The following is a 53,906-nucleotide window of genomic DNA, read 5'->3' as shown; positions in this document are numbered from 1 at the left end:
GAACCGCGCGTGGCTCGAAGCCCTCATGTCGACGGCGAACTCCCCCACCGGCCTCTACGTCGTTCCCGAGCCGGCCGAGGAGGCCGCCCCGCCCGAGTCGTACGCCTGACGCGTCGGGCACGTAACCGGCGGGTGTCAAGGCGCTGGCGTCGGCCCGCGCCGCCACGCACCGTAGGGGAGACGAGAGGATCCCCATGACCGACTCCCCCCGCATCGTCGTGATCGGCGGCGGTAACGCCGGCCTGTCCGTCGCCGGGCGGCTGCATCGCGCCCGACTGGGCGAGATCACCGTGATCGAACCGCGCGAGACGCACGTCTTCGCGCCCCTGCAATCGCACATCGCGGGGGGCGCGGCCCGGGCGTCCGAAGCCGCGCGCCGGCAGGCCGACGTCATCCCACCGGGCGTGCGGTGGCTGCGCGACGAGGCGTTCACGGTGGATGCCGACGCCCGCCGCGTGCACCTCGTCTCGGGCGGGCGGATCGACTACGACCAGCTGGTGGTCTGTGCCGGCATGCGCATGGCATGGGAGCAGATCCCGGGTCTGCCCGAGGCGATGGCCGCACCGACCGGCATCTCGAACTACGACTACGACCTCGCCGCGAAGGCGTCGCCGGTCCTGCGCGATCTGCGCTCCGGCACGGTGGTCTTCACCCAGCCGCCGGAGCCCGCCTCGTGCGGGGCGGCCGCCCAGAAGCCGATGTACCTCGCGTGCGACTGGTGGCGGGCGATCGGTGTGCGCGACGAGATCCGGGTCGTGTTCGTGTGCCCGGATCCCGTGCCCTTCGGCATCCCCGCGATCGACGACGAATTGCGCCGCAAGATCGACGAGTACGGCATCGAGGTGCGCTACAGCCGGGACCTCAGACGAGTGGATGCCGACTCCCGCGCGCTCGTCATCGGCCGGGGCGACGCCGAGGAGACGTTGGCGTACGACGTGCTGCACGCCGTGCCCCCGCAGCGGGCGCCGGAGTGGATCGCGGGCAGCGGGCTCGCGGCATCCGACGATCCGCACGGCTTCGTCGACGTCGATCCCGAAACCTTCCAGCACACCCGCCACCCCGAGGTCTGGGCGGTGGGAGATGCCGCCACCGTCGCGACGCGGCGCTCGGGCGGGGCGATCCGACAGCAGGCGAAAGTACTGGTGAAGAACATGAGGGCGGCGATGGCGGGCCGTGCGCCCTCGGCGAAGTACAACGGCTACAGCGTCGTCCCGTTCACCGTCTCGCGCGGCACCGTCGTGTTCGCCGAATTCGACCGGCGGGGCCGGCTGCAGCCGACCGTCCCGTTCTGGCGGTCGCTGTATCGCGAGCGCCGCCTGTCGTGGATCGCGGATCGCCGCGTACTGCCCTGGGTGTACTGGCACCTGATCCTGCGCGGACGGGCGTGACGCGAGCCCCCCGCGTATAGGGCACGAACGCCGATCCCTCAACCCCGGGGGCGGGTGGGAGGTGTCGGACGAAGACTGGGGACAGCCCCGGAAGCCACACGAGAAGAGGACACCATGGCACAGGTCATCGAAACCGTCGACGTCAACGTTCCCGTGCGCGTCGCGTACAACCAGTGGACGCAGTTCGAGGAGTTCCCGCACTTCATGAGCTTCGTGGAGTCGATCACGCAGAAGAGCGAGACCCTCACGCACTGGAAGGTCAAGATCGCCGGAGCCGAGCGCGAGTTCGACGCCGAGATCACCGAGCAGCACCCCGATGAGCGCGTCGCCTGGAACAGCGTGGGCGGCGACGAGAACCACGCCGGCGTCGTCACCTTCCACCGCCTCTCCGATGACGAGACGCGCGTGACGGTCCAGATCGACTGGGCGCCCACCGGCGTCCTCGAGAAGCTCGGTGCCGCCTTCGGCGCCGACGACCACTCGGTCAAGAAGGACCTCGAGAACTTCAAGGAGTACATCGAGTCGCGCGGTGCCGAGTCCGGCGCGTGGCGCGGCGACGTCAGTTGACGTCCTCCCGATGACGAAAGCCGGGCCCGTCCGTGATGGACGGGCCCGGCTTTCGTCATACGCGGGTCACCACTGCGGGTGGATCTCGGCGCGCAGGCGCCGGTCGTACACGTCGCGCACCAGCGCGTCGAAGGCGTCGAGGTCGAAGCCTCCCCCGAGCAGCTCCGCCGCCTGCGCGTTGGCCGTCGCCTGCTCGACCGAGCGTGCGCCCGGAATGACCGAGGTGATGCCCTCGCGCGAGGCGATCCACGCGAGGGTGGCAGCCGGAAGCGACACGCCCTCGGGCAGCGAGGCCTTGAGCTCGTCGGCCGCGGCCACGCCCTCGTCGAAGGGCACGCCCGAGAACGTCTCGCCCTTGTCGAAGGCCTCTCCGTTGCGGTTGTACGTGCGGTGGTCGTTCTCTTCGAACGTCGTGGCACGGGTGTACGTGCCCGAGAGCAGGCCGCTGGCCAGCGGCACACGGGCGAAGACCGCGACGTTCTTCTCGGCCGCGAGCGGCAGCACCTCGTCGAGGGGCTTCAGGCGGAACGGGTTGAAGATGATCTGCAGGTTCGTCAGGTTCGGGCGTCGCAGCGCCGACAGGGCCTGATCCATCGTCTCGACCGAGGCGCCGTACGCCGCGATTACGCCCTCCGAGACCAACTGGTCGAGGGCGTCCCACGTCGCGTCGTCGTCGATGACGGCCGACGGCGGGCAGTGCAGCTGGACGAGGTCGAGCGTCTCGGTGTCGAGCAGACGCCGCGAGCGGTCGAGCCAGCCGCGGAAGTTCTCCATGACGTAGTTCTCGGGCACCTGGTCTTCGCGGCGGCCCATCTTGGTCGCCACGGTGATGTCGTCGGCATCCCGACCCTTCAGGAATCGCCCGATGATCTGCTCCGACCGGCCGTCGCCGTAGACGTCGGCGGTGTCGAAGAGCGTGACGCCGGCGTCGGCCGACGCCGTCAGCACGGCACGGGCGTCGTCTTCGCTGACGTCTCCCCAGTCGGCACCGAGCTGCCAGGTGCCGAGGCCGATCGCCGAGACCTCGCGGCCGGTACGGGAGAGAGGGCGCTGCTGCATTGCGGTTTCCTTTCGAAGCGTGGTTCGAGCCTAGCCAGCGCTTCCGACATCGCGGGCCGCGTCAACCCCGTCCGACAGAGGTCGGCTCGCGCCTAGCGTGGCGGCACACCCACGGAAGGAACACCATGGACACCCCCGCCGACCGGCTCCCCGGAGCCGACGAAGAGAACCTCGTCCCCGAATCCGACGGCGCGGCCGCGGAGGTACCCGCCGGTGCCGCCGGAGCCGACTCCGGCGCCGTGGGCACCGCCCGCGTCGACCCCGACGACGAGGCCCGCATCCAGGGCATCTCGAGCCAGAACGACCTCCCCGGTGTCGGCACGCGTGCCGCCGACGGGCTGACCGAGCGCGGAACCGACGACGCCCGGGGCGAGAACGGATCGACCTCGCGTCACACCGAGGACACCGGTCGCCCCGAGCACGCGTCGCACGACGACGCGCAGGACGAGGCCGTCCGCACCCCCGCGTCGCCGCCGCGATCCGATGACGGCGGAGAACCGCACGTCGGCGGCGACGACCCCATCGCCGCGTTCCAGCCGGGCGTCGGCCGCGACTCGGCGGCCTCGAGCAAGGTCGCGCAGAGCCTGCCCGACCCCGACGACGCCTGAGGCGACCGACCCGACGACCCGCGCACCACGGGGCTCCTCCCCCGGGTGCGCGGGTCGTCGTCTCAGTGGGCGAGCCGCAGGGCGTCCTCGGCCAGGTGGAAGAAATCTCTCGTCGCGCCGGCGACCGCCTGAGCGTCGTCATCCGCCAGCAGCCACACGACCGTCGCCTCGCCCGCGTCGTCGCGCACGAACCAGCTGCCCGTCAGCACCCCGAGGCTCGACCCGCCCTTGAACGCGGCGTACGGCCACGTCCCGACGTCGAGGCCCTGACCGGGATTCTCGCTCAGGATGCCGAGCACCTCGGCGTCCTGCGTCTGCTGCAGCGCGCGGTGCACGGCGGCGATGTCGTTCGCGCTGGCGAACCAGTCGAACCCGTCACGCCACACGGGCGTGGTGACGTCGGCCACCTCGACGGCGAGGGGAGCCGCATCGATCCGGTCGAGCAGGGCGCGCTTGCCGGTGTCGTCAGCCGCGGCCCACTCCGTCCGAAGCGACGCATCGCCCCACCCGAGGGTGAACAGCTCCTTCGTCGAGAGGAACGGCGAGAGCACCGACGGATCGCTGTGACCCGAGCGCGCCACCGCCGCTTCGACGCGTTCACGGCCCAGGCGCGTGATGAGCAGGTCGGTGGCGGTGTTGTCGCTGATGCGGATCATGGCCGAAGCCGCATCCCGCACCGAGACCTCGGTGCCGGTGGGCGCGGCCTGCAGCTCGCCGGAGGGAAGGCTCCGATCCGTGTCGCCGAGCACGAGGGTCTCGTCCCACGACAGGTCGCCCGCGGCCACGGCATCCGCCACCGCGAGAAGCACGTAGAGCTTGAATGCCGAGGCGAGCGGGGCCGATCGGTCCGGGTCGACGGCGAGGGCCACGTCGTCGCCGCGGAGCACGAGGGCACTGACCTCGCCCGGGAGCTCGGCGAGACGCCGCTCGACCTCGTCGAGAGAGGTCGAGGGCGTCCACGGTTCCGCCACCGGCCCGAAGACCAGTCCGGTGATCCGACTCGACGCGTCGATCGTGAGCGAGAGGTCGAACGGGTCGCCGAGTGCGCCCGCGAGCGTCGCCACGGCCTGGGTCTCGGTGCCCCGGTAGGCGGTGACGGTGAACGGCGCCGCCGGTCGCAGCTGGCGGTTGACGATCTCGGCGACCTGCTCCGCGGGAACCTGCGCCACGAAACTCTCGTGCAGCACGCGCGCCCATTCCCCCGCCGTGGTGTCGGCCTCGCCCTCCAGCTTGTCGATGATCCACGCCACGCGCTCTCCGACGGGTGTCTTCGGAATGTCGACGGATGCCGCGGGAGTCGCGGGCGTGTCCGGCGCGGCGCTCGTGCAGGCGGCGAGCGCCGCGACGGCGGCGAGGGTCAGGGCGGAGGCGAGGCGGCGGGCGAGGCTCACGGGGACGTCCTTTCGGGGGAATCCCCACGCTACGCACGCCGCCCCGGGCTCACCTCCCTCGCGAGGGGGATCCCTGCACCCGCCGCGCCCTCCACCCGAGAAGCGCGTCGATCACGACGAACGCCGCGAGGGTGTACCCGACCAGCGGCAGCACCAGCCCGATCGCGACCGCCGCGACCAGCACCGCCGCGGTCCCCCACCACGGGGCGTGGCGCAGCACGCCGCGGGCCGGTGCGCCCGTCTGCGCGGTGGGCCGTCGCTTCCACCACATCGCGTAGCCGAGCACGACGAGGGTCGCGATGCCGATCGCGAGCGCGAAGAGCACGAGCTGGTTCGCGAGACCGAACATCGTGCCCATGTGCAGGTCGACCCCCCAGCGCGACAGCTTCGCCAGCAGCGGGTAGTCGGCGAAGTCGACCCGGTCGGTCACCTGCAGCGTGGAGCCGTCGATCGCCACGGCGTCCACCTCGGTCGGGAAGCTGCGATGGATCTCCTGCACGACCCACGCCTTCCCCTCCGACGCGGGAGGGCGGATCTCGAGGTCGCCCGAGTTCACGTTCACCTCGCGCGCCGCGGTCCACACGGCGTCGAAGGTCGCCGGATCCGCGGACGGCGCGCCCGTCGCGTGATCGCCGCCGTGATGCGCGTGATCGCCGGCGGTGGCGGTGCCGTCGAGTGTGGTCGTGAGCGCGGGGGTCCCCTCGCCCACGAGGGTGCGCAGATCCGACACGTTCGCGCCGGCATAGGCCGACCAGGTGATTCCCGTCGCCGACAGGAACAGCGCCCCGACCACCACCCAGATCCCCACGGCCGAATGCCATCCCGACAGTCGCCGGTAGCCGGTGTGCCCTCGGTTCGGTCGCAGCAGGTCGCGGCGTCCTCGGCGGCTGCGCACGAACCGGCTGATCCACAGGCCCAGTCCCGCCAGCGCGACGATTCCCAGCCAGGATGCCGCGAGCTCGCTGTACCAGCGCCCGATCTCACCCAGATGGAGCGAGCGGTGCAGGTCGCTGATCCAGTGCCGCAGCGGCAGGGCGCCGCTCGTGCCGTAGGCGGGGAGGTCGCCGCGGATCTCGGTGGTGGCGGGATCGACGAAGATCGCGCGGGTCGTGCTCTCGGGCAGGGTCTCGTCGGCGAACATCACGCGGGTGGTGCCACCACCGGTGGGTGCCGGGCGCACCGCGACGGGGGTGGCCCCGCCGCCGACGTACTCCTCGGCCGCCGCGATCTGTTCGGCGAGCGGCACCGCCGGCGCGTTCGAGGCGGCCGTGAGCTCGTGCGCGTACAGGGTGCTCTCGAGCGTCGGGGTGATCGCGTAGAGGGCTCCGCTGAGGGCGGCGATCAGGATGAACGGCCCCACCAGCAGGCCCGCGAAGAAGTGCAGGCGCCGCAGCAGGGCGGTGAACCACCCGCGCGACGGGGCCTGCGCAGCGGAAGAGGGGGCGGATGCCGCGACCTCGGGGCCGGATCCGACGGCGGTCACGCGCGGGCTCCGGTCGGGATCGGGGACGGTGGAAGGCAAGGGAGAAGCGACATGGGTATCTCTTTCCGAGCGCGGAGCGCGCTCGAGAGGGACGCCGCGCGCGGCGGACGTCGTCGCCCGGGGTCGTCGAGGAGAACGGCCCGGGCCGGAAGGGTGGGGCGCGCGCGAGGACGCGTCGATGGTTGCGCCGGCGGACGGTGGATCACGGCACGGCGCTCGACCGCTCCGGGGTCACGAAAGACGGTGGAGCGGGACTCAGGATGCCGCGAGCGGAGGGCCGCGCCGGTGCGCGGACGAGACCACGAGGGCCGAGGTGGGGCGCACGGCGGCGACGACGACGGGCGCGCTGCGCCGCGCGGGCGGTGCGGTGGGCAGCGCCAGCGCGACGCGCACGCGCGCCCGGAGCCACTCGACGCTCCGCTCCGCGAGGACGCCGAGAGCGGCGAGGGTGCGCTCGCCCCGGTGCAGGGCGACAGTGGTCGCGACGGCGGCGACGGCGTGGCCCAGCCACATCGCGGCATCCGGGGTCACCGCCGGAAGGGACCCCCCGGCCGATCCCGGCAGGGTCGAGCCGTGGACGTGCACGGCGGCGGACAGGTCGTAGCTGCCGAGTACGAACAGCGTGTGGAACAGCACCTGGCTGACCGCGACGGCCACGGCGAGGCGCCCCGTCGAGAGTCGGCGGCCGGCCAGCGCCGTGCACACGACGAACGACAGCGCGAGCGGGACCGCGACACCGAACAGGCCCGGGACCTCTCCCCCGCCGCTGACGTGCGAGAGCAGGGCGACGAAGGTCGCGACGGATGCGGCGGCGCTCCCGCGCACGACGCGCGTCGCCCTCGCCTGTCGTCGCATGGACTCATTGTGTCAGGCGAGCGGCCGCGCGGCGCGCGGGTGGACGGTCACCGCCGAGACCGACCCCCCCTAGGCTGAACCCATCTGACCAGGAGGATGCCGTGACCCCACCCCGTGTCGTGATCGCCGGCGCGAGCGGCTTCGTCGGCCGTGCCCTCACGAGCGCCTTCCGCGCCGACGGCTACGAGGTCGCCACCGTCGGACGCTCCGGGGACGCGGTCTGGGGCGACGCCCCGGCGATCGCCCGGCTGGTCGATGGCGCAGACGTGCTGATCAACCTCGCCGGCAAAATCGTGTCATGCCGGTACACCGACGCGAACCGCGACGAGATCCTGCGCTCCCGGGTCGATACCACCCGCGAGCTGCACGACGCCGTCGCCGGGGCGCAGCACCCTCCCCGCGTCTGGATGAACGCCTCGACGGCCACCGTCTACCGGCACGAGACCGAGCGCGGCAACGACGAGATCGACGGCGTGACGGGCGAGGGATTCTCGGTCGATGTGGCAAACAGCTGGGAGCGCGCATTCTTCGCCGGTGACCTCCCCGACACGCGCCGCGTGGCGCTGCGCATGGCCATCGTGCTCGGCGACGGGCCGGCGACCCGCATCCTTCTAGCCCTCGCGCGCCTCGGTCTCGGCGGGACCCAGATCGACAGCTGGTGGTTCCCGCACCGTCGCTACCGCGGCATCGGCGCCCACCCCACGGGGTCCGTCTGGTCGAGCTGGTCGCGGACCTCGGGGCGGCAGCGCTTCAGCTGGATCCACATCGACGATGTCGTGGCATCCGTCCGCTTCCTCCGCGACCGGGACGATCTCGCGGGTCCCGTCAACCTCGCGGCTCCCGTCGTCACCGACAATCGCACGCTCATGCGCGAGCTGCGTCGCGTCGCGCGCGCGCCGTTCGGTCTGCCCTCCTACCGGTGGATGCTCGACCCGGCCATGACGGTGCTGCGCAACGAGCCCGAACTGGTGCTGAAGAGTCGATGGGCGGTGCCGCGGGTCCTGACGGAGGCGGGTTTCGCGTTCCGGTACCCCGACCTCGGCCCCGCTCTCGATGCCGTCGTGGCCGTCCGGCCGGCACGAGCGCGCGATCTCTTCTCTGCCTGACGATCGACGCCCCCGCACCGACGTTCACGTCGGGCGGGGACGTACGCGCGGCGAAGCGCCAGGTGAGAGGTCAGACCTGGCGGCGGACGAAGCGCAGAATCGCCGCGATGATCCCGACGACGAGGATGATCACGCCGATCCACAGCAGGAACTTCACGGCCTCGACGAAGATGCCGAGGAACAGGAGCACGAGGCCCACGATGACGAGGATGATGGCGAGAGCGGGCATGCGACCACACTGCCCTCGCGCCGGCGCTCGCCCCATGGCCTTGACACGGCGGACGACCCGCGGCAGAACGCGTGTCAAGACCGCTCCCCGTTCGGCGTACGGGGTCTAGCGTCGAGGTCACCAACGACCCCAGGAGGCGGCAATGGCCGAGCGCGACGTCAACGGACACGACTCCGGACACGGCACCGGACCCGGTGAGGGCGAGTACACCGACGTGCAACTGCCGGACGGCACCACGGATCGCGGGAGTTCCGATCTCCCCGGCGAGTACGTCGACCGCGAGAACGCCGACGGCAGCGAATCGCGACCCCGCACCGACGAGGCCGGGGCCTACACCGACGTCGAGCAGCCTGGCGGACACGAGTCGCGCGAGAACGTCGACGACCCCGGCGAGTACACCGACCGCGATCGCTGAGCCGTCAGCGCTCGAGCGTCCGGCTCGGATCGATGCGGTACGCGGTGCGGTAGGCCTCGACGAATGCCGCGAGATCGGTGAATCCCCATCGGGCGGCGACCTCGCTGACGGTGACGCACGAGGGGTCCGCGCCCACGAGGTCGGCGTGGGCAGCGCTCAGACGCGCCGCCGACAGGTAGTCCTCGGGGTTCGTGCTGAATTGGCCGTTGGCCGCGAACGCGCGACGGAGGCCGGCGACCGAGGTGCCCACGGCACGGGCCGCGTCGTCGACCGTGACGGGGAGCGAGGCGTGATCGTCGATCCACGACGTCGCCGACGTATAGATCGACGCCTGCTCGATCGACGAGGCACGGCGCTCGCGCGGATCGCCCACCAGGGGGAACGCCTCGAGGGTCGCGGTCGCCAACGTGCGGCGTACGTGCGCGCGGACCAGGGGCTCTTCGAGCAGGGGCACCTGCGTCAGCGACCAGCGCACCGTCGCGAGCCAGTGGTCGCGCAGACGGCGCGAGACGGGACCCGTGCCGGCAAAGCGCACGACGAGGTCGTCGTCCCCGTAGATCGTGCGCGCCGTTTCGGTCAGCCAGGGCGCGTCGAAGGCGATCAGATGCAGGTCGGTGTCGTCCGGGTGACCGACGAGTTCGTGGCCCGGCTGCACCAAGCCCGGCTCGACGCTGTACTCCCCCGTCTCCGACCCGATGCGCCAGGCGTATCCGGGGGTCGAGGTGGCGACGTAGAACCGATCCGCCTCGTAGATCACCTCGGCCCGGCACTGCCAGGTCAGCCGACGTATCGAGAATGTCGCGTCGCCGACGGCGTGCTCCGCGAACGAGGCGCGATCGGCCTGCACGTCTACGTGACCGTACTGCGCCTGCAGCCAGGCCTGCGTCTCGGTGACGTCGCTCGTGCGGACGCTCGTGTCGAAGAACTCGTTCATAAGAGGCAGCGGCCATCATCGGAAAGACGCGGCGCTCATGCCCATGATAGTTAACCCAGGCTCCGCCCCTCGAAAGGACCCCGATGGCCGACTCGCCCACCATCCGCCCCATCGACACCGACGACGCGGGTGAGGTGCTGACCATCCAGCGCGCCGCTTTCGCGAGCGAAGCGCTCATCTACGGCGACCCCGACATGCCGCCCCTGACGCAGACCCTCGAGGAGCTCCGCGCGGAGCTGGTGGAGAACCTCGGCTGCGTCGCCGTCACGGGCCACCGGGTGGTCGGTGCCGTGCGTGCCCGTCTCGACGGCGAGCTTCTGCTCATCGGCCGACTCGCCATCGCCCCCGACCAACAGGGCGAGGGCCTCGGGACCCTGCTGCTCGCCGCCGTCGAGAACCGCGGCCGCGAGGCCGGAGCGACCGAGGCGGAGCTGTTCACCGGGGGCCTGAGCGAGGCCAACCAGCGGCTCTACGAGCGCGAGGGCTATCACCGGTCCGAGGAGACCGCCGACGGGGAGATCTTCTACCGCAAATCGCTCGTCTGAGCGCGCGCCGGCGTCACCAGGACAGGGGATGCCACCGGGACAGGCGGATTTGCGAAGAACCGCCCTGTATTCATGGCATCCCCTGTTCTCATGACGCAGACGACGAGGGCCGCCGCCCGCTCCCGGACGACGGCCCTCTGCGCGTGCCGCTTACGGCGTCGGCATGCCGCCGTTGACGTTGAGCGTCTCGCCGATGACGTAGCTCGACTCGGCCGAGGCCAGGTAGACGTACGCCGGGGCGAGTTCGGCGGGCTGACCCATGCGACCCAGCGGGGTCTCTTCGCCGAACTCGTCGACCTTCTCGTCGGGCTGGCCGTCGGTGACCTGCAGCGGCGTCCAGATGGGGCCGGGAGCCACCGCGTTCACGCGAATGCCCTTCGGCGCGAGCTGCTGACCGAGAGCCTTCGTGAACGTGTTGATCGTCGCCTTCGTCGAGGCGTAGTCGACCAGGATCGGTGCCGGCGAGTAGGCCTGGATCGAGGTGGTGTTGATGATGGTCGAGCCGGGCTGCAGGTGCGGCACGGCCTCCTTGCAGATCCAGAACATCGCGTAGACGTTGGTCTTGAAGGTGTCGTCGAACTGTTCGTCCGTCAGGGTCGTGACGTCTTCGTTGAAGATCTGCCTGCCGCCGTTATTGACGACGATGTCGAGGCCGCCGAGGCCCTCGACCGCCTCCTTCACCAGGGTCGTGGCGTAGTCGCGCTCGCGCAGGTCGCCGGGGATCTGCACGACGGTGGCGCCCGCCTCGCGGAGGATCCCGGCGATGCGGTCGGCATCCTCCTTCTCCTGCGGCAGGTACGACATGGCGACCGAGGCGCCCTCCCGGGCGAAGGCGATCGCGGTGGCGGCCCCGATACCCGAGTCGGCACCGGTGATGAGGGCCTTACGCCCCTTCAGCCGGTCGCTGCCCACGTAGGTGTCCTCACCGAGCGCGGCCTTCGGCGTGAGCTCGGCGTCGAGGCCCGGCTCTTTCTGGTCCTGCGACTGCGGGTCGATGTCGGCGTACAGCTTCGACGGGTCAGTGAACGTGTACTGCGTGCTCATGGCGAGTCCTTTCATGGGGGATGGATGCCGGAACGAGACGCTCCGACGGAGGGTCAGCGGTTGCCGAGCTCGTCGTCGTCGACGAGTTCGCGGATGACGAGGGCGGCGTTGATGAGGGCGAGGTGGCTGAGAGCCTGGGGCAGGTTTCCCCAGAAGGCCGCGTCGGCCTCGGCGATCATCTCGGAGTAGATGCCGACGTCGTTGCCCTGCGCGACGAGAGCGTCCATCGCCTCGATCGCCTCGGCGTGCCGGCCCACGCAGGCCAGCGCGGTCGCGCGCCAGAAGGCGCACGCGACGAAGGTCTGCTCCTCCTGGTCCATGCCGGTGTACCGGTAGACCAGGTGGTCCTCGGTCGTGAGACGTTCGGTGATGGCATCCAGGGTCTTCGACATGCGCTCGCCCCGGTCGAAGCCGGTGGGGGCGTGCAACAGCACGGACGCGTCGAGGTCTTCGCTCCCCGGCGCGATGGTGTACGCCTGCAGCTCGTCGGACCAGCAGCGCTCGTCGACCCACGCGTGGATGCGGTCGCGCTCGGCCCGCCACCGGTCGCCGTTGTCGGGGATGTGGCCCCCGTCGGCCAACCACTGCGCATCATCGAGGGCCTTCCAGCAGCCCATCTTCGACGAGGTGTAGTGACGCAGTTCCGGCAGCTCCCACATGCCGGAGTCCTCGCGCCGCCACAGGTCGCAGGTGCGGTCGGCGACGTCCGCGAGCAGGCGCCCGGTCTGGATGTCGAGACGGTTTCCCGCCTCGACGTACGTGCGGCACAGGGCGATGAGGTCGCCGTAGACCCCGAGCTGCAGTTGCCCCTGAGCGGGGTTGCCGGTCACCACCGGCTGATTGCCGTTCCACCCGGGCACCTCGTGCTTCTCGAGCCCGATCTCGGCGTCACCGTCGAGGGTGTACATCACCTGCACCTCGGGGCCGTTGCGGCGGATCGTCCGCAGCAACCACGAGATGGCCGCGTGCGTCTCCTCCCGCAGGCCGAATCCGACCCACGCGTGGGCGGTGTAGGCGAGGTCGCGCACCCAGGCGAAGCGGTAATCCCAGTTCTTCCCGCCCCGCGGGTTCTCGGGGAGCGAGGTCGTCGCCGCCGCGGCGATCGCCCCGGTGGGACTGAACAGCAGGAGTTTCAGGGCCAGGGCACTGCGCTGGACGTCATCGGCCCAGGGACCGTCGTACGAGAACTCGTCCGACCACATCTGCCACCCGCCGATGGTGCGGTCGATCCCGCGGTCGACGTTCTGCGCGTCGGGGATGCGCAGCGGCTCCCCCTCGGTGGCCGCGATCACGAGCAGGTGCCGTGAGCCCTTGGTGGCGGTGAAGCCTCCGTCGATGCTCTCGTTCCCGGCATCCGGTTCTCCGTGCACGCCGTGCTCGTGGCCGGTCACCGCGAGCGAGACGTGGCCGATGCGCATGATCGAGAAGCCGTCGATGCGCTCCGTCCACGGCGCCGCCGAACGCAGCATCGTGCCGGGCTGCACGCACCAGGCGAACTCGACCTCGCCCTTTACCCCGTCGACGCGGCGCGCGAGTTCCGCCCACGGCAGGCGTCCCGCGATGCCGGTGACCATGGCATCCGTCACCGTGGCCACTCCCGTCTCCGTGGTGAAGGTCGTCTCGAGGACGTTCGTGCGCGGGATATAGCGACGAGAGACCTCGTACTCCCCCACCGGCGCCAGCTCGATGCAGCCGCCGGCGGATTCGTCCACGATCCGCGCGAAGACGGGACGCGAGTGGATGTTCGGCAACGGCAACCAGTCGACCGAGCCGTCGAGACCGATCAGGGCGACCGTGCGACCGTCCCCGATCGCGGCGTAGTCGCGCAGCGGGCGGGAGGGGGAGGGAGGGGTCGGAGGCACGTCTTCACGCTAGGAATGCGCGAGAGCGCCCGGGGCGGGGTTGTCGGATCGGGCGGGAGCGGCTACGGGCGCCTCGACGGTTACCTCTCCTCCGCCGCGCTCGCAACCCCCGCCGGCCGCCCGGACCGCACGCCTAACGTCGCTTGCGACCGCGAGTGAAAGGAACGCGCATGTCCACCACCACGAAGGACGCCCCCACCAAGAACCGTCGTCGCCCGGCCCGCGGCGGCAGCGGTCCCGAGACCACCTCCGAGCAGAACGCCGAGAAGGGCTTCCAGGCGTCGGAGAAGCTGACCGACAGCCTGCAGGCCGTGCTTGTCGACCTGATCGAGCTGTCGATCCAGGGCAAGCAGGCCCACTGGAACGTCGTCGGCAAGAACTTCCGCGACACGCACCTGCAGCTCGACGAGATCATCGACGCCGCCCGCGAGTTCGGCGACGAGGTCGCCGAGCGCATGCGCGCCCTGCACGCTCTCCCCGACGGACGCAGCGACACCGTCGCCGAGACCACGACCCTGCCGGAGTTCCCCCAGGGCGAGGTCGACACGGCCGAGGTCATCGACCTCATCACCGAGCGCCTCGACGCCACAGTGGGCACCGTCCGCGACGTGCACGACGACGTCGACGACGAAGACCCCACGAGCGCCGACATCCTGCACGGCGTGCTCGAGCGCCTCGAGCAGCTGTCGTGGATGGTCAGCGCCGAGAACCGCGTGGCCCGCAAGTCGTAACAGGCGAAGAAGACACCGGCTGCCGGGGCCTCAGGGCCTCGGCATCCGTCGTTCGTGCGGGGGTTCCCGCAGCGTCGCAGCTCAACCGCGCGCGATGAGGAACGGCGGGTGGGGGCCTTCGAGGCGGGCTACCGAGGCTTTGAGCTCGGCCAGAGTCTCACCGATGGCGGTGGAGCGCTCATCGGTGCGTGCTTCGAAGCGCGCGAGATCGAGCTTGACGCCGATGAGCGAATCTTCGAGGGTCGCGGAACGGGCGTCGGCCCGGTCCATGCGCGCATCCATCCGATCGAAGCGCGCGTCGACCTCGGCGAAGCGTGCGTCGACACGCTGTTCTACTCGACCGAGCATCCACTTCGTACCTCCGAGGATCGTCGCCGAACCGGTGACGAGCAATCCGATGGCGGTCGACAGGAGGGGGATCGTCTCCATGGCCCGGTCCTTTCACGCTGAGATGCCACGACTGTAAATGACGGCGTGGACCGCCGGTGGGGAGCTGCCGTGGATCTGTGCAGGAATTCACCCCCCACCCCCCTGTGGAGGGGCAGGGGCAGCGCACCGGCGGGGTGCGACGACCGCTCGGCGCGCTGGATTCACCGCGTCCCTCCGATAGCGTCGGAGCATCGACCGAGACGGGGGCCTCATGGACGACGACACCGACGCGCGCCGACGCACGGGCACGGCGTGGTTCGTACTGCTGGGGGCGGCGGGGGGCGTGGCGGGCCTTCTGCCCTGGCTCTTGACCGGGCCGTTCCTCCCCCTCCAGAACCTCGGCGAGGGGCAGGATCCCGCGAAGGACGGGCCCTTCGTCATGCTGCCCTACAGCCAATACGCGATCGCGACGATCATCGTGCTGCTCGTCGTCGGGGGCGTCTTCGCGGGGATCATCGCCCGCGCGCGCCGGTCGCGCCCGGGCCTTGCCCGATCGTTCGCCGCGCTCGGCGGGCTCGTCATCGTCCAGGTCGTCGCGGTCGTGCAGACGGCGGCGGTCACCCGCTCGGTGCTGCAGGAGCGCGACGAGTCGGTGCTTTACCTGGTGCTTCTGACGGCCGTGGCCGTGCTGGCCGCGCTCACGGCGTGGGTCGCCTGCGTCCTCATCGCCGCGGCACCACGCGCGGGCGCCGGCCTCGGCCTCGTGGTGGGAGCCGCGGCGGGAGGCTCATGGATCGCGGCGTTCCTCTTCCCGCTGTTCTCGTACACCTCGCCGTTCGAGGCCCTGCTGCCGGCGCTGCCCTATCTCGCCCCGGTCCTCGTCGGGCTGGCGATCGTCTGGACGGGCGTCTCGACGGTCGGGCGAGTTCTGACGGGGGTCGTGGGACTCGTGCTGGTGTGGCTCGTTCCGGCGCTGACGACGGCCATCTCCTCCGCCGCGGGAACGCGAGTTCTCGCTCGCGACCTTCCCGGCATGGCCGAGTTCGGCACGCAGGTCTTCGCCTCGGCATCCACGATGCCGGAGATCATCGTGCCACCGCTGGTGACGACCGTGGGGGTGGCCGTGGCGGGTCTGGTCCTCCGCCGCGTGGTCGGCCGGCGTCGAACGGGGGAAACTGCGCGTTAGAGCCGCAGCACCTCGGTGACGCGCACGACCGCCGTGCCCTCCTCCTCGGAGACGGCCAAGTCGACCTCGGCGCGGATGCGCCAGTCGTGGTCGCCGGCGGGGTCGTCGATGATCTGCTCGACGCGCCAGATGCCATCGGATGCCGCGGACTCGTCGATGACGACGAGCGCGGACGACCTCGCTGCTCCCCCCGTGCCGATGGACTCGTGCTCGTCGAAGTAGCCGTCGAGGACGCCCGGCCAGTCGACGTCGGGATCGAGCTCCACCAGCTCGTCGTCGCGCTGGAGCGCCGCGAGCTGCACGCGGCGGAACATCTCGTTGCGTACGAGCACGACGAAGGCGCGTCGGTTGGTGAGGATCGACGGCGGAGCGGGAGGCACGACGGGGGCCGTGGGGTCGTCCGCCGGGTTGATGAGCTGCTCCCACTCGTCGACGAGGCTCGAGTCGACCTGCCGCACGACCTCGCCGAGCCACGCGATCAGATCGAGCAGGTCGGGAGTCTGCGCATCGACCGGAACGGTCTGGCGGATCGCCCGGTACGCGTCGCTGAGGTAGCGCAGCACCAGTCCCTCGCTGCGCGCGAGCTGGTAGAGCGAGACGTACTCGCCGTACGAGCACGCGCGCTCGTACATGTCGCGCACGACCGACTTGGGCGACAGCTCGAAGTCGCGGATCCACGGCTGGCTCGACGCGAACACCTCGTACGCCTGCGCAAGCAGCTCGTCCAGCGGCTTCGGCCACGTGACCTCTTCGAGCAGTTCCATGCGCTCGTCGTACTCGATGCCCTCGCGCTTCATCGCCGCGACCGCCTCGCCCCGCGCGCGGAACTGCTGCTGCGACAGGATCGGCCGCGGGTCGTCGAGCGTCGACTCGATGACGCTGACGACGTCGAGCGCGTAGTGCCCCGTGCCGACCGACGACGCCGGGGGCGCGGCATCCGGACCCCTTCCGAGTTCGACCTCGGGGTCGAGCATCTCGATCGCGGCGAGCGCGAAGGGCGACAGCGGCTGGTTGAGAGCGAAGTTCGGCTGCAGGTCGACGGTGAGCCGGATGCCGTCGACCCCCGCCTCCACCACGCCGGCCTGCACGAGGGTGCGGAAGATCGCGATGGCTCGACGCGCGAGCTCGTACTGGCGCGACCGCGGCTCGTGGTTGTCGAAGACGAGGGAGCGGACGTTGCCGAACACGTCTCCACCGCGGGCGATGACGTTGATGAGCATCGCCGCGCTCAGCTTCATCTGCGGCACCAGCGGCTCGGGCTCGGCCGCAACGAGGCGGTCGTAGCTCTGCTCGGTCCAGTTGACGAAGCCCTGCGGCGCCTTCTTGCGGACGATCTTCTTCTGCTTTTTGAGGTCGTCGCCGGCCTTGAGGATCTGGGCTGCGTTCTCGATCTCGTGGTCGGGCGCCATGACGACGACGGTGCCCGCGGTGTCGTATCCGGCCCGGCCCGCGCGGCCCGCGATCTGATGGAACTCGCGCGCCGAGAGCTGGCGCATCCGCGTGCCGTCGTACTTGGTGAGCGCGGTCATGAGCACCGTGCGAATCGGCACGTTGATGCCCACGCCGAGAGTGTCGGTGCCGCAGATGACCCGCAGCAGTCCGCGCTGGGCGAGGGTCTCCACGAGCCGACGGTACCGCGGCAGCATGCCCGCGTGATGCACGCCGATGCCCGCCCGGACGTACCGCGACAACGTCTTGCCGAAGCCGGTGGTGAAGCGGAAGCCGCCGATCGCCTCGGCGATCTCGTCGCGCTGCTCGCGCCCGATGATGCGGATCGACGACAGCGCCTGCGCCCGCTCCATGGCCGCCGCCTGCGAGAAGTGCACGACGTAGATCGGCGCCTGCTTGGTGTCGAGCAGCTCCTGCACCGTCTCGTGCACGGGGGTGCGGGCGTACTCGAAATGCAGCGGCACCGGACGCTCGACACCCGTCACCCGGGCGGTGGCGCGGCCGGTACGACGCGAGAGGTCGTCGGCGATGTCCTCGACGTCGCCGAGGGTCGCCGACATGAGGACGAACTGCGCGCGGTTCAACAGCAGCAGCGGCACCTGCCACGCCCAGCCGCGGTCGGCCTCGCCGTAGTAGTGGAACTCGTCCATGACGACCTGGTCGACGTTGGCGGCGGCCCCCTGACGCAGGGCGAGGTTGGCGAGGATCTCGGCCGTGCAACAGACGATGGGGGCATCGGCGTTGACCGAGGAGTCACCCGTCACCATGCCGACGTTCTCGGCGCCGAAGATGTCGACGAGGGCGAAGAACTTCTCGCTCACCAGCGCCTTGATCGGCGCCGTGTAGTACGTCCGGCCGCCTCGGGCGAGGGATGCCGCGTGCGCGGCCACCGCGACGAGCGACTTGCCCGTACCGGTCGGTGTGGACAGGATCACGTTCGCGCCCGACACGATCTCGATGACCGCTTCGTCCTGCGCGGGGTAGAGCGTCAACCCCCGGGAGGCGGCCCATTCGACGAAGCCCAGGTACACGGCATCCGGATCGGCGCCGACGGGGACGTTCTCGAGAAGGGGGGTCACTCCCCCACCCTCTCATTCACCCGCGATCGCTGAAGACGCCGACATTCTCGCCGTCGAAGACGAACTGCACGCTCGTGCCGATCGGGAACCTTCGGACGAAGGCGTCGGGCATACCGTCGGCGACGACGAACTGCACCGTGGCGGGAAAGACGCCGGCCCCGCACCCGCCGTAGACGAAGTTGCCGCGAAAACCGCGGGTGCCATCGGCGCTGAGTTCGTCGGCATCCAGCAGGTAGAGGCAGGGATTGCGGTTGTCGGTCGCGTCGGTCGACGCGCGCCCGGTGAACGCGGCGATCCCGTAGTAGTCCTCGTACCCTCGTTCGGCGCCCGTGCGCTGGCCGAACACCGGAGGGACGGTGGAGTCGGGGTCGGGCACGAGGGTGTCGACCTGTGGCGCCCCCGCCGCGGCGGTCACCGGCACGAACGTGACGGTCAGGGCCGTCGCGGCGCTCGCGAGGGCGGCGACGACGGCCAGAGAGATCGCCCACGCCCACAGCCGCCGCTTCGATCCCACGAGCGGAGGGCGCTCGCGGGGGCCCTCCCCGTCGCCTTCGTCGTCTTCGTCATCGTCGTCAGCCGCGGTTCCGGCGGCGACCCGTGAACTCGACGCGGCCTGTGCCGGAACCTGTCGCGGCGCGGGAGGAAGCCGCTCCTGCCGCTCGCGCTCCTCGAGGTCGCTCAGTCGGGCCACCGCGATCGGGTCGTCGACGATGTCGGCCCCGGGGCCGTACGCCCGCGCGCGCAGGAGGCGCAGCTCCTCGCGCACGTCATCGTCCATGTCCTGAATGGTTCCACACCTCTCGCGGGTCGGGGCCGCCGTCCCGGTATATGCGCCGGAATAGATCGCCGCCCTCGGCGTTACAAGGGTCATGCGCTCTTTCGGCACCCTCTCCTTCGGCCACTACGGCCCCCTCGGCGGTGGTCGCCAGCTGACCGCCGGCGACTCGATGCTCCAGGCGATCGACCTCGCCCAGGGCATGGACGACCTCGGGGTCAACGGCGTCTCGTTCCGCGTGCACCACTTCGCCCGCCAGCAGGCCGCCCCCATGCCCCTGCTCGCCGCGATCGCCGCCCGCACCTCGCGCATCGAGGTCGGCACCGGTGTCATCGACATGCGGTACGAGAACCCGCTCATGCTCGCCGAGGAGGCGGCATCCGTCGACCTGATCAGCGGCAACCGACTCGCCCTCGGCGTGAGCCGTGGGTCACCCGAGACCGTCGTCCGCGGCTACGAGGCGTTCGGTTACACCGGGTCGCAGGATCCCCGCGGCGGCGATATCGCTCGTGAGCACTTCGACCTGTTCCTGCGCGCGATCGACGGCGAGGGTCTCGCCGAACGCGACCCGATGAGCCCCTTCGGAGGCGGCGCGGGCCTGCAGCGCATCGAGCCGCATTCCCCGGGGCTGCGCAAGCGCATCTGGTGGGGCGCCGGCACCACGGCGACCGCCGAGTGGGCGGGACGCCTCGGCGTCAATCTCATGTCGTCGACCCTGCTCACCGAGGCCGACGGCACCCCCTTCGACCTGCTTCAGGCGCAGCAGCTCGACGCGTTCCGCACCGCGTGGCGCGCGGCCGGTCACGAGGGCGAGCCGCGCACCTCGGTCAGTCGCAGCATCTTCCCGATCGTCACGGCCGAAGACGAGATGTACTTCGGCGGGTCGGCCGGGAGCGACCAGATCGGCGTGATCGACGGCATGCGCTCGACCTTCGGCAAGACGTACGCGGCCACCCCCGACCGCCTCGTCGAGCAACTGCAGAACGACGCCGCCGTGATGAGCGCCGACACGCTCATGCTCACGATCCCCTCGCAGATGGGCGTGGAGTTCAACCTCCGCCTCGTCGAGAACTTCGCGAAGCACGTGGCTCCCGCCCTCGGCTGGCAGTCGACGCTCGCGACGGTCTGAGCGAAGCCCCGAACGGGCCCGGATGCCGATTCCCCGGCATCCGGGTCCGTTCGGCGTATCTACGCTGGAAGGGTGAGCCTCGTCGTCCGCACCGCGGTCTTCCCCCGGGACGCTGTGCCCGTCGGCGAACTCGTCGGCGCGTACCTGGGTCAGACGGAGGCCGAGAAGGTCGAGCGTGGGCTCGCTGACGAGGCGTTCCCGGCACGGTACGCCCGCGAGATCGACGACCCTGCCGCTTCGTTCATGGGGCGCCGCGTTCTCGTCGCGACTCTCGACGGCACCGACGTGGGGCTCGTCGTCGCGTCGACCACACCCGGGGGCACGGACATCTCGCGTTTCTGGACGGATCCGCTGGTTCGAGGGCGAGGCGTCGGTTCAGCGTTACTGTCCTCCGCACTCGACGGGGCCGCGCGACCCGTGCGCCTGTCCGTATGGGACTGGCGCGGTCCCGCCCTGCGCATGTACCTCGCCGCGGGGTTCGAGGTCGTCCCCTCCTGGGACGACCGGCCGCGACTCCTGTGCCTCGAGCTGCGGTCAGTGCCGAACCGGGATCACCGGTAGCCCGTCAGTCCCCGCGAACGGGCGAGGGTCTGCGTCACGAGGTATTCGCCCCACGCCACGGCGTAGGCGCCGAGGGCTGCCCAGACCCACCCCGAGGGCAGGACGCCGACGAGCCCGAGTAGCGCCGCGATCGTCAGCACCACCACGACCGCCAGCACCGGCACGATCGCGCGGGCGCCGATGACGCCCGCATCGGTACGCCAGATGACCAGCAACGCTCCCGCCGTCGCCACGAGGAGGATGACGGGGGTGAACCAGGGGCCCAGGGCGCCCATGGTGATGGCCGCGCCGACACCGGCGGTGGCGAGAGAAGCCGTGCGCAGGCCGCGGATCCGTGTCGGGGAGGGCGAGTCGGCGATGGGGTGCTCCTTCGATGCGGCGGGCGGGCCCCCTCGTGACGGCGGGCCCTTTCCAGCGTACCCACGCCCCGATCGGACCCTCCCGGGCGTTCGTGTCTACGGTGGGCGGATGGGTATCTCTCTGACGCGTGTGGACCTCTCGAACGCCGGCGAACGCGCCGCACTGGTCGCGTTCCTCACCTCGAACGTGTTCCCATTCCACGTGCGCACGCGCCCGACCGCGGAGCACGTGTCGGAGGCCATCCGCGCAGGTTCGTGGGACGGCGACGACGTCGAGACCCTCTGGATCGACGACGAGACGGACGGCCGCGTCGGGGTGATCCGCCTCGAAGACCTGCGGGACGCCACCGCCATGGTCGATCTGCGCCTGGCCGAGCGGGCCCGGGGTCGAGGCCACGGCACGGCGGCGCTGAGCGCCGCGACCGACCGCGTCTTCTCCCACCACCCCGGTGTCATCCGCTTCGAGGGCCAGACCCGCGAGGACAACGTCGCGATGCGGCGGGTCTTCGACCGGTGCGGGTGGGTGCTCGAGGCGTACTACCGCGACGGCTGGCCGGTCGAGGGCGAAGAGCCCGTGGCATCCGTCGCATACAGCGTTCTGCGTCGCGACTGGGCGAGCGGCACCACGACGCCCGTGCCACGGGGTCCCGAGGTCACGCTGCGCGGAGAGCTGCGCTGCGCCGATGCCGCCGAGGCCGAGCGCGTGCGCGCCCACCTCGGCGAGCACATCGCCCTGACCCGCGCCGAGCCGGGGTGCCTGTCCTTCGACGTCACCCCGACCGAGACCGAGGGGGTCTGGAGCGTGTCGGAGCGCTTCGTCGACGAAGCGGCGTTCGACGCCCACCAGCGCCGCGTCTCATCGAGCGTGTGGGGACGCGAAACCGCCGGGATTCAGCGCTTCTCCGTCATCCACGGAAGGGCTCTGGATGCCGATGCCCTCATCTCCACCGCCTGGGCCGCCGAGGAGATGCTGCTTCACCCGGCCGTGCGCTCGCAGGCGGGTGAGCTCGAGCGGCTGCTCGATCCCGAGTTCGTGGAGATCGGTCAGTCCGGTCGCCGGTGGACGCGGGACGAGATCATCGCCGCACTTCGGGACGACCCGGGAACCGACCTCTCGCCCGCCATCGAAGAGCAGGACGCTCGGCTGCTCGGGCCCACCACCGTCCTGCTGACCTACTCGCTGCACTTCGAGGGCCGCGTCAGCCGCCGGTCGTCCCTCTGGCAGTGCGATCCGACACCGCGGTGCCTGTTCCACCAGGGGACGACCGTCGGCTGAGGCTCAGCCCGCCGTCGGATACCCGGTGTGCTCGACGGGCGGGGTGTCGGCGTGGACGTTCCGGAACGCCGCGAGATCGCGCACGTTCTTCTGCACCGCCACGACGGCGAAGAGGCTCATCGCAAAGCCGATGCCGTAGAAGCCCTTCTCCGACAGCAGCAGGTCGGCGTTCCAGAGACCGACCGCCATGAGGGCGAGAGCGACGAGCAGCATGCCCCACGCGACGCCGAGGTAGGCGCCGGTCACGGGGATGTCTTCGGCGCGGTCGCGCACCGCCTTCTGCACCGAGATCGCGGCGAAGAGACCGAGCAGGAAGACCGAGAGGTAGAAACCCTTCTCGGCGAGGGTCATGTGCGCGTTGTAAAGGCCGATGAAGTAGACCGAGGCGCCGAGGCCGAGGGCCACCCATGAGGCTCCCACGAAAGCTCCGGTCGGGCGACCGAGCATCTGCTGAGCGTGTACATCCGTCATCTTTCCCACCCCTTGGTCGGGTCCCCGTCGGAGACATATGCCGTGGCGGAGAAGCTAGCGGAACGTTCATGCCGAAAACGCCATGCGGCGCGATCTATGGAGAGGCCGGGGACCCGGATGCCGTGTGAGCGGGCGTGATCAGCGATCGCCGACGGGGCGCTGACGGCCGGCATCGCGGCCGTTCTCGGCCTCGAAGGAGCGGATGGCACGGTCAGCTTTCACGACCGACACGACCGCGGCTCCCATCAGCACGGCGAAGACCGCCACCCCGAACCAGTGCCACGCCGAGTTCTCTCCGGAGTCGACGAGTCGAATGATCTGGGCTGAAAGCAGGAACATCGTCGCCACGGTAGCCAAGACGGCGAAAGTTCTCGTGCGCGTGAGCGTCATCCGCTGCTGAATGAGAGAGGGTTTGGCCGTTGGATCGGTCACACCTCTTCCTATCCGTCGGCGCGCACTGCCCGCCAACTCTTGACTTCGGCCGCCTCCCAGCGCGACGGCCACCGGCGATGTCGGAGGTTGGTGGAAGCATGTGTACATGAGCCACCCCGCCCCCTCGCGCGACGCGGACGACGCGGTGCTCGATGACGCGGTCGCGTCACTGCAGCGCATGGAGGCGGCGATGGCCGCGCTCGAGGCGGAGCGGTTCCGGCAGCTCGCGCGTGCTCACGCGGTCGCGGTGGGCCGCAGCGAACACCGCCCGCGAATGGTACAGGAGCGCGAGCTCGCCCTGCGATCGGTCGCGGCGGAGATCGCTCTCGCCCTGCGGTGGCATGATCGCACGGCGCAGCGCCGGATCACCGAAGCGGGCGCGCTGGACCAGCCCGCTCGGCCGTCGAACCATCGACCCGCCCGAACGCCAGGTCGTCTTCGCACCCGACCCCGACCCGCCACCGTTCTGAGTTCTGACACCCCGCCCCGCGGCGCCGCTCCGTCCCGTGTCACTCGCGCTTCTGTCGACCGCTACGCGTACACGCCTCCATCCCGGCACGTCGTTGCCCGCCCTCCGCCGAGCGCGAACACCCTCGCGCTGCCCGATCGCGGGTGATTGGCTGACCCGCATGCGACAGGTCCTCATCCTCGGCGGCACCGCGTGGCTCGGCCGCTCCATCGCCTCACACGCTTTCGCCCACGGGGCGGAGGTCACGTGCCTGGCCCGCGGCGAGTCCGGCGACATCGCGCCCGGCGCGCGTCTGGTCCGCGCCGACCGGAGCAACCCCGGTGCCTACGACGCGGTGCGCCGCGACTGGGACGAGGTCGTCGAACTGTCCTGGGACGCCGGGTTCGTGGCATCCGCCCTCGATGCCCTCGCCGACCATGCAGCGCACTGGACGCTCGTGTCGAGCGTCTCGGTATATGCCCGCTCCGACATGCCCTTCGCCGACGAGTCGGCGGACCTCGTCGAACCCGATGATCTCGCACAGTATCCGGATGCCAAGGTCCACGCCGAGATGCTCACCTCGGCGCGCGTCGGCGACCGGGCTCTCCTCGCGAGGGCGGGACTCATCGTCGGCCCGGGCGACCCCACCGACCGATTCGGATACTGGCCCGCGCGCTTCGCCCGCGGTGGGCGGGTCCTCGCGCCCGAGGCCGCCGGTCGACACGTGCAGGCGATCGACGTCGACGACCTCGCCGCGTGGATCGAGCTCGCGGGCCGCACGGGGATCACGGGACCGATCAACGCGGTCGGTGAGGAACTGCCCCTCGCCGCGGTGCTCGCGGCGGCGCGAGACGCGGCGGCGGTCGAGAGCGAGACCGTCACCCTCGACGACGAGACCCTCACCGCGCGGGGTGCGACCTTCTGGGCCGGGCCGAGATCCCTGCCCCTGTGGTTGCCGACCAGCGCCCAGGGCTTCGCGCGCCGCAGTGACGCCGCGTTCGTGGCATCCGGTGGCCGGCGCCGCCCTCTCGCCGAGACGATGCGCCGCACGCTCGACGACGAGCGCGAACGCGGGCTGGACCGCCCCCGCCGAGCGGGACTCACCCCCGCCGAAGAGGCGGAGGTCCTGGGCGCCTAGCGCCCGTTGCGGTCGGCCGCCGAACGCGGCGGCGCCGACGAGACGTCGAGCGTGTCGAGACCGCGCAGCGACGTCCAGATGAGCTCTTCCCCCTTGGCCGCGTGCTGCGATGCCCGCACGGCGCGCTCATCGGCCCAGGAGTTCAGTACGTGTCCGGAGTGCCCGCGTACGTGCTCGAGCACGACGTCGGGAAGGCCCGCCGCCCGCCGGGCGTCGCGCGCGGCGATCAGGGCCTCGAGGATGCCCTGGTTGGCGACCGGCTTCTTCGCGCTCGTGACCCAGCCGCGACGGCGGTGGCCGTCCATCCACCTCGAGTACGTGTCGATCGCGTACTTTGAGTCGGCCTGCACGACGAGCTCGGGCACATCCGAGTGGTCGGTGATGGCGTACAGCAGCCCCAGCAGTTCTCCGATGTTGTTCGTGCCCTCGGGGATCGACCCGGCAGCCCAGTGTCCGTCTTCGCCCACCCACGCCCAGCCCGCCGGGCCCGGGTTGCCCTTGCAGGCGCCGTCGGTGGCGACGATGTAGCGGTCGGAGGGCGAGGGCGACGCGGTACTGCTCATCCCTCTAGTCTCTCCCGGAGCACCGCACACGAACGACGACGCCCCCGCCGACGGGGCATATCACCGGCGGCGGGGGCGGAGGCGGGAAGGTCAGTTTCGACCGCTCTCGGCCTTCTTCTGACCGGCTTCGAGAACGTCGCCGGCGGGAAGTTCCTGGTGCCCGCCGAACTGCAGGCGCATCGCCGAGAGCACCTGATTGGCGAAGTGGTCCTCGCCCCGCGAGGCGAAGCGCTCGAACAGCGACGCGGCCAGCACCGGCACCGGAACGCCCGTGTCGACGGCGGCCTTGACGGTCCACCGGCCCTCGCCCGAGTCGGACACGCGGCCGGCGAGCCCGTCGAGCGTGGGGTTCTGCGCGAGCGCGGCGGCGGTCAGGTCGAGCAACCACGACGAGATGACCGAGCCCCGGCGCCACAGCTCGGTGACGCGGGCGGTGTCGATGTCGAACTGGTAGTACTCGGGCTCTTCGAGCGGGGCGACCTCGGCCGAGTGCTCGCCCTGGTGCAGACCCGCGTCGGCGTTGTTGAGCACGTTCAGGCCCTCGGCGAGAGCGGCCATGATGCCGTACTCGATGCCGTTGTGCACCATCTTCACGAAGTGCCCCGAACCGGAGGGGCCGCAGTGCAGGTAGCCGCGCTCTTCGGTCGAGTAGTCGCCGGTGCGGCCGGGAGTGCGCTCCACCTCACCCGGTCCGGGAGCGATCGTGCGCAGCACCGGCTCGAGGTGCGAGACGGCCTCGTCGTGGCCGCCGACCATCAGGCAGTAGCCGCGCTCGAGACCGAACACGCCACCGCTGGTCCCCACGTCGACGTAGTGGATGCCGCTCTCGTCGAGCTTCTTGGCCCGGCGCACGTCGTCGCGGTAGTTCGAGTTGCCGCCGTCGATGATGATGTCGCCCGGCTCGAGGACGGCGGCGACCTCGTCGACGACCTTCCCGGTGAGACCCGCGGGGATCATGAGCCACACGGCGCGGGGCTTCTGCAGCTTCGACGCGAGATCGGCGATGCTCGACGCCCCGGTGGCCCCCTCCGCGACCAGCGAGGCCACGGCATCCTGATTCACGTCGAACACGACGCAGTCGTGACCGTCCCTCATGAGTCTGCGGACGATGTTCGCGCCCATTCGTCCGAGTCCGACCATGGCGAGTTGCATTGGTTCCCCGTTCGTCGTGGATGACGGACCGCGCCGCGCGGCCCTTCCGCGAGTCTAGGAGCGTCGCGGGGCACGCGGGATCGGTGCTAGCCCTGGAAATCCTCGGGGTCGACGTCGTCCAGGAACCGGCGGAACTCCTCGACCCGATCCTCTTCGGCACCGCCGTCGAGCTCGACCGCCTCGTCGGGCACCCCCGCCTCGTCGAAGACGGCGTCCGCCACCAGGACGGGCGCCTCGGCACGGGCGGCGAGGGCGATGGCATCCGAGGGACGGGAGTCGAAGGTGCGGGGCCCCGCGGGAGTGTTCAGCACGACACGGGCGTGGAAGGTCCCCTCGTCGAGGTGGGTGATCTCGACACGATCGACGGATGCCGACAGCTCGCCGAGCATCGCGGTCATCAGGTCGTGCGCGAGCGGACGCGGCGAGCCCGTACCCTCGATCGCGACGAGGATCGACATGGCCTCCTGCGGCCCGATCCACACCGGCAGTACGCGATCGCCGGCGGTCGAGGGATCGACGGGCTTGAGCAGGATGACGTGCTGCTGGGCCGGGTCGAGGGCCACCCCCACGACGCGCACCCGGATCATGGGGCCATCGTACGGGGCCGAGGCGGGAGGGCGGGAGATCAGCGCACGATGCCGACAGCCCGCGCGGACGAGACGGCGGCGGTGCGCGACGAGACGCCGAGCTTCGAGAACACGTGCGCCAAGTGGGACTTCACCGTCGCGTCGGTGATGTGCAGGCGCGCGGCGACCTCGGCGTTCGACGCCCCGCGGGCCACGAGACGCACCACCTCGATCTCGCGCGCGGACAGCGTCACGCGGGGCTCGCGCAGACGGGCCAGGAGGCGCCCCGCGATCGCCGGAGCCAGGGCGCTCTGCCCCGCGGCGGCGGCCCGGACGCCCGCGAGCAGCTCATGAGGGGGCGCATCCTTCAGCAGATACCCGCTCGCACCGGCCTCGACCGCGCCGAGGATGTCGCCGTCGGTGTCGTAGTTGGTCAGCACGAGCACGTACGGCGGGGCGGCGAGGGCGCGCACGCGCCGGGTCGCGTCGGCACCGGCCGCCCGCTCGCCGAACTGCAGATCCATCAGCACGAGCTCGGGCGCGAGTTCCGCGGCGAGAGCCACCGCCTCGTCGGCGGTGGCGGCCTCACCGACCACCTCGATGTCGGTCTCGGCATCGAGCAGCGCGCGCACGCCCGCCCGGACGACGGGGTGGTCATCGGCGATGAGCACGCGGATCACGAGGCGCCTCCCGGGAGCACGACGGTGATGGTCGCCCCACGCCCCGGCGCACTGTCGACGTCGAGTCTGCCGTCCAGTTGATCGACGCGCTCGCGCATGGCGCGCAGCCCGAAGGAGTCGGTTCCGGATGCCGCGCCCTCGGCGTGGGCGACTTCGAACCCGGTGCCGTCGTCGGAGATCGTCAGACGCGCCCCCGCGGATTGCGGGACGAGCCGAATGCGCACGCAGCGCGCCCGCGCGTGCTGGGCGACGTTCGCGAGGGCTCCCTGCGCGACGCGCAACAGGGCGGTCTGCGCGTCCATGGGCAGCGAGACCGCGGCATCCACCTCGACCTCGACGTCGATGCCCTCCCGCGTCGCCCACCCGGCGGCGAGACGCTCGAGGGCGGAGCCCAGGCCGCGGTCGAGGCTCGGCGGCGCGAGCTCGCGGATGAAGCGGCGGGTTTCGGCGAGGCCGTCCGCCGCCGTCTGGCGTGCGAGGCGCACGTGGTCGATCCCGGGGCCCCCGGCATCCGCCCGCTCCGCCGCGTGGAGGAGCATCTGGATGCTCGACAGCCCCTGGGCCACGGTGTCGTGGAGTTCGCGGGCCAACCGCGCGCGCTCGGCGAGGGTCCCCTGCTCGCGTTCGGCTGCCGCGAGGCGGTCTCGCGTGGCGATCAGTTCGGCCATGAGCGCCTCCCGCTCCGCCGCGCGGCGCTCGAGAGCGCCGTAGCCGAGGCCGATGAGCATAGCGACCCCCGCGCCGACCACGGGCCCGACGACCCCGCCCACGGTGAGACCCCCGTGGACGGCGAACGCGGCGATCGTGACCGCTGTCGTGCCGACGACCGCGAGCGGACCCGCGACCCCGGGCAGCACGTGCAGGTACAGGAAGAACAGCGGGAAGACGAGGTAGGCGGCCTCGGGGACCAGCCACACCAGGGCCGCCCACACCACCGTGAGCGCCGCCACCCAGACGACGCTGCGCCGCGACCGCCCCGAGCGGGCGACCCAGAGCCCGGCGAGGTACACGACCCCCAGCACGCCGGTGAGCACGAGGGCGAGCGCCGACCCGTTCGTCAGCAGCACGCGCGCGACGACGAGGGCGAGCAGGCCGCCGAAGAGGGCGTGCAAGCCCGCGCGGAGCCCCGTGAAGACGGGGGCGAGAGGACGATGGGTCATTTCCCGATCCAGGCTACGGATGCCGGGACCCCGGCGGATCATCCGAAAGGTGGAGAGGAAGTTCGCCCAACGCGCCGATGATCGCGAGCGCGTCGGAGACGAGCCTGGAACGGTGCCGGCGAGAGTCGTCGGCGGAAGGAGGCGACGTGTACGTCGCATGGCGCGATCTGCGGTTCGCCCGCGGGCGATTCGCCCTCATCGGGGCGGTCGTCGCCCTCATCACCCTGCTGGTCGGCTTCCTCTCGGGCCTGACCGGCGGCCTTGCCGCACAGAACGTCTCCGCGGTGCTCGCCCTGCCCGGCGACCGTCTCGTCCTGCACCCCGCGGAGGGCGCGAGCGCGACCTTCGCCGACTCCGCGATCGACGACGAAACCGTCGCCGCCTGGCGCGCAGCCCCGGGAGTCGACACCGTCACCGCCGTCGGCATCACGCAGACGCGCGCGGAGGGACCGGGCTCCGCGACCGCCGTGGCCCTCTTCGGCCTCGACGCGGGCACGGGCTTCGCCGCCCCGCGCCGCGACGACGAGGTGGATCTGTCGGCGGGCGCAGCGAAGGCGCTCGGGGCGGCGGTCGGCGATGACGTGTCGATCGCGGGCTCGTCGTACCGCGTGACCGCGATCGGAGGCGACGAGTGGTACAGCCACACGCCCGTCGTCTCGCTCAGCACGGTCGCCTGGACGACCCTCGCCCAGCGTCTGGGTGGGACGGGACAGCCGACAGTGCTCGCCGTCACCGGCTCCCCCGCGTGGGATTCCGTCGCCGCCGACACGGGCACCACGGCATCCACTCCCCTGGCGAGTCTCACGGCCCTGTCGACGTTCCGCTCCGAGATCGGCTCGCTCGCGCTGATGATCGCCATGCTCTTCGGCGTCTCGGCGCTCGTGGTCGGAGCCTTCTTCACCGTGTGGACGATGCAGCGCTCGGCCGACATCGCCGTGCTGAAGGCCCTCGGGGCGAGCACTCCCGCGCTGGTGCGCGACGCGCTGGGGCAGGCGCTGGTGGTTCTCGCCCTCGGGGTGGGGGTCGGTCTCGGGCTCACCGCGGCGCTGGGAGCCCTCGCCGGGGGCGCCCTCCCCTTCGTCCTGAGCCCGCTCACGACCCTCGCCCCCGCGGCGGTCATGATCGCGCTGGGCCTGCTCGGCGCGGCCGTGTCGCTGCGCACCGTCACCTCGTCCGACCCTCTCACCGCCCTCAGGAGCACCCGATGATCCTTCTCGACGACGTCACCCTCACCTACCCCGACGGCGACGCCCGCATCACCGCGGTCGACCGCGTCACCCTGGAGGGGCGCCCGGGCATCGTGACGGGGATCACCGGCCCCTCCGGCTCAGGTAAGTCGAGCCTGCTCGCCCTCGCGGCCACCCTCGTGCGCCCCGACTCCGGTCGCGTGCTCGTCGCGGGGACGGATGCCACCCGGCTCAGCGCCGCGGGAGCCACGGCGCTGCGGCGCGACAGCATCGGGATCGTGTTCCAACAGCCCCAGCTGCTACCGGCACTCACCGCTCGCGAACAGCTGCGGGTGATGGCCGAGCTCGGGGGCCGGGGCCGCCGCGAACGGCGGGCCCGCGTGCGAGCGCGGGTCGACGAGCTTCTCGACGCCGTGGGGCTCGGCGCTGTCGCCGACCGGCGCCCGGCCCACCTCTCGGGTGGTCAGCGCCAGCGCGTGGCGATCGCGCGAGCTCTCGTGCACGAGCCGCAGGTCCTGCTGGTCGACGAACCGACGAGCGCCCTCGACAGGGCCCGTGGCGCCGACATCATGGCGCTGCTGGCCCGACTGACGCGGGAGCGTGAGACGGCGACGCTGCTCGTGACGCACGACCTCATCCACAGCGAAGCCCTCGACGCGACGGTCGAGGTGGTCGACGGGCGAGCGGCGCTCGTCACCAGCCGAACGCGTTGAACCACTCGCGGCGGCGGTCGGCCTCGGCGCGGGACTCGTCTCCGCGCCACGAGTCGTGGGGCTCGATCAGGCCGTCGTCGTCGCGCTCCACGAACGCCCAGCAGAGCGGGCACAGGGCTCGACCGGCGGGGAATCCGTCATCGAGCGTGGGCGCGGGTTCGGCGGGGGTCCCGGCCGCGGCGCACTCCGGGGGGTCGGCCTGCAGGTCGCTCCAGAGCAGGCGCCCGCCGGTGCGGTGATGAAGGCCGCGATGGCCGTCCTCACGGGTGCAGATCTCGCCGTTTCGTCGGCTGAGACACAGTCTCCGAGCGGCGCCCGGAAGCGCTGCCAGTGTTCGCGTCATCCTTCGATTCTCGCCGCTGCGAGCGCAGCGGGGGCAGGTGCGGGATGCGCACGGGGCGGTGGGGGCCGGTGGGGAAGGGATCGGCGGTCATCGCTGACCACCACCGGTACGACGAGAGAGCATGTCGACCTCCTGATGAATCGACCATCCGCCTCCGAGCCGGGAATTCCGAGGGGGTTGACAGGCGGAGCGCCCGTGCTAGCCATACCCCACGGGGGTATCATCGACCCATGCACGGATACGAGGGCCACAAAGACGACCTCCTCAAGCGCCTGCGCCGAGCCGAGGGCCAGGTCCGCGGAATCGCGCGCATGGTCGACGACGACCAGTACTGCATCGACATCCTCACCCAGGTCTCGGCAGTGACGAAGGCGCTCGAGAACGTCGCCCTCTCCCTGCTCGACGACCACCTCTCCCACTGCGTCGCCGAAGCGGCCGCGCAGGGCGGCCCCGTCGCCGAGGAGAAGCTCAAAGAGGCGAACCAGGCGATCGCCCGCCTCGTCCGCTCGTAACCCGTTCGCTCGCAAGGAGACACCATGACCGAACAGCGCATCGACCTCGGCCTCACCTCGACCTCCGCCACCGGTGGCGGCTGCGGTGCGGGCTGCGGTTGCGGCCACGGGGCTGCGGCATCCACCGCCTCCGCCGAGCGCGGCGACTCGACGGCCACCGACGTGCTCCGCGTCGAGGGGATGACGTGCGAACACTGCGTGCGCGCGGTCACCGATGAGCTGAACGCGCTCGACGGCGTACGGGTCGTCGACATCGACCTGCGGGTGGGTGACGCGTCTCTCGTGCGCATCGAGGGGACCGCCGACGACGCGGCTCTCATCGCCGCCATCGACGAGGCCGGTTACACGCTCGTGCGCTGACTTCGACCGAGCCGGTCGGTGAGCGGTTCGTCAGAGAACCCGGCGCACCAGCGCGTCGACGGCCGCGTGGAAGGTGAGGTGCTGTGACACCTCGACCGCGCGGTCGTAGCGCGCACCACCGAGGGCCACGAAGACGGCTCCGACGACCTCGACGTAACCGACGATGTACCCGTCGCGGGCGACCTCGTACAGGTCGAGGTCGATGCGCGTCCACGGGATCTCGGTGAGGGCGGGCGAGGCCACGATGGGCTTTGCGGTCGCTTTCGCGGCAGCACGAGCGGCGGCCTTCGACGATCCCGGGCGGCTGAGGGGTGCTTCCATGACCATGCGAGAACTCCTTGGTTCGACCGGGGTGTTCTCACAGTGCGCTGTGCACCGATGATTCACGCCACCCTTGACGGAATCCGAAAACGGGGATACGGCCGGGTCAGACGGTGCTGCGGGCCGGGCGGCCGCGCCGCGGACGCTCCTCCGACAGGTCGAACGGCTCGGCTCCGCGGGCGAGCTCTGCGACCTCGTCGATCCAGCGCAGGTCGGCCTCGAGCCGCTGGAGGCGTGCCGCGCGCACGATGGCCGCGGGAACGGCATCCGCCCGCTCGTCCCGCGCCTCGACGAGCGCCGCACGGACGGCCTCGCGTTGGATCGACAGGATGCCGGGAACATCGGCCCCCGGAAGCGTCACGGCGAGCGCGATCTTGAGGGCGACGTCGTCGCGCCCCTCGACCAGCGACGCCCCGGCGAGCCACGCCCGCACCTCGTCACGACCGGCGGCGGTGGGCTCCCACAGCACGCGGGCCTCGTCGTCGACACCGGCGCCCTGCGCCAGCCCGTCGCGTTCGAGACGCTCGAGGGTGGTGTACACCTGCCCGACGTTGACGCGCGCCCCCGTGCGCCGCTCGTACTCGGCCCGCAGCTGCGAGCCGTAGCACGCGCCGCGATCGAGGATCGCGAGCAGGCTCAGACGGACGGACACGGGTGCCTCCTGGCGGGTCAGAAATGACTTGCCGAGTATATCGTTCGACGCCGAGCGAACCCCCGACGCGCCGATGAGCCCCGGCGTAGCATGTGGTCTGACCACACATTCCGGTTCGATCGGAGGCTCCCGATGGAGTGGCTCGACCCCCTCGCCCTCGCCCGCTGGCAGTTCGGGTTGACGACGCTGTACCACTTCCTCTTCGTGCCGCTCACGCTCGGGATGTCGCTCATCGTCGCGATCTTTCAGACCCGGTGGTACCGCACGGGAGATGTCCGGTGGCTGCACATCACGCGCTTCTTCGGGAAGATCTTCCTGATCAACTTCGCGATGGGCGTGGTCACCGGCATCGTGCAGGAGTTCCAGTTCGGCATGAACTGGTCGGCCTACTCCCGCTTCGTCGGCGACGTCTTCGGCGCCCCGCTCGCCTTCGAGGGCCTGCTCGCCTTCTTCCTCGAGGCGACCTTCATCGGCCTGTGGATCTTCGGGTGGGACAAGCTCCCCCGCCTCGCGCATCTCGCGAGCATCTGGATGGCGTCGATCGGCGCCACCCTGTCGGCGTACTTCATCATCGCCGCCAACGCCTTCATGCAGAACCCGGTCGGCTATCAGATGTCGGCCGACGGCCATCGCGCCGAGCTGGTCGACATCTGGGCGATGCTGACGAACCCCGTGGCCCTCGCCGCCTTCCCCCACACGATCTTCGCCGGCTGGATGTTCGCCGCCATGGTCGTCGTCGCCGTCTCGGCCTGGCACATGGCGCGCGGGCGCAACACCGAGATGATGCGCAAGACGCTCCGCTTCGGCCTGTGGGGAACCCTCGTGTCGTTCGTGCTCGTCGCGATCGTCGGCGACCAGCTGAGCCTCGTGATGGTCGCCACCCAGCCGATGAAGATGGCGGCGGCCGAAGCCACCTTCAACACCGTCTGCGGGCAGGACGCCTCGTTCTCGATCTTCACCCTCGGCACCCCGGACGGAACGAGCGAGCTGTTCAGCATCCGTGTACCGTTCCTGCTCAGCATCCTCTCGACGCACTCGCTCGACGGCTGCGTCGAGGGCATCAACGACCTCAACACCCTGTACAGCCAGCAGATGTTCCCGCAGTTCGCCGACCAGGTGGACGGCAACTTCGCCCCCGTGCTGTGGGTCACCTACTGGGCTTTCCGCTGGATGATCGCCCTCGGCGGTATCGCCGCCCTGGTCAGCGTGGTCGGCCTCTGGGTCACCCGCAAGAAGGCGACCCGCCCGGTCGCGCCCTGGATGTGGCGCATCGCGATCTGGGCCGCTCCCCTGCCGATGCTCGCGAGCCTGGTCGGCTGGGTCTTCACCGAGATGGGCCGTCAGCCCTGGATCGTGTTCGGGCTCATGCTCACGCAGGACGGGGTCTCGCCGAGCGTCCCGGGCTGGAGCGTGCTCGTCTCGCTGATCGCCTTCACCCTCGTCTACCTCACCCTCGCGATCGTCGAGTTCGGTCTCATCGTGAAATTCGCGCAGAAGGGTCCCGAACCCCTGCCGGATCCGGATGCCGTGCACGACGACTCCATCGAGAACACCCCCACCACGGTCTACTAGGAGCCCCTCATGGACCTCGCACACCTCTGGTTCTGGATCGTCGCCTTCCTCTTCGTCGGCTACTTCGTGCTCGACGGCTTCGACTTCGGCGTCGGCATGTCGCTGCCGTTCCTCGGCAAGGACGACATCGCCCGCCGCCAGATCATCAACACCATCGGACCGGTGTGGGACCTCAACGAGACCTGGGTCATCGTGGCGGGCGCCGCCCTGTTCGCGTCGTTCCCCGAGTGGTACGCGACCCTCTTCAGCGGGTTCTACCTGCCGCTGCTCGCGATCCTGCTGGCGCTCATCGCGCGGGGCGTCTCGTTCGAGTACCGCCACCAGCGCGACTCCCTGACGTGGAGGCGCTCGTTCGACCGCATGATCGTCATCGGCTCCGCCGTGCCCGCGTTCCTCTGGGGCGTCGCCTTCGCGAACATCGTGCAGGGCGTGCCGCTGGATACCGACCACGAGTACGCCGGCACCGTGCTGACGCTGCTCAACCCCTACGGCATCCTGGGTGGACTCACCACGCTGAGCCTGTTCTTCCTGCACGGGGTGTACTTCGTCGCGCTCAAGACCGACGGCCAGGTGCGCTCCGACGCCCGACGGCTCGCGGGCCGCGCGGGACTGCTCACGATCGCGCTGGCCGCGCTCTTCCTCGGCTGGACGATCCTGAACGCCGCGGGCGCCCCGCTCTTCCTCGGGGTGGTCGCCCTCGCCGGCATCGCCGCTCTCACCCTGATCGGGTCGTGGGTCGCGAACACCCGCGACCGCGAGGGCACCGCCTTCACCCTCGGCGCCGTGACGATCGTGACCGCCGTCGCCGCCCTGTTCTTCGCGCTGTTCCCGAACGTCATGCCCTCGACCCTCCCGGGCGGGGCGAGCCTGACGATCGACAACGCCTCGAGCACCGACTACACGCTCACGATCATGAGCTGGGCGGCGCTGATCTTCCTGCCGCTGATCCTGGCCTACCAGGGCTGGACCTACTGGGTGTTCCGCAAGCGCGTGACCCGCGCCCGCATCGAGAAGGCCGCGCTCGTCGCCCACTGACCCATGAAACCCGTCGACCCCCGGCTCCTGCACTACACCACCGCCTCGCGCGGATTCTTCGCCCTCTCCGCGGCGATCGTCCTCGCCCAGACGGGTGTGATCGTCGGGTTCGCGTGGGCGCTCACCACCGCCCTGGTCGGCGCGATCCAGGGCCGACCGGTCGCCGAACTGTGGGGATACGTCGGGGTCGCGGCATCCCTCGTGCTCGTTCGGGGTCTGCTGATCGCGGCGTCGGAGCGCGCGTCGGCGCGGGGTGCCGCGGCGGCGTCGCTGCAGCTGCGCGCGGCGCTCCTCGGCGCGGTCGCCCGTCTCGGTCCGGGCTGGCTCGCCCGCCGCAACGCCGCGTCGCTCGCGCTCACCGCGGGTCACGGTCTCGAGGCGCTCGACGCTTACTTCGGCCGGTACCTGCCGCAGCTGGTCGCGACCGCGATCACCATGCCCATCCTCATCGGGGCGATCGCCCTCGCCGATCCGCTGTCGGGGCTGATCGTGGCGCTGACGATCCCCCTCATCCCGCTGTTCATGGTGCTCATCGGTCTCGCCACCCGCGGCGTGCAGCAGAAGCAGTACCGCACGCTCGGGCGCCTCGCCGCGCGCTTCGCCGACACCGTCGAGGGCCTCGGCACGCTCAAGGCCTTCGGGCGTCAGCACCGCGCCGCGCGCTCGATCGAGACCATCACGCGTGACTACAAGCGCGAGACGATGACGGTGCTGCGCGTGTCGTTCCTCTCGGGCTTCGCGCTGGAGTTCCTGGCATCCATCTCGGTCGCGATCGTCGCCGTGACGATCGGGTTCCGCCTGCTCGCGGGCGATCTCTCGCTCCTCGTGGGTCTGTTCGTGCTCCTGCTCGCGCCCGAGGCCTACCTGCCCCTGCGCCAGGTGGGCGTGCAGTTCCACGCCGCGTCCGAGGGCGTGGCGGCGACCGAGGAGATCTTCGACGCCCTCGACGCCGCACACTCCGCCCCACACGAGCAGATTCCGGATGCCGACGCCCCGGCGCTCGGCTCGACGATCGCGCTCGACCGGGTCCGCGTACACCGCGAGGGGCACGCGCTGCCCGAGGTGTCGCTGTCGGTGTGGCCCGGCGAGGTGGTGCTCGTGACGGGCCCGAGCGGTGTGGGCAAGTCGTCGCTGATCGCCGCCGTGCTCGGGCACGCGGAGCACGACGGCGAGGTGCGGGTCGACGGCGTGGCCGTGGCGCACGCGCGCGACTCGGTCGCCTGGGCGGGCCAACGGCCGGGGCTGGTGTCGGGCACGGTGGCCGAGAACGTCGCGCTCGGCTCCCCCGCCGACCCGATGCGCATCACCTCGGCCCTGACCGACGCGGGAGTGGCCGACCTCGACCCGGCGATCGTTCTCGGCGCAGGGGGCGCGGGTCTGTCGGGCGGGCAGGCGCAGCGGGTCGCCGTCGCCCGCGCGCTGTACCGAGCGCGGGTCGCGGGCGTGCCGGTACTCGTGCTGGATGAGCCCTCGAGCGCGCTGGATGCCGACACCGAGTCTCACCTGTGGAACACCCTGCGCCGAGAGGCCGCCGTCGGCCGCGCCGTGCTGCTGGTCTCGCACCGCCGCTCCGCCCGCGCGATCGCCGACCGCGTGGTCGAGCTGTCGCCCCCGGCGTCGCCCCCGCGCGAGTCGCCGAGAATCGTCGCTTCGGCGGCGCCTGAAGCGACAGATTCTGGCGACTCACGCGGGGTGCAGGGGGTGCGCTCGTGAACGCCCGGGTGCGCGGCATCCTGAGCTCGACCCTGCCGTCGCCGCGCCGGTTCGCGCCCGCGATGCTGTCGGGCGTCGGCACCGCGGCGAGCTCGATCGCGCTGCTGGCCGCGAGCGCCTGGCTGATCGCCCGCGCCGCCGAGCAGCCGCTCGTGATGTACCTGTCGGTGGCCGTGGTGGGGGTGCGGGCGTTCGCGCTCTCGCGCGGGGTCTTCCGCTACCTCGAGCGCCTCACGGGCCACGATGCCGCCTTGCATCAGCTCTCCGGGGTCCGCGCCGACCTCGTGCGCGACCTCGTGCCGCTCGCTCCCGACGGGCTGGCGCGCTCGCGCCGCGGCGGCCTGCTCTCGAGCGTGGTCGACGACGTCGAGGAGCTGCAGAACCTGCCGCTGAGGGTCGTCCTCCCCCTCTCGGTGGCCGCCCTCACCTCTCTCGCGGCCGTCGTCTTCACCGCATTCCTGTCCTGGCCGGCAGCCCTGGTGCTCCTCGCGTGCCTGGCGGCCGCCTTCGGCCTCGCCGTCGCCGTCGGTGGGGCCGCGGGCGCCCGCGCCGAGCGGTCGATCGCGCCGCTGCGCGCCGCCGTCGCCGACGCCGTGCACGACCTGCTCGCGAATCTCGACGTGCTGACCGCCTACGGAGCCGTGGATGCCGCGACCGAGCGCGTCCGCCGGGCCGATGCCGCGCTACGCCGGGCGGTCGTCCGTCGCGGCGGGGCCCAGGGTCTCACCTCGGGCGCGGTGTCGATGCTGGCGGGGGTGGGGTCGCTGGGGGTGCTCCTGGTCGCCGCGCCCGGCGGGACGTTGTCGGGACCGGGACTGGCGGTCGTCGTGCTGCTGCCGATGGCGGTGTTCGAGGTCTTCGGCCCCGTGCCCCTCGCCCTCGCCTCGTGGCGCCAGGTGCGTGCCGCGGCCGAGCGCATCGCCGAGGCGGTGCCCGAGACCGTCCCCGACGGGCTCCCCCGCGACGAACCCGCCCCGACCGACGAGGCCCCGCCCCTCGGCTCGGGCCTCGAGCTCTCCGGCATCCGGGCGCACTGGCCGGCGCGCAGCGACGTCGACGGGGACTCCGGCCGCCTCGATCAGGTCGACTTCCGCATCACCCCCGGCGAGCGCGTCCTCGTGACCGGGCCGAGCGGAGCGGGGAAGACCACGCTGGCGCACGTGCTCACGCGCTTGCTCGACTACGAGGGGTCGTACCGGATCGGTGGGCGCGAGGCGCGCGAGATCGCGGGAGACGACCTGCGCCGCACCGTCGGTCTCATCGAGCAGTCGCCGTACCTGTTCGACGAGTCGGTGCGCCAGAATCTGCTGTTCGCGCGGGATACGGCGACCGATGACGAGCTGTGGGCGGCGCTCGACCGCGTCGGGCTCGGACCCTGGGTCCGGGAGCGCGGGGGGCTCGACGCTCGCGTCGGCGATCGCGGCGGGCTCGTCTCCGGCGGGCAGGCGCAACGTCTCGCCCTCGCCCGCTCGATCCTGCGCGCTTTCCCCGTGCTCGTGCTCGACGAGCCCACCGCGGGCGTCGACCCCTCGGCATCCGATGCGCTGCTGCGCGATCTGCTCGGCGCTGTCGGACGTGACCGGGCCGTCGTGCTGGTCTCGCACGTCGAGGTGCCGGCGGGGCTCGTCGACCGGGAGGTACGCCTCGAGGGCGGGCGAGTGGCGGCCGTCTGAGTCAGGTCGCCGCGACGAACCGCACGCGCTCGGGCGCGACGCTCACGCGCACGACGTCACCCGGACGGATCGACGCCGCCTCGGCCGGGGCGACCTCGGCGGCACCGTGGTCGGTGACCACGCGCACGCCGGTCGGTGTCTGCTCGAGGTGCGACACCGTGACGGGAGACCCCGCGCCCAGGCGCATCGCGGATGCGGGGAACACAGCGGCCAGCTCCGCCCCCTCCGCGCGCGCCAGCGCGAGAGACGCGGCATCCGTCGACTCCAGCCGCAACGCGCCGCGCACGAACGCGCCTCCCTGCGCCACACCCTCGAGACGCTCGAGCCCCGCGATCCGTGCCGCGACCTCGGTGGCGGGGGCCGACAGAACCTCGCGCACGGGCCCCTGCTGCGTCACCCGCCCCCGCTCCACGATCACGAGGCGGTCGGCCAAGGCCGCGGCATCGACCGCGTCGTGTGTGACCGCGACGGTCGTCACCCCCGCGAGGCGCTCGTGCAGCATGGTCCGGATCTCCGACGCCGTCACCGCGTCCAGCGCCACGAGAGGTTCGTCGAGCAGCACGACCCGGGGTTCGGCGGCGAGCGCCCGTGCGACGGCGACGCGCTGCTGCTCCCCGCCCGACAGCTGCGCCGGGCGCCGGTCACCCGTTCCCGGCAGCCCCACGCGGGCCAGCCATTCGTCGGCGGAGGATCGGGCGACGGATGCCGGGACCCCGGCCGACCGCGGACCGAAGGCGACGTTCTCGCGCGCGGTGAGGTGGGGGAAGAGTCGCGCCTCCTGACCGAGGAGCACGATCCCGCGCCGCATCGGATCCGTCCGCAGGCGCGGGGCGCGATCGATCACCCGGCCGTCGACGGAGATCTCGCCCTCGTCGAGCGGAGTGAGCCCCGCGAGGGCCCCGAGCAGGGTGGACTTGCCCGCGCCGCTGCGCCCCGTGACGGCGACGGTCTCCCCCGGGACGACGGCGAGCGCGATGTCGACGACGAAGTCACGGCGGCGTACCGCGATGCGGGCGCGGAGTTCAGCGGCATCCGGGATCGTCATCGACCCACCCCCGGTCGCCAGCCGCGCACGAGCAGCAAGACCGCGACGGCGGTGATGAGCAGCAGCAGAGACAGCGCCACCGCGGTGCCCTGAGAGACGCCCGCGCCATTGAACGCGGTGTAGATCGCCAGCGGCATGGTCTGCGTCACGCCGGGGCGGTTGCCGGCGAACAACGCGGTCGCCCCGAATTCGCCGATCGAGCGGGCGAAGCACAGCACGATCCCGGCGACGATGCCGGGCGCGGCCAGTGGGAGGGTGATGCGCCGCAGGATCGTCGCGCGCGTGGCGCCGAGCGACGCCGCCGCACGTTCGAACTCGACGCCGGTGCTGCGCAGAGCACCCTCGACCGCGAGCACGAGGAACGGCAGCGCCACGAACACCTGCGCGAGCACGACGGCCGGGGTCGTGAAGGGCAGACCGAGGAAGCCGAACCAGCCGTTGCGTCCGAAGAGGTACAGCAGGGCGACACCGCCGACCATCGGCGGCAGCACGAGGGGCACGGTCACCAGTGCCCGCAGGACGGCGGCCGTGCGCGCGGGGCTGCGCGCGATGAGGAGGGCGAGAGGGATGCCGACGACCGCGCACACCGCGGTGGCCACGGCCCCGGTGCCCAGCGACAGGGCCAGAGCCGAGAGGGCGGCCTCGGAGGTGACGTCGCTCCAGAGCGTCGCCCACTCCACCCGCGCGACCAGGGCGGTCAGCGGCACCAGCAGGAAGAGCAGGCCGACCACCGCCGGCACGATCAGCCAGCGGGGGATGTACCCGGCCGCTCTCACGGGGCGCGGAATCCGGCGTCGGTGAGGATTCTCCGACCCTCGTCGGACAGGACGAACGCCACGAACGCGGCGGCGGCGCCGGGGTTCGGTGCGTCGGTCAGCGCCGCGATCGGATAGCGATTGACGACCGCGTCGGCGCCGGCGGGGACGACGGCCTCGACGTCGTCGCGGCCGTTCACGTCGGTGGCGTAGACGAGCCCCGCATCGGCCTCGTTCGCCGCGACCTTGGTCACAACGGCGGTGACGTTCTGCTCGGAGCTCACGGGGGTGACCGCGACGCCGGCGTTCGCGAGGAGGGTCTGCGACGCCGCCCCGCACGGCACCTCGGGGGCGCACAGCACCGTCGTCACGCGGGCGAGATCGGCGAGGGACGCGACCCCGCCCGGGTTGCCCTTCGGCACGGCGATCACGAGCGTGTTGCCCGCGAAGAGCTGCGGATCGGGGGCCTGCGCCGCCACCTTCGCCATGTTCTTCTCGTCGGCCGAGGCGAAGACGTCGGCCGGTGCGCCCTCGCCGATCTGCGTCGCGAGGGTGCTCGATCCGTCGTAGACCGCGCTCACGGTGACATCGGGGTGGGCGGCCTCGAACGCCGAGGCGATCTCGTCGAACGAGCGCTGCAGCGAGGCCGCGGCATACACCTCGACGGTTCCCGACAGGGAGTCTCCGGATGCCGCGGGCGCAGGCGCCGTGCTGGCGCACCCGGCCAGCAGGGCGGCGGCACCGACGAGGGCGAGGAGGCGGAGAGGGCGGCGCATGTCGTTCCTTTCGGCGCGCCGGCGGCTCGCTGGGATCCTATTGTTCCGCATCTGCGGAGTTATCGGGGTCGTCGGGTCCGCTCAGTCCGCGAAACTGCATCCCGCTGGCAGCCGGTTGCAGCCTGGCGCGGGGTTGTCAGCGAGATGCAGTCTCGGCGTGTGGAGACCACGCCCGGCGGGGTTGGCGCGCAAAACCCGCACCGGCCCGGCGCACGCACGTCCCCCGGCGGAGCGCACTCAGCCGCGCGGCGCCTCCAGCGTCACGACCGTCGCCTTCACCGACGCCACCGCGAGCGAGCCCGGCTCGAGGGCGAGCTCCTCGGCCGCCTCGGCCGACATCAGCGACACGACGCGGTGCGGTCCGCACTGCAGGTCGACCTGCGCCATGAGCCCGTCGATCTGCACGCGGGTGACGATCCCCACGAAGCGGTTGCGGGCGCTCGAGGCGATCGCGGTCGGGTCGTCCGGCTCGGCCGCGAGCGCCACGGCCCGCTCGGCGAGCGCCGCACCCGGGATCTCCGTCGGCGACGCCCCCGTCGTGGGGAGGACGCCCTGATCGATCCACCGGCGCACGGTGTCGTCGCTGACTCCGAGCAGACGCGCGGCCTGCGCGATGCGGAAGGTGTTCGGCATCCCCCGACCGTATCGTCCCTCTGAGACGGCGTCCGGCCGCCCGCGTCGGCCCCGCGCTGACCTAGGCTCAACCCATGGATGCCGAGCACTCGAGCGCGACGCGACGGCCCGTGGCCGTGGCGCTCGGGGCCACCGTGACGGCCTCGGGCGCCACCGCCCTCCCGGCGACCGGCGCACCCGCCCCGGCGAAATCGGGCGCCACCGCTCTCTCCGCAACCGGCGCGCCGCCCCGGTCGGCGAAGACGATACCCGGCGCCCCGCAGGACGGCGGCCTGCTCGACCGCTTCGGCCGCGTCGCGACCGACCTGCGCGTCTCGGTCATCGACAAGTGCAACCTGCGCTGCACGTACTGCATGCCGGCCGACGGGATGCCGTGGCTCCCGCAGACGCAGCTGATGTCGGCCGACGAGATCCGCCGGATCGTCCGCGTCGCCGTGCAGTCGCTCGGCGCGGAAGAACTGCGGATCACCGGCGGCGAGCCCCTCGTGCGCAAGGATCTCGAGGTCATCATCGCCGGCATCCGCGACGACAACCCCGACCTGCCGATCTCGATGACCACGAACGCCGTGGGTCTCGATCGTCGCGCGCAGGCGCTGAAAGACGCGGGCCTCACCCGCCTCAACGTCTCGCTCGACACCCTGCATCCCGAGACCTTCGCCGAGCTCACCCGCCGCCCGCACCTCGACAAGGTGCTCGCCGGGCTCGAAGCGGCGCGAGCGGCGGGCCTCGGGCCGATCAAGATCAACGCGGTCCTGCTGCGCGGCATGAACGACACCGAGGTCGTTCCCCTCGTGGACTGGGCCGTGACCAACGGCTTCGAGATGCGCTTCATCGAGGACATGCCCCTCGACGGCGACCGGTCGTGGTCGGCGACGAATGTCATCCCCGCCCGCGACATCCGCGCCGCGATCGAAGAGGCCTTCACCCTGACGGCCGACCCGCGCGGCCGCGGCGCCGCTCCCGCCGAGCGCTGGGAGGTGCGCCGCCCCGGGGAGACGGCCGTGGCCGGGCACATCGGCATCATCTCCTCGGTCACCGAACCCTTCTGCGCCGCCTGCACGCGCACGCGCGTCACCGCCGACGGCAAGGTGCGCTCGTGCCTGTTCTCGCACGAAGAGACCGACCTGCTCTCGGCCCTGCGCGAGGGAACCGACGACGCCGGCATCGCGCAGGTCTGGCGGGATGCCATGTGGGCCAAGCCCCGTGCGCACGGATCCGACCGCGTGGGCCTGGCGCGTGCCGACTTCGTCCAGCCGGAGCGCACGATGAGCGCGATCGGCGGATGAAGCCGCTGGTCGAGCCGGTGGCCGCCCTCGCCCCCGAAGAACTCATCCGCACCGCGCGCCACGCCGTGCTCGCCGCGATCGGCGAGGAGGGGCAGCGCCGCCTGGCTGCGGCACGGATCGCGGTCGTCGGCGCCGGGGGCCTCGGCTCCCCCGTCCTGCTCGCGCTGGCCGCGGCCGGCGTCGGCGAGCTCGTGATCATCGACGACGACACCGTCGAGCGCACGAACCTGCAACGCCAGCTCGCGCACCGCATCACCGACATCGGCACCGCCAAAACGGCATCCGCCGCCCGTGCCGTGCGCGATCTGTCGCCCCTCACCGTCGTGCATGAACGAACGGTACGACTGACCTCCGACAATGCCGCCGAGCTCTTCTCGGGCGCGCACCTCGTGATCGACGGCAGCGACACCTTCGACACGCGCGAGGCCGTCGCCGCCGCGACCGAGGGCCTCGGCATCCCCCTCGTCTGGGGAGCCGTGCAGGAGTGGGCGGCTCAGGTGACGGTGTTCTGGTCGGCCCCGCCCGAGGGGCACGCGCCCGTCGTGCTCGGCGACCTCTTTCCGACGGGCTCCGCCGGAGAGCCGCCCACATGCGCCCAGGTCGGCGTACTCGGCTCGCTGTGCGTGCAGGTCGGCGGCATGCTGGCGACCGAGGCGATCAAGCTCGTCACCGGCGCCGGCGATCCTCTGCTCGGCCGGCTCGTCGTGATCGACGCCCTCCGCGCGCGCCACGACGTGATCCCGCTCGCCCCGAACACCGGAAGGACCCCCGCGTGAGTGCGCTCCTGACCGTCGAGGAGCACCGCGCCCGCGTGCTCGCCGCCGTCTCGCCCCTGCCCGTCGAGACGGTGCGCCTCGCGGAGGCGGCCGGGCGAACACTCGCCGCGCCCGTTCTCGCCGCGCACGATCTGCCCGGGTTCGACAACTCCTCGATGGACGGCTTCGCCGTGCGCTTCGCCGACGTCGAGGGGGCGGATGCCGAGAACCCGGCGACCCTGCGCGTTGTCGCCGATCTGCCGGCCGGTTCGTCGGCCGATCCGTCGATCGGCGCGGGTGAGGCGGTGCGCATCATGACCGGCGCGCCCGTCCCCACCGCGGCCGACGCGATCGTCCCGTTCGAGGACACCGCGGGCGGACTCGCCGACTCGCTGGGCACCGTCGAGGTGCGGCGCGCGCCCGCGGCATCCGGAGCTTTCATCCGCCGCCGCGGCGGCGACACCCGCGCGGGAGACGTCGTCCTGTCCGCCGGGGAACGCCTGGGGCCGTACGCGCTGGCCGCCGCCGCTGCGGCGGGCGTGGCAGAGCTCGAGGTGCGCCGCCGCCCGCGGGTCGCCGTCGTCTCGACCGGCAGCGAGCTCGTCGCTCCCGGCTTCGTTCCGGGCCGCGGCCAGACCCCCGACTCGAATTCGACGCTGTTGGCGGCACTGGTATCCGACGCCGACGCCGACATGACCGTCATGTCGTCTCTGCAAGACGAGGCCAGCGCGATCCACGCCCTGCTCGAGCACGCGGCCGACGTCGACGTGATCGTCTTCAGCGGCGGAGTGAGCGCCGGAGCCTACGAGCCCGTGCGTCAGGCCCTCGAAAGCCGCATCTCCTTCGAGAAGGTCGCGATGCAACCCGGCAAGCCGCAGGCGTTCGGCGCGCTCGACGACGGCCGGCTCGTCTTCGGCCTGCCCGGCAACCCCGTGAGCGTCGCGGTGTCATTCGAGGTGTTCGTGCGCCCCGCCCTCCTCGCCCTCCAGGGCCGCGGCGTCATCGATCGGCGGATCGCCCGGCTCACGGCATCCGAGACATGGACCACGCCGCCCGGCCGCCGGCAGTACCTCCCCGCGGCGATCGACCTCTCCGAGGGGACCGTGCGCCCCGCCACCGCGGGCGGATCGGGCTCGCACCTGGCCGCCTCGCTCGCCCGCGCCGAGGCCTTCGCGATCGTCCCCGCCGAGGTGTCCACCGTGTCGGTGGGCGATCCGCTCGATGTCATGCTGATTCCATGACCTTCACCCACCTGGACGCCGCGGGCCACGCCCGCATGGTCGACGTCACCCTCAAGCAGCCCACGGTCCGCACGGCCATGGCGCGCGGTTTCGTCCGCTGCTCCCCCGAGGTCGTCGCCGCCCTCCGCGATGGCACAGCCCCCAAGGGCGACGTGCTCGCCGTGGCCCGGATCGCCGGCATCCAGGCCGCGAAGTCCACTCCCGCACTCCTCCCCCTCGCGCACGTGATCGGGGTGCACCGCGCCTCGGTCGACCTCGAGATCACCGACGAGGGCGTCGAGATCGAGGCCACCGTCGGCACCGCCGACCGGACCGGTGTCGAGATGGAGGCCCTCACGAGCGTCTCGGTCGCGGCCCTCGCGATCGTCGACATGGTGAAGGGCATGGACAAGGGCACGTTCATCGAGAACGTGCGCATCGTGTCGAAGACCGGCGGGAAGTCCGGCGACTGGGCGCGCCCGGAGGAAGGCTCATGAGCGTGCGCGTGCGCTACTTCGCCGCGGCGGCGGAGGCAGCGGGAACGGATGCCGAGGACCGCACCGAACCGACCCTGATCGCCCTCCGCACGGCCGTCGTCGCCGACCACCCCGCGCTCGGCGGCATCCTGGATCGCTGCGCCGTCCTCGTCGACGGCACCCGCCACGACGACGACGCCCCGCTCGCGGGCGTCACGCACGTCGACGTGCTGCCGCCGTTCGCCGGCGGCTGAGCCGCGCGACCCGCAGCTCGCAGAGGCGCACGTTTCTCGCAGAATCCGGACGGAGAACTGCGAGAAAGTCGCCTATCTGCGAGCGGAGCGCCTAGCCGCCCAGGCCCTTCCACTCCGTCGTGCCGTCGGCCTCGACCTGACGCTTCCACACCGGCAGGTCGGTCTTGATCGTCTCGATCACGGCGCGGCAGACCTCGAACGCCTCGGCACGGTGACCGGATGCCACGGCGATGACGACCGCGGCCTCGCCCACGCCCAGACGGCCCACGCGGTGGCTGACCGCCACGATCGCGTCGGTGCCCGCGGCCGCGCTCTCGGCGATGCGGCGCAGGGTCTGCTCGGCGTCGGGGTGAGCGCTGTACTCGAGCGCCACGACCGCGCCCGAGGCGTCGGGGTCGATGTCGCGGACGCGCCCGACGAAGGTGGTGACGGCGCCCGACGAGGAGTCCTCGACCGCGTCGAGGTGCGCGTCGAGGCCGAGGGGCGTCTCCGACAGGCGGGCGATACGGACGGCGCCGTCGTGCGGGATGCTCATGCGTGGTCTCCTCCGGCGAGCTGGTCGAGCACGTGCGGGGCGAGCTCGGCGATGACGGCGATCCCGGATGCCACGGCGCGCGTCGATCCGGGAAGGTTGACGACCAGGGTGCCCGGGTCGACGATCCCCGCGAGGCCGCGCGAGAGGACGGCCATCGGGGTGTCGGCGAGCCCGCGGCGCCGCAGTTCTTCGGCGATGCCGGGGAGCTCGCGGTCGAGCACGCGCTCGGTGCCCTCGGGCGTGCGGTCGGTGGGGGCGATCCCGGTGCCGCCCGTGGTGACGACGAGGCCGGGCCCGGTGGCGACCAGGTCGCGCAGCGCCGCCTCGACGCTGTCGGCGCCGTCGGCGACGACCACCGGGTCGGCGCAGTCGAACCCCGCCTCGCGCAGCAGGGACACGGCGAGCGGACCCCCGCGGTCCTCGCGCAGCCCGGCGGCGGAACGGTCGGAGACGGTCAGGACGCGGGCATGGTGAGGCACTGGCTCAGCCTACGGGCGCGAGCGGCGGGGTGGGCGCTCCCCCCGAGTCGGACGAGCTCGGCCGGCGGCTAGGCGGTCGACTCGACCTCCGCGATCTCGGGCGCGATGCGCCCGGCCTTCGCCTTCGGCTCGAGGTCTTCTCGCTGCACGTGCTCGGCGGCGGCGGTGATGCGCCGCGCCATGCCGCTGAAGATCAGACCGTGGAACGGCAGCACCGCCAGCCAGTACAACCGGCCCGCGAGTCCCGTCGGGAAGAACAGGGCCCGCTGGTCGAAACGCGCGCCCTCTCCCTCGGGCGTCGCCCGGAGTTCGAGCCAGGCCCCGCCCGGCACCTTCATCTCGGCGCGCAGTCGCAGCAGGTGCCCCGGCTCGATCGCTTCGACCCGCCAGAAGTCGAGGGCATCGCCCACGGTGACCACCGAGCGGCTGCGCCGACCGCGGGTGAGCCCCACTCCCCCGACCAGCCGGTCCATCCACCCGCGGATCGCCCACAGCAGCGGAGAGGAGTACCAGCCGTTCTCTCCGCCGATCCCCTCGATCACCGACCACAGCTGCGCGGCGCTCGCCTTCGTGGTCATCGTCCGCACGTCGGTATAGACCAGCCGACCCGCCCACTCGGGGTCGCTCGGCAGGGGATCGCTCGGGGCGCCCGACACCTCGGCATCCTGCCAGCTCGTCTCGATCGCGTCGTCGTTCACGCGGCCCAACGCCCGGCGGACGGCCTCTCGGTACGGGAGCAAGCCGCCCTCGGGCCGCGGGACCAGATCGTCGATCGCGTGGTCTTTGACGACGCAGTCGTTCTGCAGCGACTCCACGAGCGGACGGGCGATCGACTTCGGGATCGGGGTGACGAGGTTGACCCAGTGCGAGGCGAGGCGCGGGGTGAGCACCGGCAGCGAGGCGATGGCGCGCTGCGGCAGCCCGGCCTCCATCGCGTACCCGTTCATCATCTGCCCGTAGCGCAGCACGTCGGGCCCGCCGATGTCGACGGCACGGTTGACGTTCGGGGCGACGCGCGCGGCCCCGAGCAGGTAGTGCAACACGTCGCGCACCGCGATCGGCTGGATGCGGTTGCGCACCCACTTCGGCGCGGGCATGTACGGCAGCACGTCGGTGAGGTGACGGACCATCTCGAACGACGCCGAGCCCGAGCCGATCACCACGCCCGCCTGCAGGACGAGCGTCGGCACCCCGCTGTGCAGCAGGATCTCACCGACCTCGACGCGCGAGCGCAGGTGGGCCGAGAGCGTGGCGTCGTCGGGGTGCAGCCCCCCGAGGTAGACGATGCGGGAGACGGAGGCCGCGGAGGCGGCGTCGGCGACGGTCTGGGCGGCGACCCGGTCTGTGGCCTCGAAATCGCGGGCACTGCCCATGGAGTGGATGAGGTAGTACAGCACGTCGACGCCCTCGACCGCGGCGCGGACGGCCTCCGCGTCGGTCGCGTCACCGGCGGCGATCTCGACCTCGTCGCCCCACGGGAACGCCTCGACGCGTCGCGGATCGCGCGCGAGGACTCGAACCCGATAGCCCGCCGCCCGCAGGCGCGGGACGAGCCTCCCGCCCAGGTAGCCGGTGGCTCCGAGCACCAGGGCGCGAGGAGCCGACCCGTCGGGGCGGGGCTGAGCGACGAGCGCGGGTTCGCGGCCGGTGGGGGCGGAGAGCTCGGTCATGCCGACACCGTACGCCGGGCCTCCGACATCCCCGGGGGCTTGACGGGTAGCACGACACCCTCCCGGCGGCCTCCGACTGGAAACCCGGCGCATACAGGAGTAACGCTGGAGAGATGAACGAGTCATCTCCCTCGGCATCCGGAGCACCCCGGCTCGCCGTCGACGACGTGATCGTCGTCGACAAGAAACGCGTGCGCACCGCGATCAGCGGCACCGTCGTCGGCAACTTCATGGAGTGGTTCGACTTCGGGATCTACGGCTACCTCGCCGTCACCCTGACGGTGGTGTTCGCCTCCGACGTCCCCGCCCCCTGGGGGCTGCTGGTCACACTTCTCGGTTTCGCGATCTCCTTCCTCGTGCGTCCGTTCGGCGGCTTCGTGCTCGGTCCCCTCGGCGACCGCATCGGTCGGCAGAAGGTGCTGTTCCTGACGATGGCGCTGATGGCCACGGCGACCGCGCTCATCGGCATCCTGCCCACCTCCGCCCAGATCGGGCTCTGGGCGATCATCCCGCTCTACCTGCTGAAGATGGTCCAGGGCTTCTCGACCGGCGGCGAATACGCCGGAGCGACCACCTACGTGTCGGAGTTCTCCCCCGACAAGCGGCGCGGCTTCTGGTCGTCATGGCTCGATGTGGGCTCGTACGTCGGATTCGCGGCCGGCGCCTCGGCGGTGGCGATCACCACCGCCATCACCACCTCGGTCTCGGGCGAGAACGCCATGGTCGACTACGGCTGGCGCATCCCGTTCCTGCTCGCTGTGCCGCTGGGCATCGTCGCGATCTACTTCCGCCTGCGCATCCCCGAGACGCCGGCCTTCGAGCAGAGCGGTTCGCCCGAGATCGACGCCGCCGACCCCATGGCCCGCCAGAACCTGGTCGGAATCGTGCGGCACCATTGGAGGGCCCTGCTCATCGGCATCGCCCTGGTCGCCGCGACGAACACCGCCGGCTACGCCCTCACCAGCTATATGCCGACGTACCTCGAGAAAGAGGTGGGCGTCTCGAACATCACCGCGGCGGTCGCGACGGTGCCGGTGCTGCTGGTGATGTCGGCGGCGCTCCCCCTGATCGGCCGCCTGAGCGATCGCATCGGCCGCAAACCCGTCTACGCGATCGCCGCCGGATCGGCTCTCGTGCTGCTCGTCCCGGCGTTCCTCATCATGCAGATCGGCGAGCTCTGGGCCGTCATGATCGCCCTGTGCATGGCGGCGGTGCCGGTGGCGTTCTACGTCGCGATCTCGGCATCCGCTCTGCCCGCCCTGTTCCCCACGGCCTCGCGCTTCGGAGCCATGGCCGTGGCCTACAACGTCGCCGTGTCGCTCTTCGGCGGCACGACCCCGCTGTTCAGTCAGGCTCTCATCGACTGGACGGGCAACACCCTCATGCCGGCGTTCTACATCATGTTCTTCGCCGCCCTCGGGCTCGTCGCCCTCCTCTCCATGCGCGAGACGGCCCGGCGGCCCCTGCTGGGCTCGGTCCCGACGGTCGAGACGCCGGCCGAGGCGCAGGCCCTCGTCGAACGCCAGGACCGCGATCCGCTGATCGACACGTCGACCATGCCGCTGGTGACCCGGCGCCCGTGATCGGGACGTGAAGGGGGACGGATGCCAGGCCCCTCGGCATCCGTCCCCCTTTCGGCCGCCGCGGGTTGCCGCACCCGTGCCGCACGACCTCAGGAATCCGCGCACCCTCAGCCCGAAACCCCCACAACCCACTGAGGTTGCGCAGATTGCTGAGCGTGGGCCGCCGCACGCCGCCCGCCGCCGCCCGACACAACCTCAGCGATCCGCACACCCTCAGCCCGAAACCCCCTCAACCGACTGAGGCTACGCAGATTGCTGAGCGTGGGCCGCCGCACGCCGCCGCCCGACACAACCTCAGCGATCCGCACAACCTCAGCCCCAAACCCCCTCAACCCACTGAGGTTGCGCAGATCCCCGACCCTGCGCCGCCGCGCGCCCCGCCTCAGCGCCGCCGCCCGTTGCCGAACAGCCCGCGGATCACCCCGTTCACGATGCTCTTGGTCGCCCCGCGCCCGAGCAGCCCATCGAGCCCCGCGGCCGGTGTCGTCGAACGGCTGCGCGGCGCGGCGGTCGACTTCAGGATCCGCTCGTACTCGCGCTGCGCCTTCTTCTGCGCCTCGGCGTTGGCCTTGTCGATCGCGGCCTTCTGCTTGGCGTACTCGGCGGCATCGGCGGCGTCCTTCTTCGCCCGCTCCGCCGCCTCCTTCGCCTCGGTCGCCGCCTGCATGCGCGCGCCGAGGATCTCTCTCGCCGACTCGCGATCGATGGGCGTGCCGTACGCCGGAAAAAGAGCGGATGCCGTGACCGCGGCGCCCATGGTCTCGGCGGCGATCGGCGACATCGAGGCGCGCGGGGCGAAAATGCGCGTCCACGCGACCGGGGTCGGCGCCCCGCGCTCGCTCATCACCGTGATGATCGCCTCGCCGGTGCCGAGCTCCTGCAGCACGCGCTCCAGGTCGTAGCCGGAGTCGGGGTACGTGCGCACGGAGGCGCGCAGCGCCGTGGCGTCATCGGGCGTGAAGGCGCGGAGAGCGTGCTGCACCCGCGATCCAAGCTGGGCGAGGACGTCGCCGGGCACGTCCTTCGGCGTCTGCGTGACGAAGAACACGCCCACGCCCTTGGAGCGGATGAGCCGCACGGTCTGGGTGATGGCCTCGAGGAACGCCTTCGACGCGTCACGGAAGAGCAGGTGCGCCTCGTCGAAGAAGAACACGAGCTTGGGCTTGTCGAGGTCGCCCACCTCGGGCAGCGCCTCGTACAGCTCCGCGAGCAGGTACATGAGGAACGTCGAGTACAGCTCCGGCCGCGCCGCGACGTTCGGCACCTCGAGCAGGCTCACGATGCCCGCGCCCGCGGCATCCGTCCGCAGGAAGACCGAGACGTCGAGCTCGGGCTCGCCGAAGAAGGAATCGGCTCCGACGGCGGCGAAAGCGACGAGCTCGCGCAGGATCACGCCCGCCGTGGCGGCGGACAGCCCGCCGATGCCCTTGAGCTCGACTTTGCCCTCGTCGCTCGTGAGGTAGGTGAGCACCGCCCGAAGGTCGGACAGGTCGACCAGAGCGAGGCCCTTCTCGTCGGCGTAATGGAACACCAGGCCGAGGCTCGACTCCTGGGTCGGGTTGAGCCCGAGCACGCGGCTGAGCAGCAGCGGCCCGAAGCCCGACACCGTCGCACGCACCGGGATGCCCGAGCCCACGTCGTCGCCGAGCGCGAAGAACTCCGTGGGGAAGGCCCGCGCCGACCAGTCCTGGCCGAGAGCTGCGGTACGGGTGAGGAGCTTCTCGCTCGCGACCCCCTCGGCGGCGAGGCCCGAGAGATCGCCCTTGATGTCGGCGGCGAAGACGGGAACCCCGTTCTCCGACAACTGCTCGGCGAGCAGCTGCAGCGTGCGGGTCTTCCCCGTTCCCGTGGCTCCGGCGACCAGTCCATGGCGGTTCGTCATCGCGAGGGGGATGCGGATGGGGACGGATGCCACGGCATCGCCGTTCACGAGCACGCCGAGGTCGAGGGCGGCTCCGGTCGAGGCGTAGCCCGCGGCGATCTTTTCGACCTGGGCGGCGGAGAGGGGGCCGTCCGCGGGCGCCGGGGAGCTCGCGACCGCGGGGGTCGCGCCCACCGTCTGCGACGATCCCCCGGCACCGGTGGGTTCCCCTGCTCCGGAGGGCTCGGCGGAGGAGGCGGACCGCTCCTCCGGCGGCACGACGGCCGAGGGGTCGACCCCTCCCCCATCGGCCGCTCGGGCGCGCGCGGCCGCCGCGGCCGCCTCCGCCGCGGCGAGGTCGGCGCGAACACGGGCGAGCCGGAGTTCGGCCTCCGCCGCCTCGGCTTCGGCGCGCAACCGCGCGACCTCGGCGTCGGCCGCCGCGGGCGGGTCGGAGGGAACGGAGGGCACGTCGCCGGGCTCGCTCATGCGCGACAGCCTACGACTCGGCTGCCGCCCTGGCATCCGCCTTGCGTGCTCGTCGAATGGCCAGTCGGTCTTCGTCGCGGGCGCGCAGGCGCGAGAACGCCGCCGCCAGGATCAGCGCCGCACCGGCACCGATGAGCGCACCGCCCGCGGTGTCCGAGAGCCAGTGCGCGTGCAGGTAGGTGCGGCTGAACGCCATGAGGACCACCCACGCGACGCCGACGATGCGCACCCAGAGGTGGGGGAAGAGCACGGCCGCGACCACCGCGATGGTGGCGGCATTGGCCGTATGCCCCGACGGGAATGATCCGTAATCGCTCACGATGAGGATGTCCTCGGGGCGGGCGCGGCCGAAGGTGTGCTTCACGACCTGTACCAGCAGAGCGCTGCCGACCGAGGCGGCCAGGAAATACAGCGCCGACCATCGTCGACGCGAGAGGAACAGGGCCAGAGCGCCGAGCACCGGCACGATGAGGACGGCCGTCAGGTGGCCGCCCACGGTGTCCATCGCGATCGCGAAGACCAGCAGCGGCTGCGAGGGCGCCGACGCGAACAACTGGTTCCACCAGACGTCGATCGCGAACGGGCTCGGCCCGCGGAAGTAGACCCAGGCGCCGAGAGCACAGGCCAGGGCGATGAGCACCACACCCACCGTGGCGCGGAAGCGCTGCGGGCGCGTGTCGAGCACGTCATCGATCGCGGAGGCGTCCATCGCCTCATGATGCCGCCTCGGCGGCGACGGCGGAATGGGTCGGTCCCGGGAGCGGACCCCCGGGACCGACCTGCTACTGTGTGCGCCACCGAGCGTGGGGCGCTCAGGGCGCGAGCCGCTCCACCGTGCGCGGGCGCACGAGCAGCCACAGCGACAGCACGCCGATGACCGCGCAGCCGAGCATGACCGAGGCCATGGTCGTGGCGGTGATCCCCGAACCGGTGGCCAGAAGGCCCACCAGCGGCGAGATGATCCCGGCCACACCGAAGTTCGCGGCGCCGATGATGGA

Annotated in this window: 59 protein-coding genes (2 of these 59 running past the window's edge); 27 read left to right on the top strand and 32 right to left on the bottom strand. The window is 71.6% G+C overall.

The window, feature by feature from the left end; translation table 11 throughout:
- The 3 genes from F9B98_RS13940 to F9B98_RS13930 form a co-directional block, all read left to right on the top strand.
- On the top strand, positions 1 to 109 hold the end of the coding sequence (locus F9B98_RS13940) for an ATP-dependent DNA ligase (protein ID WP_150958483.1). Its footprint begins 218 nt before the window's first position; 109 of the gene's 327 nt are visible here — the last part of the coding sequence; its start codon lies beyond the left edge, outside the window; the stop codon is at positions 107 to 109.
- An 85-nt stretch (positions 110 to 194) separates the two neighbouring features.
- Complete coding sequence (locus F9B98_RS13935) at positions 195 to 1,388, top strand: NAD(P)/FAD-dependent oxidoreductase (RefSeq protein ID WP_150958481.1); 1,194 nt, start codon at positions 195 to 197, stop codon at positions 1,386 to 1,388.
- A 114-nt stretch (positions 1,389 to 1,502) separates the two neighbouring features.
- Positions 1,503 to 1,955 (top strand): SRPBCC family protein, encoded by a 453-nt coding sequence (locus F9B98_RS13930; RefSeq protein ID WP_150958479.1) that lies wholly within the window; start codon positions 1,503 to 1,505, stop codon positions 1,953 to 1,955.
- Between the two features lie 66 nt (positions 1,956 to 2,021).
- On the opposite strand, the gene F9B98_RS13925 is transcribed toward F9B98_RS13930, so the two are convergent.
- Complete coding sequence (locus tag F9B98_RS13925; RefSeq protein WP_150958477.1) at positions 2,022 to 3,014, bottom strand: aldo/keto reductase; 993 nt, start codon at positions 3,012 to 3,014, stop codon at positions 2,022 to 2,024.
- Positions 3,015 to 3,139: 125 nt separating this feature from the next.
- Here F9B98_RS13925 and F9B98_RS13920 point away from each other — a divergent pair, with 125 nt between their 5' ends.
- A complete protein-coding gene (locus F9B98_RS13920) occupies positions 3,140 to 3,622 on the top strand; it encodes a hypothetical protein (RefSeq protein WP_150958475.1) in 483 nt (160 codons plus the stop codon).
- 62 nt (positions 3,623 to 3,684) lie between these two features.
- Here F9B98_RS13920 and F9B98_RS13915 read toward each other — a convergent pair whose 3' ends face one another.
- The 3 genes from F9B98_RS13915 to F9B98_RS13905 all read right to left on the bottom strand — a co-directional run bounded on the left by F9B98_RS13915 (position 3,685) and on the right by F9B98_RS13905 (position 7,351).
- On the bottom strand, positions 3,685 to 5,013 hold the full coding sequence (locus tag F9B98_RS13915) for a Cpe/LpqF family protein (protein WP_150958473.1): 1,329 nt from the start codon (positions 5,011 to 5,013) through the stop codon (positions 3,685 to 3,687).
- Between the two features lie 49 nt (positions 5,014 to 5,062).
- Positions 5,063 to 6,496, bottom strand: a complete 1,434-nt coding sequence (locus F9B98_RS13910; protein ID WP_150958471.1) for a PepSY-associated TM helix domain-containing protein — start codon at positions 6,494 to 6,496, stop codon at positions 5,063 to 5,065.
- 255 nt (positions 6,497 to 6,751) lie between these two features.
- Entirely contained in the window at positions 6,752 to 7,351 is a 600-nt protein-coding gene (locus F9B98_RS13905; protein ID WP_150958469.1) for a hypothetical protein, read from the bottom strand.
- Between the two features lie 101 nt (positions 7,352 to 7,452).
- Between F9B98_RS13905 and F9B98_RS13900 the strand changes: the two genes are divergently transcribed.
- Positions 7,453 to 8,457, top strand: a complete 1,005-nt coding sequence (locus F9B98_RS13900) for an epimerase (protein WP_225310354.1) — start codon at positions 7,453 to 7,455, stop codon at positions 8,455 to 8,457.
- Between the two features lie 70 nt (positions 8,458 to 8,527).
- On the opposite strand, the gene F9B98_RS13895 is transcribed toward F9B98_RS13900, so the two are convergent.
- Positions 8,528 to 8,686 carry a DUF4175 domain-containing protein gene (locus F9B98_RS13895; protein WP_150958465.1) on the bottom strand — a complete coding sequence of 53 codons (159 nt, stop codon included), beginning with the start codon at positions 8,684 to 8,686 and terminating at the stop codon, positions 8,528 to 8,530.
- A gap of 142 nt (positions 8,687 to 8,828) precedes the next feature.
- Here F9B98_RS13895 and F9B98_RS13890 point away from each other — a divergent pair, with 142 nt between their 5' ends.
- Positions 8,829 to 9,101 carry a hypothetical protein gene (locus F9B98_RS13890; protein ID WP_150958463.1) on the top strand — a complete coding sequence of 91 codons (273 nt, stop codon included), beginning with the start codon at positions 8,829 to 8,831 and terminating at the stop codon, positions 9,099 to 9,101.
- 4 nt (positions 9,102 to 9,105) lie between these two features.
- Here F9B98_RS13890 and F9B98_RS13885 read toward each other — a convergent pair whose 3' ends face one another.
- Positions 9,106 to 10,035, bottom strand: a complete 930-nt coding sequence (locus F9B98_RS13885) for a helix-turn-helix transcriptional regulator (protein ID WP_150958461.1) — start codon at positions 10,033 to 10,035, stop codon at positions 9,106 to 9,108.
- An 83-nt stretch (positions 10,036 to 10,118) separates the two neighbouring features.
- Between F9B98_RS13885 and F9B98_RS13880 the strand changes: the two genes are divergently transcribed.
- Entirely contained in the window at positions 10,119 to 10,580 is a 462-nt protein-coding gene (locus tag F9B98_RS13880) for a GNAT family N-acetyltransferase (protein WP_150958459.1), read from the top strand.
- Between the two features lie 150 nt (positions 10,581 to 10,730).
- On the opposite strand, the gene F9B98_RS13875 is transcribed toward F9B98_RS13880, so the two are convergent.
- Together F9B98_RS13875 and F9B98_RS13870 are read right to left on the bottom strand one after the other, a co-directional pair.
- Positions 10,731 to 11,624 (bottom strand): SDR family oxidoreductase, encoded by an 894-nt coding sequence (locus F9B98_RS13875; protein ID WP_150958457.1) that lies wholly within the window; start codon positions 11,622 to 11,624, stop codon positions 10,731 to 10,733.
- Between the two features lie 53 nt (positions 11,625 to 11,677).
- A complete protein-coding gene (locus F9B98_RS13870) occupies positions 11,678 to 13,486 on the bottom strand; it encodes a glycoside hydrolase family 15 protein (RefSeq protein WP_150958455.1) in 1,809 nt (602 codons plus the stop codon).
- Between the two features lie 170 nt (positions 13,487 to 13,656).
- Here F9B98_RS13870 and F9B98_RS13865 point away from each other — a divergent pair, with 170 nt between their 5' ends.
- Positions 13,657 to 14,217, top strand: a complete 561-nt coding sequence (locus tag F9B98_RS13865; RefSeq protein ID WP_150958453.1) for a Dps family protein — start codon at positions 13,657 to 13,659, stop codon at positions 14,215 to 14,217.
- A gap of 81 nt (positions 14,218 to 14,298) precedes the next feature.
- On the opposite strand, the gene F9B98_RS13860 is transcribed toward F9B98_RS13865, so the two are convergent.
- Entirely contained in the window at positions 14,299 to 14,646 is a 348-nt protein-coding gene (locus F9B98_RS13860) for a hypothetical protein (protein ID WP_150958451.1), read from the bottom strand.
- A 211-nt stretch (positions 14,647 to 14,857) separates the two neighbouring features.
- Between F9B98_RS13860 and F9B98_RS13855 the strand changes: the two genes are divergently transcribed.
- Positions 14,858 to 15,772 carry a hypothetical protein gene (locus F9B98_RS13855; RefSeq protein WP_150958449.1) on the top strand — a complete coding sequence of 305 codons (915 nt, stop codon included), beginning with the start codon at positions 14,858 to 14,860 and terminating at the stop codon, positions 15,770 to 15,772.
- Here F9B98_RS13855 and F9B98_RS13850 read toward each other — a convergent pair.
- Positions 15,769 to 18,300 (bottom strand): DEAD/DEAH box helicase, encoded by a 2,532-nt coding sequence (locus tag F9B98_RS13850; protein WP_150958447.1) that lies wholly within the window; start codon positions 18,298 to 18,300, stop codon positions 15,769 to 15,771. The two genes, F9B98_RS13855 and F9B98_RS13850, sit on opposite strands and share 4 nt — an antisense overlap.
- A 16-nt stretch (positions 18,301 to 18,316) precedes the next feature.
- Positions 18,317 to 19,078, bottom strand: a complete 762-nt coding sequence (locus tag F9B98_RS13845) for a hypothetical protein (protein ID WP_150958445.1) — start codon at positions 19,076 to 19,078, stop codon at positions 18,317 to 18,319.
- 91 nt (positions 19,079 to 19,169) lie between these two features.
- On the opposite strand from F9B98_RS13845, the gene F9B98_RS13840 reads away from it, so the two are divergent.
- Together F9B98_RS13840 and F9B98_RS13835 are read left to right on the top strand one after the other, a co-directional pair.
- A complete protein-coding gene (locus F9B98_RS13840) occupies positions 19,170 to 20,204 on the top strand; it encodes an LLM class flavin-dependent oxidoreductase (protein ID WP_150958443.1) in 1,035 nt (344 codons plus the stop codon).
- A 72-nt stretch (positions 20,205 to 20,276) separates the two neighbouring features.
- On the top strand, positions 20,277 to 20,765 hold the full coding sequence (locus tag F9B98_RS13835; protein WP_150958441.1) for a GNAT family N-acetyltransferase: 489 nt from the start codon (positions 20,277 to 20,279) through the stop codon (positions 20,763 to 20,765).
- On the opposite strand, the gene F9B98_RS13830 is transcribed toward F9B98_RS13835, so the two are convergent.
- Positions 20,756 to 21,040, bottom strand: a complete 285-nt coding sequence (locus F9B98_RS13830) for a hypothetical protein (RefSeq protein ID WP_150958439.1) — start codon at positions 21,038 to 21,040, stop codon at positions 20,756 to 20,758. The genes F9B98_RS13835 and F9B98_RS13830 overlap by 10 nt on opposite strands.
- A 193-nt stretch (positions 21,041 to 21,233) precedes the next feature.
- On the opposite strand from F9B98_RS13830, the gene F9B98_RS16260 reads away from it, so the two are divergent.
- Positions 21,234 to 22,400: a GNAT family N-acetyltransferase gene (locus F9B98_RS16260; protein WP_150958437.1), complete on the top strand. Its 1,167-nt coding sequence runs from the start codon at positions 21,234 to 21,236 to the stop codon at positions 22,398 to 22,400.
- Positions 22,401 to 22,403: 3 nt separating this feature from the next.
- On the opposite strand, the gene yiaA is transcribed toward F9B98_RS16260, so the two are convergent.
- On the bottom strand, positions 22,404 to 22,871 hold the full coding sequence (gene yiaA / locus F9B98_RS13820) for an inner membrane protein YiaA (RefSeq protein WP_150958435.1): 468 nt from the start codon (positions 22,869 to 22,871) through the stop codon (positions 22,404 to 22,406).
- A gap of 138 nt (positions 22,872 to 23,009) precedes the next feature.
- Positions 23,010 to 23,210 carry a hypothetical protein gene (locus F9B98_RS13815; RefSeq protein WP_150958433.1) on the bottom strand — a complete coding sequence of 67 codons (201 nt, stop codon included), beginning with the start codon at positions 23,208 to 23,210 and terminating at the stop codon, positions 23,010 to 23,012.
- Positions 23,211 to 23,932: 722 nt separating this feature from the next.
- On the opposite strand from F9B98_RS13815, the gene F9B98_RS13810 reads away from it, so the two are divergent.
- Entirely contained in the window at positions 23,933 to 24,889 is a 957-nt protein-coding gene (locus F9B98_RS13810) for an NAD-dependent epimerase/dehydratase family protein (RefSeq protein ID WP_150958431.1), read from the top strand.
- On the opposite strand, the gene F9B98_RS13805 is transcribed toward F9B98_RS13810, so the two are convergent.
- From F9B98_RS13805 to F9B98_RS13785, 5 genes are all read right to left on the bottom strand, one after another.
- Entirely contained in the window at positions 24,886 to 25,452 is a 567-nt protein-coding gene (locus F9B98_RS13805; protein WP_150958429.1) for a ribonuclease H family protein, read from the bottom strand. The genes F9B98_RS13810 and F9B98_RS13805 overlap by 4 nt on opposite strands.
- Positions 25,453 to 25,542: 90 nt before the next feature.
- Positions 25,543 to 26,604 (bottom strand): phosphogluconate dehydrogenase (NAD(+)-dependent, decarboxylating), encoded by a 1,062-nt coding sequence (gene gnd / locus F9B98_RS13800; protein ID WP_150958426.1) that lies wholly within the window; start codon positions 26,602 to 26,604, stop codon positions 25,543 to 25,545.
- An 86-nt stretch (positions 26,605 to 26,690) separates the two neighbouring features.
- Positions 26,691 to 27,191 (bottom strand): bifunctional nuclease family protein, encoded by a 501-nt coding sequence (locus F9B98_RS13795; RefSeq protein WP_150958424.1) that lies wholly within the window; start codon positions 27,189 to 27,191, stop codon positions 26,691 to 26,693.
- Positions 27,192 to 27,229: 38 nt separating this feature from the next.
- Entirely contained in the window at positions 27,230 to 27,850 is a 621-nt protein-coding gene (locus tag F9B98_RS13790) for a response regulator (RefSeq protein WP_150958422.1), read from the bottom strand.
- Complete coding sequence (locus F9B98_RS13785; protein ID WP_150958420.1) at positions 27,847 to 29,010, bottom strand: sensor histidine kinase; 1,164 nt, start codon at positions 29,008 to 29,010, stop codon at positions 27,847 to 27,849. The genes F9B98_RS13790 and F9B98_RS13785 overlap by 4 nt, the downstream gene beginning before the upstream one ends.
- A gap of 146 nt (positions 29,011 to 29,156) precedes the next feature.
- On the opposite strand from F9B98_RS13785, the gene F9B98_RS13780 reads away from it, so the two are divergent.
- Both F9B98_RS13780 and F9B98_RS13775 read left to right on the top strand, forming a co-directional pair.
- The gene (locus F9B98_RS13780) at positions 29,157 to 30,218 is read left to right on the top strand and encodes an ABC transporter permease (protein WP_150958418.1); all 1,062 of its coding nucleotides are present in this window, start codon (positions 29,157 to 29,159) and stop codon (positions 30,216 to 30,218) included.
- Positions 30,215 to 30,910: an ABC transporter ATP-binding protein gene (locus F9B98_RS13775; RefSeq protein WP_150958416.1), complete on the top strand. Its 696-nt coding sequence runs from the start codon at positions 30,215 to 30,217 to the stop codon at positions 30,908 to 30,910. Before F9B98_RS13780 ends, F9B98_RS13775 begins: the two co-directional genes overlap by 4 nt.
- On the opposite strand, the gene F9B98_RS13770 is transcribed toward F9B98_RS13775, so the two are convergent.
- A complete protein-coding gene (locus F9B98_RS13770; protein WP_225310353.1) occupies positions 30,891 to 31,253 on the bottom strand; it encodes a hypothetical protein in 363 nt (120 codons plus the stop codon). The genes F9B98_RS13775 and F9B98_RS13770 overlap by 20 nt on opposite strands.
- Positions 31,254 to 31,483: 230 nt before the next feature.
- Here F9B98_RS13770 and F9B98_RS13765 point away from each other — a divergent pair, with 230 nt between their 5' ends.
- Entirely contained in the window at positions 31,484 to 31,765 is a 282-nt protein-coding gene (locus F9B98_RS13765; RefSeq protein WP_056230224.1) for a metal-sensitive transcriptional regulator, read from the top strand.
- A 24-nt stretch (positions 31,766 to 31,789) separates the two neighbouring features.
- Positions 31,790 to 32,125 (top strand): heavy-metal-associated domain-containing protein, encoded by a 336-nt coding sequence (locus tag F9B98_RS13760; protein ID WP_150958413.1) that lies wholly within the window; start codon positions 31,790 to 31,792, stop codon positions 32,123 to 32,125.
- A 30-nt stretch (positions 32,126 to 32,155) separates the two neighbouring features.
- On the opposite strand, the gene F9B98_RS13755 is transcribed toward F9B98_RS13760, so the two are convergent.
- A complete protein-coding gene (locus tag F9B98_RS13755) occupies positions 32,156 to 32,452 on the bottom strand; it encodes a hypothetical protein (RefSeq protein ID WP_150958411.1) in 297 nt (98 codons plus the stop codon).
- 100 nt (positions 32,453 to 32,552) lie between these two features.
- Positions 32,553 to 33,098: a PadR family transcriptional regulator gene (locus F9B98_RS13750; RefSeq protein WP_150958409.1), complete on the bottom strand. Its 546-nt coding sequence runs from the start codon at positions 33,096 to 33,098 to the stop codon at positions 32,553 to 32,555.
- Positions 33,099 to 33,230: 132 nt separating this feature from the next.
- Between F9B98_RS13750 and F9B98_RS13745 the strand changes: the two genes are divergently transcribed.
- The 4 genes from F9B98_RS13745 to cydC are packed head-to-tail and all read left to right on the top strand — an operon-like array spanning position 33,231 to position 39,091.
- Positions 33,231 to 34,670 carry a cytochrome ubiquinol oxidase subunit I gene (locus F9B98_RS13745; protein ID WP_150958407.1) on the top strand — a complete coding sequence of 480 codons (1,440 nt, stop codon included), beginning with the start codon at positions 33,231 to 33,233 and terminating at the stop codon, positions 34,668 to 34,670.
- Positions 34,671 to 34,679: 9 nt separating this feature from the next.
- Positions 34,680 to 35,705: a cytochrome d ubiquinol oxidase subunit II gene (cydB, locus tag F9B98_RS13740; RefSeq protein WP_150958405.1), complete on the top strand. Its 1,026-nt coding sequence runs from the start codon at positions 34,680 to 34,682 to the stop codon at positions 35,703 to 35,705.
- Positions 35,706 to 35,708: 3 nt separating this feature from the next.
- Positions 35,709 to 37,418, top strand: coding sequence for a thiol reductant ABC exporter subunit CydD (cydD, locus tag F9B98_RS13735; RefSeq protein ID WP_150958403.1), 1,710 nt, complete (start codon positions 35,709 to 35,711; stop codon positions 37,416 to 37,418).
- The gene (cydC, locus tag F9B98_RS13730) at positions 37,415 to 39,091 is read left to right on the top strand and encodes a thiol reductant ABC exporter subunit CydC (protein ID WP_150958400.1); all 1,677 of its coding nucleotides are present in this window, start codon (positions 37,415 to 37,417) and stop codon (positions 39,089 to 39,091) included. Before cydD ends, cydC begins: the two co-directional genes overlap by 4 nt.
- 1 nt (position 39,092) lies before the next feature.
- Here the strand turns inward: cydC and F9B98_RS13725 are convergent, their stop codons facing one another.
- The 4 genes from F9B98_RS13725 to F9B98_RS13710 form a co-directional block, all read right to left on the bottom strand.
- A complete protein-coding gene (locus F9B98_RS13725; protein WP_191966857.1) occupies positions 39,093 to 40,136 on the bottom strand; it encodes an ATP-binding cassette domain-containing protein in 1,044 nt (347 codons plus the stop codon).
- Entirely contained in the window at positions 40,133 to 40,912 is a 780-nt protein-coding gene (gene modB / locus F9B98_RS13720) for a molybdate ABC transporter permease subunit (RefSeq protein ID WP_150958398.1), read from the bottom strand. The genes F9B98_RS13725 and modB overlap by 4 nt, the downstream gene beginning before the upstream one ends.
- The gene (gene modA / locus F9B98_RS13715) at positions 40,909 to 41,667 is read right to left on the bottom strand and encodes a molybdate ABC transporter substrate-binding protein (protein WP_150958396.1); all 759 of its coding nucleotides are present in this window, start codon (positions 41,665 to 41,667) and stop codon (positions 40,909 to 40,911) included. The genes modB and modA overlap by 4 nt, the downstream gene beginning before the upstream one ends.
- A 237-nt stretch (positions 41,668 to 41,904) precedes the next feature.
- Positions 41,905 to 42,300 carry a TOBE domain-containing protein gene (locus F9B98_RS13710; protein WP_150958394.1) on the bottom strand — a complete coding sequence of 132 codons (396 nt, stop codon included), beginning with the start codon at positions 42,298 to 42,300 and terminating at the stop codon, positions 41,905 to 41,907.
- Positions 42,301 to 42,374: 74 nt separating this feature from the next.
- On the opposite strand from F9B98_RS13710, the gene moaA reads away from it, so the two are divergent.
- Genes moaA through F9B98_RS13685 form a run of 5 tightly spaced genes read left to right on the top strand, consistent with a single transcriptional unit; the run spans position 42,375 to position 46,291 of the window.
- Positions 42,375 to 43,586, top strand: a complete 1,212-nt coding sequence (moaA, locus tag F9B98_RS13705; RefSeq protein WP_225310352.1) for a GTP 3',8-cyclase MoaA — start codon at positions 42,375 to 42,377, stop codon at positions 43,584 to 43,586.
- Complete coding sequence (locus F9B98_RS13700; RefSeq protein WP_150958392.1) at positions 43,583 to 44,362, top strand: HesA/MoeB/ThiF family protein; 780 nt, start codon at positions 43,583 to 43,585, stop codon at positions 44,360 to 44,362. The genes moaA and F9B98_RS13700 overlap by 4 nt, the downstream gene beginning before the upstream one ends.
- The gene (gene glp, locus F9B98_RS13695) at positions 44,359 to 45,582 is read left to right on the top strand and encodes a gephyrin-like molybdotransferase Glp (RefSeq protein WP_150958391.1); all 1,224 of its coding nucleotides are present in this window, start codon (positions 44,359 to 44,361) and stop codon (positions 45,580 to 45,582) included. The genes F9B98_RS13700 and glp overlap by 4 nt, the downstream gene beginning before the upstream one ends.
- Positions 45,579 to 46,058: a cyclic pyranopterin monophosphate synthase MoaC gene (moaC, locus tag F9B98_RS13690; protein ID WP_150958388.1), complete on the top strand. Its 480-nt coding sequence runs from the start codon at positions 45,579 to 45,581 to the stop codon at positions 46,056 to 46,058. The genes glp and moaC overlap by 4 nt, the downstream gene beginning before the upstream one ends.
- Entirely contained in the window at positions 46,055 to 46,291 is a 237-nt protein-coding gene (locus F9B98_RS13685) for a MoaD/ThiS family protein (RefSeq protein WP_150958386.1), read from the top strand. The genes moaC and F9B98_RS13685 overlap by 4 nt, the downstream gene beginning before the upstream one ends.
- Positions 46,292 to 46,382: 91 nt before the next feature.
- Here F9B98_RS13685 and F9B98_RS13680 read toward each other — a convergent pair whose 3' ends face one another.
- The 3 genes from F9B98_RS13680 to F9B98_RS13670 form a co-directional block, all read right to left on the bottom strand.
- Positions 46,383 to 46,826: a molybdenum cofactor biosynthesis protein MoaE gene (locus F9B98_RS13680; RefSeq protein ID WP_150958384.1), complete on the bottom strand. Its 444-nt coding sequence runs from the start codon at positions 46,824 to 46,826 to the stop codon at positions 46,383 to 46,385.
- On the bottom strand, positions 46,823 to 47,305 hold the full coding sequence (locus F9B98_RS13675; RefSeq protein WP_150958382.1) for a molybdenum cofactor biosynthesis protein B: 483 nt from the start codon (positions 47,303 to 47,305) through the stop codon (positions 46,823 to 46,825). Before F9B98_RS13675 ends, F9B98_RS13680 begins: the two co-directional genes overlap by 4 nt.
- Before the next feature lie 68 nt (positions 47,306 to 47,373).
- Complete coding sequence (locus F9B98_RS13670) at positions 47,374 to 48,975, bottom strand: SDR family oxidoreductase (protein WP_150958380.1); 1,602 nt, start codon at positions 48,973 to 48,975, stop codon at positions 47,374 to 47,376.
- A 113-nt stretch (positions 48,976 to 49,088) separates the two neighbouring features.
- Here F9B98_RS13670 and F9B98_RS13665 point away from each other — a divergent pair, with 113 nt between their 5' ends.
- Entirely contained in the window at positions 49,089 to 50,558 is a 1,470-nt protein-coding gene (locus F9B98_RS13665) for an MFS transporter (protein ID WP_150958378.1), read from the top strand.
- Positions 50,559 to 50,940: 382 nt separating this feature from the next.
- On the opposite strand, the gene F9B98_RS13660 is transcribed toward F9B98_RS13665, so the two are convergent.
- The 3 genes from F9B98_RS13660 to F9B98_RS13650 form a co-directional block, all read right to left on the bottom strand.
- Complete coding sequence (locus tag F9B98_RS13660; RefSeq protein ID WP_150958376.1) at positions 50,941 to 52,908, bottom strand: helicase HerA-like domain-containing protein; 1,968 nt, start codon at positions 52,906 to 52,908, stop codon at positions 50,941 to 50,943.
- Between the two features lie 10 nt (positions 52,909 to 52,918).
- The gene (locus F9B98_RS13655; protein ID WP_150958374.1) at positions 52,919 to 53,617 is read right to left on the bottom strand and encodes a phosphatase PAP2 family protein; all 699 of its coding nucleotides are present in this window, start codon (positions 53,615 to 53,617) and stop codon (positions 52,919 to 52,921) included.
- A 103-nt stretch (positions 53,618 to 53,720) separates the two neighbouring features.
- Positions 53,721 to 53,906: the end of a multidrug effflux MFS transporter gene (locus tag F9B98_RS13650; RefSeq protein WP_191966855.1), read on the bottom strand. It continues 1,149 nt past the right edge of the window; the window shows 186 of its 1,335 coding nt (coding positions 1,150-1,335); its start codon lies off the right edge, out of view; its stop codon occupies positions 53,721 to 53,723.

Source organism: Microbacterium testaceum StLB037, from assembly GCF_008763945.1.
GTDB classification, from domain to species: Bacteria; Actinomycetota; Actinomycetes; order Actinomycetales; family Microbacteriaceae; genus Microbacterium; species Microbacterium testaceum_G.
This window is presented reverse-complemented; position numbering and strand designations above follow the sequence as displayed.

What these genes read in the sequence shown, in the direction of transcription:
- F9B98_RS13935 (WP_150958481.1), top strand. Translation starts at nt 195, where the DNA reads ATGACCGACTCCCCCCGCATCGTCGTGATCGGCGGCGGTAACGCCGGC.
- F9B98_RS13930 (WP_150958479.1), top strand. Translation starts at nt 1,503, where the DNA reads ATGGCACAGGTCATCGAAACCGTCGACGTCAACGTTCCCGTGCGCGTC.
- F9B98_RS13925 (WP_150958477.1), bottom strand. Translation starts at nt 3,014, where the DNA reads ATGCAGCAGCGCCCTCTCTCCCGTACCGGCCGCGAGGTCTCGGCGATC.
- F9B98_RS13920 (WP_150958475.1), top strand. Translation starts at nt 3,140, where the DNA reads ATGGACACCCCCGCCGACCGGCTCCCCGGAGCCGACGAAGAGAACCTC.
- F9B98_RS13905 (WP_150958469.1), bottom strand. Translation starts at nt 7,351, where the DNA reads ATGCGACGACAGGCGAGGGCGACGCGCGTCGTGCGCGGGAGCGCCGCC.
- F9B98_RS13895 (WP_150958465.1), bottom strand. Translation starts at nt 8,686, where the DNA reads ATGCCCGCTCTCGCCATCATCCTCGTCATCGTGGGCCTCGTGCTCCTG.
- F9B98_RS13890 (WP_150958463.1), top strand. Translation starts at nt 8,829, where the DNA reads ATGGCCGAGCGCGACGTCAACGGACACGACTCCGGACACGGCACCGGA.
- F9B98_RS13885 (WP_150958461.1), bottom strand. Translation starts at nt 10,035, where the DNA reads ATGAACGAGTTCTTCGACACGAGCGTCCGCACGAGCGACGTCACCGAG.
- F9B98_RS13880 (WP_150958459.1), top strand. Translation starts at nt 10,119, where the DNA reads ATGGCCGACTCGCCCACCATCCGCCCCATCGACACCGACGACGCGGGT.
- F9B98_RS13875 (WP_150958457.1), bottom strand. Translation starts at nt 11,624, where the DNA reads ATGAGCACGCAGTACACGTTCACTGACCCGTCGAAGCTGTACGCCGAC.
- F9B98_RS13865 (WP_150958453.1), top strand. Translation starts at nt 13,657, where the DNA reads ATGTCCACCACCACGAAGGACGCCCCCACCAAGAACCGTCGTCGCCCG.
- F9B98_RS13860 (WP_150958451.1), bottom strand. Translation starts at nt 14,646, where the DNA reads ATGGAGACGATCCCCCTCCTGTCGACCGCCATCGGATTGCTCGTCACC.
- F9B98_RS13855 (WP_150958449.1), top strand. Translation starts at nt 14,858, where the DNA reads ATGGACGACGACACCGACGCGCGCCGACGCACGGGCACGGCGTGGTTC.
- F9B98_RS13845 (WP_150958445.1), bottom strand. Translation starts at nt 19,078, where the DNA reads ATGGACGATGACGTGCGCGAGGAGCTGCGCCTCCTGCGCGCGCGGGCG.
- F9B98_RS13840 (WP_150958443.1), top strand. Translation starts at nt 19,170, where the DNA reads ATGCGCTCTTTCGGCACCCTCTCCTTCGGCCACTACGGCCCCCTCGGC.
- F9B98_RS13830 (WP_150958439.1), bottom strand. Translation starts at nt 21,040, where the DNA reads ATGGGCGCCCTGGGCCCCTGGTTCACCCCCGTCATCCTCCTCGTGGCG.
- F9B98_RS16260 (WP_150958437.1), top strand. Translation starts at nt 21,234, where the DNA reads ATGGGTATCTCTCTGACGCGTGTGGACCTCTCGAACGCCGGCGAACGC.
- yiaA (WP_150958435.1), bottom strand. Translation starts at nt 22,871, where the DNA reads ATGACGGATGTACACGCTCAGCAGATGCTCGGTCGCCCGACCGGAGCT.
- F9B98_RS13815 (WP_150958433.1), bottom strand. Translation starts at nt 23,210, where the DNA reads ATGTTCCTGCTTTCAGCCCAGATCATTCGACTCGTCGACTCCGGAGAG.
- F9B98_RS13810 (WP_150958431.1), top strand. Translation starts at nt 23,933, where the DNA reads ATGCGACAGGTCCTCATCCTCGGCGGCACCGCGTGGCTCGGCCGCTCC.
- F9B98_RS13805 (WP_150958429.1), bottom strand. Translation starts at nt 25,452, where the DNA reads ATGAGCAGTACCGCGTCGCCCTCGCCCTCCGACCGCTACATCGTCGCC.
- gnd (WP_150958426.1), bottom strand. Translation starts at nt 26,604, where the DNA reads ATGCAACTCGCCATGGTCGGACTCGGACGAATGGGCGCGAACATCGTC.
- F9B98_RS13795 (WP_150958424.1), bottom strand. Translation starts at nt 27,191, where the DNA reads ATGATCCGGGTGCGCGTCGTGGGGGTGGCCCTCGACCCGGCCCAGCAG.
- F9B98_RS13785 (WP_150958420.1), bottom strand. Translation starts at nt 29,010, where the DNA reads ATGACCCATCGTCCTCTCGCCCCCGTCTTCACGGGGCTCCGCGCGGGC.
- F9B98_RS13775 (WP_150958416.1), top strand. Translation starts at nt 30,215, where the DNA reads ATGATCCTTCTCGACGACGTCACCCTCACCTACCCCGACGGCGACGCC.
- F9B98_RS13770 (WP_225310353.1), bottom strand. Translation starts at nt 31,253, where the DNA reads ATGACGCGAACACTGGCAGCGCTTCCGGGCGCCGCTCGGAGACTGTGT.
- F9B98_RS13765 (WP_056230224.1), top strand. Translation starts at nt 31,484, where the DNA reads ATGCACGGATACGAGGGCCACAAAGACGACCTCCTCAAGCGCCTGCGC.
- F9B98_RS13760 (WP_150958413.1), top strand. Translation starts at nt 31,790, where the DNA reads ATGACCGAACAGCGCATCGACCTCGGCCTCACCTCGACCTCCGCCACC.
- F9B98_RS13755 (WP_150958411.1), bottom strand. Translation starts at nt 32,452, where the DNA reads ATGGTCATGGAAGCACCCCTCAGCCGCCCGGGATCGTCGAAGGCCGCC.
- F9B98_RS13745 (WP_150958407.1), top strand. Translation starts at nt 33,231, where the DNA reads ATGGAGTGGCTCGACCCCCTCGCCCTCGCCCGCTGGCAGTTCGGGTTG.
- cydB (WP_150958405.1), top strand. Translation starts at nt 34,680, where the DNA reads ATGGACCTCGCACACCTCTGGTTCTGGATCGTCGCCTTCCTCTTCGTC.
- cydD (WP_150958403.1), top strand. Translation starts at nt 35,709, where the DNA reads ATGAAACCCGTCGACCCCCGGCTCCTGCACTACACCACCGCCTCGCGC.
- F9B98_RS13725 (WP_191966857.1), bottom strand. Translation starts at nt 40,136, where the DNA reads ATGACGATCCCGGATGCCGCTGAACTCCGCGCCCGCATCGCGGTACGC.
- modA (WP_150958396.1), bottom strand. Translation starts at nt 41,667, where the DNA reads ATGCGCCGCCCTCTCCGCCTCCTCGCCCTCGTCGGTGCCGCCGCCCTG.
- F9B98_RS13710 (WP_150958394.1), bottom strand. Translation starts at nt 42,300, where the DNA reads ATGCCGAACACCTTCCGCATCGCGCAGGCCGCGCGTCTGCTCGGAGTC.
- moaA (WP_225310352.1), top strand. Translation starts at nt 42,375, where the DNA reads ATGGATGCCGAGCACTCGAGCGCGACGCGACGGCCCGTGGCCGTGGCG.
- F9B98_RS13700 (WP_150958392.1), top strand. Translation starts at nt 43,583, where the DNA reads ATGAAGCCGCTGGTCGAGCCGGTGGCCGCCCTCGCCCCCGAAGAACTC.
- moaC (WP_150958388.1), top strand. Translation starts at nt 45,579, where the DNA reads ATGACCTTCACCCACCTGGACGCCGCGGGCCACGCCCGCATGGTCGAC.
- F9B98_RS13685 (WP_150958386.1), top strand. Translation starts at nt 46,055, where the DNA reads ATGAGCGTGCGCGTGCGCTACTTCGCCGCGGCGGCGGAGGCAGCGGGA.
- F9B98_RS13680 (WP_150958384.1), bottom strand. Translation starts at nt 46,826, where the DNA reads ATGAGCATCCCGCACGACGGCGCCGTCCGTATCGCCCGCCTGTCGGAG.
- F9B98_RS13670 (WP_150958380.1), bottom strand. Translation starts at nt 48,975, where the DNA reads ATGACCGAGCTCTCCGCCCCCACCGGCCGCGAACCCGCGCTCGTCGCT.
- F9B98_RS13665 (WP_150958378.1), top strand. Translation starts at nt 49,089, where the DNA reads ATGAACGAGTCATCTCCCTCGGCATCCGGAGCACCCCGGCTCGCCGTC.
- F9B98_RS13660 (WP_150958376.1), bottom strand. Translation starts at nt 52,908, where the DNA reads ATGAGCGAGCCCGGCGACGTGCCCTCCGTTCCCTCCGACCCGCCCGCG.
- F9B98_RS13655 (WP_150958374.1), bottom strand. Translation starts at nt 53,617, where the DNA reads ATGGACGCCTCCGCGATCGATGACGTGCTCGACACGCGCCCGCAGCGC.